50 protein-coding genes and 1 pseudogene (1 of these 51 cut by a window edge) are annotated in these 57,671 nt (G+C 68.7%); 36 read left to right on the top strand and 15 right to left on the bottom strand.

Annotated features, from left to right (window positions below):
* Positions 1-47: 47 nt before the first annotated feature.
* Complete coding sequence (locus tag AC1MBE_RS16335; RefSeq protein WP_346959077.1) at positions 48-401, top strand: Rv2175c family DNA-binding protein; 354 nt, start codon at positions 48-50, stop codon at positions 399-401.
* 99 nt (positions 402-500) lie between these two features.
* On the opposite strand, the gene AC1MBE_RS16340 is transcribed toward AC1MBE_RS16335, so the two are convergent.
* Positions 501-1,595: a polyprenyl synthetase family protein gene (locus AC1MBE_RS16340; protein ID WP_479779692.1), complete on the bottom strand. Its 1,095-nt coding sequence runs from the start codon at positions 1,593-1,595 to the stop codon at positions 501-503.
* Positions 1,592-2,134, bottom strand: a complete 543-nt coding sequence (locus tag AC1MBE_RS16345) for a hypothetical protein (RefSeq protein ID WP_479779694.1) — start codon at positions 2,132-2,134, stop codon at positions 1,592-1,594. Before AC1MBE_RS16345 ends, AC1MBE_RS16340 begins: the two co-directional genes overlap by 4 nt.
* A gap of 73 nt (positions 2,135-2,207) precedes the next feature.
* Between AC1MBE_RS16345 and dinB the strand changes: the two genes are divergently transcribed.
* From dinB to dnaE, 23 genes and pseudogenes are all read left to right on the top strand, one after another.
* Entirely contained in the window at positions 2,208-3,446 is a 1,239-nt protein-coding gene (gene dinB / locus AC1MBE_RS16350) for a DNA polymerase IV (protein WP_479779695.1), read from the top strand.
* A gap of 332 nt (positions 3,447-3,778) precedes the next feature.
* On the top strand, positions 3,779-4,150 hold the full coding sequence (locus AC1MBE_RS16355; RefSeq protein ID WP_479779697.1) for a DUF3040 domain-containing protein: 372 nt from the start codon (positions 3,779-3,781) through the stop codon (positions 4,148-4,150).
* A gap of 403 nt (positions 4,151-4,553) precedes the next feature.
* Positions 4,554-4,982 carry a division/cell wall cluster transcriptional repressor MraZ gene (gene mraZ / locus AC1MBE_RS16360; protein ID WP_056740915.1) on the top strand — a complete coding sequence of 143 codons (429 nt, stop codon included), beginning with the start codon at positions 4,554-4,556 and terminating at the stop codon, positions 4,980-4,982.
* A gap of 224 nt (positions 4,983-5,206) precedes the next feature.
* Complete coding sequence (gene rsmH, locus AC1MBE_RS16365; RefSeq protein ID WP_479779698.1) at positions 5,207-6,208, top strand: 16S rRNA (cytosine(1402)-N(4))-methyltransferase RsmH; 1,002 nt, start codon at positions 5,207-5,209, stop codon at positions 6,206-6,208.
* Complete coding sequence (gene ftsL, locus AC1MBE_RS16370; RefSeq protein WP_479779700.1) at positions 6,205-6,867, top strand: cell division protein FtsL; 663 nt, start codon at positions 6,205-6,207, stop codon at positions 6,865-6,867. The genes rsmH and ftsL overlap by 4 nt, the downstream gene beginning before the upstream one ends.
* Before the next feature lie 45 nt (positions 6,868-6,912).
* Entirely contained in the window at positions 6,913-8,715 is a 1,803-nt protein-coding gene (locus AC1MBE_RS16375; RefSeq protein WP_479779702.1) for a peptidoglycan D,D-transpeptidase FtsI family protein, read from the top strand.
* Between the two features lie 111 nt (positions 8,716-8,826).
* Positions 8,827-10,488, top strand: a complete 1,662-nt coding sequence (locus AC1MBE_RS16380; protein WP_479779703.1) for a UDP-N-acetylmuramoyl-L-alanyl-D-glutamate--2,6-diaminopimelate ligase — start codon at positions 8,827-8,829, stop codon at positions 10,486-10,488.
* Between the two features lie 6 nt (positions 10,489-10,494).
* Positions 10,495-12,018, top strand: a complete 1,524-nt coding sequence (locus AC1MBE_RS16385; RefSeq protein WP_479779705.1) for a UDP-N-acetylmuramoyl-tripeptide--D-alanyl-D-alanine ligase — start codon at positions 10,495-10,497, stop codon at positions 12,016-12,018.
* Entirely contained in the window at positions 12,015-13,124 is a 1,110-nt protein-coding gene (gene mraY, locus AC1MBE_RS16390) for a phospho-N-acetylmuramoyl-pentapeptide-transferase (protein WP_479779707.1), read from the top strand. The genes AC1MBE_RS16385 and mraY overlap by 4 nt, the downstream gene beginning before the upstream one ends.
* Positions 13,106-14,707: a UDP-N-acetylmuramoyl-L-alanine--D-glutamate ligase gene (gene murD / locus AC1MBE_RS16395; protein WP_479779709.1), complete on the top strand. Its 1,602-nt coding sequence runs from the start codon at positions 13,106-13,108 to the stop codon at positions 14,705-14,707. The genes mraY and murD overlap by 19 nt, the downstream gene beginning before the upstream one ends.
* Positions 14,708-14,709: 2 nt before the next feature.
* Positions 14,710-16,083 (top strand): annotated as a pseudogene (ftsW, locus tag AC1MBE_RS16400) (putative lipid II flippase FtsW); the annotation flags it as partial.
* A 237-nt stretch (positions 16,084-16,320) separates the two neighbouring features.
* The gene (gene murG / locus AC1MBE_RS16405) at positions 16,321-17,451 is read left to right on the top strand and encodes an undecaprenyldiphospho-muramoylpentapeptide beta-N-acetylglucosaminyltransferase (RefSeq protein WP_479779711.1); all 1,131 of its coding nucleotides are present in this window, start codon (positions 16,321-16,323) and stop codon (positions 17,449-17,451) included.
* Positions 17,452-17,562: 111 nt separating this feature from the next.
* Positions 17,563-18,975, top strand: coding sequence for a UDP-N-acetylmuramate--L-alanine ligase (murC, locus tag AC1MBE_RS16410; protein ID WP_479779712.1), 1,413 nt, complete (start codon positions 17,563-17,565; stop codon positions 18,973-18,975).
* Positions 18,968-19,888: a cell division protein FtsQ/DivIB gene (locus AC1MBE_RS16415; RefSeq protein ID WP_479779714.1), complete on the top strand. Its 921-nt coding sequence runs from the start codon at positions 18,968-18,970 to the stop codon at positions 19,886-19,888. Before murC ends, AC1MBE_RS16415 begins: the two co-directional genes overlap by 8 nt.
* A gap of 285 nt (positions 19,889-20,173) precedes the next feature.
* A complete protein-coding gene (ftsZ, locus tag AC1MBE_RS16420) occupies positions 20,174-21,388 on the top strand; it encodes a cell division protein FtsZ (RefSeq protein ID WP_479779716.1) in 1,215 nt (404 codons plus the stop codon).
* A gap of 134 nt (positions 21,389-21,522) precedes the next feature.
* On the top strand, positions 21,523-22,272 hold the full coding sequence (locus AC1MBE_RS16425; RefSeq protein ID WP_479779718.1) for a purine nucleoside phosphorylase YfiH/LACC1 family protein: 750 nt from the start codon (positions 21,523-21,525) through the stop codon (positions 22,270-22,272).
* Positions 22,269-23,012, top strand: a complete 744-nt coding sequence (locus tag AC1MBE_RS16430) for a YggS family pyridoxal phosphate-dependent enzyme (protein ID WP_479779720.1) — start codon at positions 22,269-22,271, stop codon at positions 23,010-23,012. The genes AC1MBE_RS16425 and AC1MBE_RS16430 overlap by 4 nt, the downstream gene beginning before the upstream one ends.
* Positions 23,013-23,127: 115 nt before the next feature.
* Entirely contained in the window at positions 23,128-23,658 is a 531-nt protein-coding gene (locus AC1MBE_RS16435) for a cell division protein SepF (RefSeq protein ID WP_479779722.1), read from the top strand.
* A 148-nt stretch (positions 23,659-23,806) separates the two neighbouring features.
* A complete protein-coding gene (locus tag AC1MBE_RS16440; protein WP_479779723.1) occupies positions 23,807-24,115 on the top strand; it encodes a YggT family protein in 309 nt (102 codons plus the stop codon).
* A gap of 149 nt (positions 24,116-24,264) precedes the next feature.
* Positions 24,265-24,951: a DivIVA domain-containing protein gene (locus AC1MBE_RS16445; protein ID WP_479779725.1), complete on the top strand. Its 687-nt coding sequence runs from the start codon at positions 24,265-24,267 to the stop codon at positions 24,949-24,951.
* A gap of 82 nt (positions 24,952-25,033) precedes the next feature.
* A complete protein-coding gene (lspA, locus tag AC1MBE_RS16450) occupies positions 25,034-25,702 on the top strand; it encodes a signal peptidase II (protein WP_479779727.1) in 669 nt (222 codons plus the stop codon).
* Positions 25,695-26,651: an RluA family pseudouridine synthase gene (locus AC1MBE_RS16455; RefSeq protein ID WP_479779728.1), complete on the top strand. Its 957-nt coding sequence runs from the start codon at positions 25,695-25,697 to the stop codon at positions 26,649-26,651. Before lspA ends, AC1MBE_RS16455 begins: the two co-directional genes overlap by 8 nt.
* A 65-nt stretch (positions 26,652-26,716) precedes the next feature.
* Positions 26,717-30,274, top strand: coding sequence for a DNA polymerase III subunit alpha (gene dnaE / locus AC1MBE_RS16460; protein WP_479779730.1), 3,558 nt, complete (start codon positions 26,717-26,719; stop codon positions 30,272-30,274).
* Between the two features lie 86 nt (positions 30,275-30,360).
* Here the strand turns inward: dnaE and AC1MBE_RS16465 are convergent, their stop codons facing one another.
* A complete protein-coding gene (locus AC1MBE_RS16465; RefSeq protein ID WP_479782674.1) occupies positions 30,361-30,819 on the bottom strand; it encodes a flavin reductase family protein in 459 nt (152 codons plus the stop codon).
* A gap of 206 nt (positions 30,820-31,025) precedes the next feature.
* On the opposite strand from AC1MBE_RS16465, the gene AC1MBE_RS16470 reads away from it, so the two are divergent.
* The 3 genes from AC1MBE_RS16470 to nrdR all read left to right on the top strand — a co-directional run bounded on the left by AC1MBE_RS16470 (position 31,026) and on the right by nrdR (position 33,739).
* Positions 31,026-31,586 carry a hypothetical protein gene (locus AC1MBE_RS16470; protein ID WP_479779732.1) on the top strand — a complete coding sequence of 187 codons (561 nt, stop codon included), beginning with the start codon at positions 31,026-31,028 and terminating at the stop codon, positions 31,584-31,586.
* A gap of 90 nt (positions 31,587-31,676) precedes the next feature.
* Positions 31,677-33,086 (top strand): histidinol dehydrogenase, encoded by a 1,410-nt coding sequence (gene hisD / locus AC1MBE_RS16475; RefSeq protein WP_479779733.1) that lies wholly within the window; start codon positions 31,677-31,679, stop codon positions 33,084-33,086.
* A gap of 161 nt (positions 33,087-33,247) precedes the next feature.
* Positions 33,248-33,739 (top strand): transcriptional regulator NrdR, encoded by a 492-nt coding sequence (nrdR, locus tag AC1MBE_RS16480; RefSeq protein WP_479779735.1) that lies wholly within the window; start codon positions 33,248-33,250, stop codon positions 33,737-33,739.
* A gap of 74 nt (positions 33,740-33,813) precedes the next feature.
* Here the strand turns inward: nrdR and ppgK are convergent, their stop codons facing one another.
* Together ppgK and map are read right to left on the bottom strand one after the other, a co-directional pair.
* Positions 33,814-34,617 carry a polyphosphate--glucose phosphotransferase gene (gene ppgK / locus AC1MBE_RS16485; RefSeq protein ID WP_346959049.1) on the bottom strand — a complete coding sequence of 268 codons (804 nt, stop codon included), beginning with the start codon at positions 34,615-34,617 and terminating at the stop codon, positions 33,814-33,816.
* A gap of 62 nt (positions 34,618-34,679) precedes the next feature.
* A complete protein-coding gene (map, locus tag AC1MBE_RS16490) occupies positions 34,680-35,558 on the bottom strand; it encodes a type I methionyl aminopeptidase (RefSeq protein ID WP_479779737.1) in 879 nt (292 codons plus the stop codon).
* Positions 35,559-35,664: 106 nt separating this feature from the next.
* Here map and AC1MBE_RS16495 point away from each other — a divergent pair, with 106 nt between their 5' ends.
* Positions 35,665-35,829, top strand: a complete 165-nt coding sequence (locus AC1MBE_RS16495) for an SPOR domain-containing protein (RefSeq protein WP_346959047.1) — start codon at positions 35,665-35,667, stop codon at positions 35,827-35,829.
* Positions 35,830-35,841: 12 nt separating this feature from the next.
* Here AC1MBE_RS16495 and panB read toward each other — a convergent pair whose 3' ends face one another.
* Positions 35,842-36,810, bottom strand: a complete 969-nt coding sequence (panB, locus tag AC1MBE_RS16500) for a 3-methyl-2-oxobutanoate hydroxymethyltransferase (protein ID WP_479779739.1) — start codon at positions 36,808-36,810, stop codon at positions 35,842-35,844.
* A 274-nt stretch (positions 36,811-37,084) separates the two neighbouring features.
* Here panB and glnA (AC1MBE_RS16505) point away from each other — a divergent pair, with 274 nt between their 5' ends.
* From glnA (AC1MBE_RS16505) to AC1MBE_RS16525, 5 genes are all read left to right on the top strand, one after another.
* Positions 37,085-38,425: a type I glutamate--ammonia ligase gene (glnA, locus tag AC1MBE_RS16505; protein ID WP_138769615.1), complete on the top strand. Its 1,341-nt coding sequence runs from the start codon at positions 37,085-37,087 to the stop codon at positions 38,423-38,425.
* A gap of 9 nt (positions 38,426-38,434) precedes the next feature.
* Positions 38,435-41,446, top strand: a complete 3,012-nt coding sequence (locus AC1MBE_RS16510) for a bifunctional [glutamine synthetase] adenylyltransferase/[glutamine synthetase]-adenylyl-L-tyrosine phosphorylase (RefSeq protein WP_479779741.1) — start codon at positions 38,435-38,437, stop codon at positions 41,444-41,446.
* Between the two features lie 187 nt (positions 41,447-41,633).
* Positions 41,634-43,091 carry an amino acid ABC transporter substrate-binding protein/permease gene (locus AC1MBE_RS16515; RefSeq protein WP_479782676.1) on the top strand — a complete coding sequence of 486 codons (1,458 nt, stop codon included), beginning with the start codon at positions 41,634-41,636 and terminating at the stop codon, positions 43,089-43,091.
* Positions 43,088-43,837 carry an amino acid ABC transporter ATP-binding protein gene (locus AC1MBE_RS16520; RefSeq protein ID WP_479779743.1) on the top strand — a complete coding sequence of 250 codons (750 nt, stop codon included), beginning with the start codon at positions 43,088-43,090 and terminating at the stop codon, positions 43,835-43,837. Before AC1MBE_RS16515 ends, AC1MBE_RS16520 begins: the two co-directional genes overlap by 4 nt.
* Positions 43,838-43,896: 59 nt before the next feature.
* Positions 43,897-44,412 carry a GNAT family N-acetyltransferase gene (locus tag AC1MBE_RS16525; protein WP_479779745.1) on the top strand — a complete coding sequence of 172 codons (516 nt, stop codon included), beginning with the start codon at positions 43,897-43,899 and terminating at the stop codon, positions 44,410-44,412.
* Positions 44,413-44,476: 64 nt separating this feature from the next.
* Here the strand turns inward: AC1MBE_RS16525 and AC1MBE_RS16530 are convergent, their stop codons facing one another.
* From AC1MBE_RS16530 to glnA (AC1MBE_RS16540), 3 genes are all read right to left on the bottom strand, one after another.
* Entirely contained in the window at positions 44,477-44,770 is a 294-nt protein-coding gene (locus AC1MBE_RS16530) for a DUF6221 family protein (RefSeq protein WP_479779747.1), read from the bottom strand.
* Positions 44,771-44,791: 21 nt separating this feature from the next.
* Positions 44,792-44,998, bottom strand: a complete 207-nt coding sequence (locus AC1MBE_RS16535; protein ID WP_479779749.1) for a hypothetical protein — start codon at positions 44,996-44,998, stop codon at positions 44,792-44,794.
* A 433-nt stretch (positions 44,999-45,431) separates the two neighbouring features.
* Positions 45,432-46,856, bottom strand: a complete 1,425-nt coding sequence (gene glnA, locus AC1MBE_RS16540) for a type I glutamate--ammonia ligase (protein ID WP_138769611.1) — start codon at positions 46,854-46,856, stop codon at positions 45,432-45,434.
* 298 nt (positions 46,857-47,154) lie between these two features.
* Here glnA (AC1MBE_RS16540) and AC1MBE_RS16545 point away from each other — a divergent pair, with 298 nt between their 5' ends.
* Positions 47,155-47,592: an RDD family protein gene (locus tag AC1MBE_RS16545; protein ID WP_479779751.1), complete on the top strand. Its 438-nt coding sequence runs from the start codon at positions 47,155-47,157 to the stop codon at positions 47,590-47,592.
* Positions 47,593-47,743: 151 nt separating this feature from the next.
* Here the strand turns inward: AC1MBE_RS16545 and AC1MBE_RS16550 are convergent, their stop codons facing one another.
* The 4 genes from AC1MBE_RS16550 to lipB form a co-directional block, all read right to left on the bottom strand.
* On the bottom strand, positions 47,744-48,106 hold the full coding sequence (locus tag AC1MBE_RS16550; protein WP_479779752.1) for a DUF3817 domain-containing protein: 363 nt from the start codon (positions 48,104-48,106) through the stop codon (positions 47,744-47,746).
* A gap of 187 nt (positions 48,107-48,293) precedes the next feature.
* On the bottom strand, positions 48,294-49,070 hold the full coding sequence (locus AC1MBE_RS16555) for a DUF4191 domain-containing protein (protein WP_346959037.1): 777 nt from the start codon (positions 49,068-49,070) through the stop codon (positions 48,294-48,296).
* A gap of 89 nt (positions 49,071-49,159) precedes the next feature.
* Positions 49,160-50,167 carry a lipoyl synthase gene (gene lipA, locus AC1MBE_RS16560; protein ID WP_479779753.1) on the bottom strand — a complete coding sequence of 336 codons (1,008 nt, stop codon included), beginning with the start codon at positions 50,165-50,167 and terminating at the stop codon, positions 49,160-49,162.
* Complete coding sequence (lipB, locus tag AC1MBE_RS16565; RefSeq protein WP_479779755.1) at positions 50,164-50,889, bottom strand: lipoyl(octanoyl) transferase LipB; 726 nt, start codon at positions 50,887-50,889, stop codon at positions 50,164-50,166. Before lipB ends, lipA begins: the two co-directional genes overlap by 4 nt.
* Before the next feature lie 50 nt (positions 50,890-50,939).
* Between lipB and AC1MBE_RS16570 the strand changes: the two genes are divergently transcribed.
* Complete coding sequence (locus tag AC1MBE_RS16570; RefSeq protein WP_479779757.1) at positions 50,940-52,679, top strand: serine/threonine-protein kinase; 1,740 nt, start codon at positions 50,940-50,942, stop codon at positions 52,677-52,679.
* 73 nt (positions 52,680-52,752) lie between these two features.
* Here the strand turns inward: AC1MBE_RS16570 and AC1MBE_RS16575 are convergent, their stop codons facing one another.
* Positions 52,753-53,646 carry a TIGR01777 family oxidoreductase gene (locus AC1MBE_RS16575; RefSeq protein ID WP_479779759.1) on the bottom strand — a complete coding sequence of 298 codons (894 nt, stop codon included), beginning with the start codon at positions 53,644-53,646 and terminating at the stop codon, positions 52,753-52,755.
* Positions 53,647-53,719: 73 nt separating this feature from the next.
* On the opposite strand from AC1MBE_RS16575, the gene AC1MBE_RS16580 reads away from it, so the two are divergent.
* Positions 53,720-57,295, top strand: coding sequence for a S41 family peptidase (locus AC1MBE_RS16580; RefSeq protein WP_479779761.1), 3,576 nt, complete (start codon positions 53,720-53,722; stop codon positions 57,293-57,295).
* Between the two features lie 71 nt (positions 57,296-57,366).
* On the opposite strand, the gene AC1MBE_RS16585 is transcribed toward AC1MBE_RS16580, so the two are convergent.
* Positions 57,367-57,671, bottom strand: partial view of an OsmC family protein gene (locus tag AC1MBE_RS16585; protein ID WP_479779762.1) — the 3' portion only. Its footprint extends 124 nt past the window's final position; only the last 305 of its 429 coding nucleotides appear in the window; the start codon falls outside the window, past its right edge; the stop codon is at positions 57,367-57,369.

A 57,671-nucleotide genomic window follows, 5' to 3' on the forward strand; every position in this document is an offset into this window, starting at 1 on the left:
TCGTGGCTGACTAGGCGCATTCCGGTCCGGCATGGCAATCTTGATCCGTGAGTACTGTAGAAAGCCTTGTAGGCGAATGGCTGCCCCTGCCCGACGTAGCCCAGCTGCTGAACGTTTCCATCACCAAGGTTCATGCCCTGCTGGACGAACGCGCGCTGGCAGCGATCCGGATTGGTGACCGGCGGATCCGCTCCGTCCCGGCGGCGTTCATCCAGGACGGCCACGCCGTGGAGAGCCTGAAGGGCACCATCGTTGTCCTCTCCGACGCCGGCTATTCGGACGAAGAACTCATCACCTGGCTGTTCACCCCGGACGAGTCCCTGCGCGGGCGCCCGATCGACGCGCTCCGCGAAGGACGCAAGACTGAAATCCGCCGCCGCGCGCAGACCATGGCCTGGTAGGCCCCTTCCTGTCAGCACGATGAAGGCCGTGCACGGCGCCTGGCGCTGTGCACGGCCTTTGCTGTACCCGGGTTGGCTGTAGCCCGGCTAAGTGCTTGGTTAAGCGGTGCGGCTGACCGCGGCCTCGGCAAGCTTGCGGAGCGCCGTCTTGGGCAGCTCGTCCAGCGGCAGCAGGTCCAGGGCGTCAAAGGCGGCCCGGCCGAATTCCTCGATCAGGACCTCGGTGGCCTGCAGCGCACCGCAGTCGACGATGATCCGGCGGATTTCCTCGACATCCCCGGCGGTCAGGTCCGGGCTGCCGAGCTTGGCGTCGATGAAGCTCGATTCCGCCGGCGCGGCCTGGTCGAGTGCGAACGCCACCAGCACCGTACGCTTGCCCTCCCGGAGGTCGTCGCCGGCCGGCTTGCCGGTGGTGACCGGGTCGCCGAAGACTCCCAGCACGTCGTCGCGGAGCTGGAAGGCCTCGCCGAGGGGGAGCGCGAACGCCGAGTAGCCGCGCAGCAGCTCGTCCGAGGCGCCGGCCAGTGCGCCGCCCAGCGCGAGCGGGTGCTCGGTGGAGTACTTGGCCGACTTGAAGCGGATGATGGACTGGGCCCGGCTGACGGCACCGGCTCGGTCGCGGTGCGGGCCGGCGACTTCCTCGAGGATGTCCAGGTACTGGCCGGCCATGACCTCGGCGCGCATCAGGTTGAAGATGAGCCGGGCCTGGCTGCCGGAAGCGGCCCGGTCGCCGATTTCGGTGAACGATTCCTCGCTGAAGGACAGGCAGAGGTCGCCGGTCAGGATGGCGGCGGCATGGCCGAAGCGCTCCGGATCCAGCGCCCAGCCCTGGCTCGCGTGCAGCTCGGTGAAGCGGCGGTGCACGCTGGGGCCGCCCCTGCGGGTGTCCGACCGGTCAATGATGTCGTCGTGGATCAGTGCTGCGGCCTGGAACAGCTCCAGCGCGGAGCCGGCCGTGACCACTTCGCAGGCCCCGGCGTCGCCGCCCGCGCCGCGCCAGCCCCAGTAGCACATCAGGGCGCGGAGGCGCTTGCCGCCGGTGACAAGGTTGGAGATGGAGCCCATCAAGGGATCGATGTCCGGGGAAATGGCGGACATGACGGTGGTGCGGGCGGTCAGGAAATCGGTCAGCTTGCCGGCGACGGCGGCCACGAAGTCCGTCTGCTCCACCCGGAGTTGTTCGGCCAGGCTCACTTGACGGACTTCGCGGCGACGTTGGCGCCGATGGTGAAAGTGGAGACGCCGGCCGTCTCCACGACGGCGAGGTTCACGGTTTCATTGCCCCCGCGCAGGAAATCCTTGGAGGCCACCGACCCGACTTTCTCACCGGGGACGGCCTTGAACCCCTGGCTCTCCAGCTTCTTGCTGTAGAACGCCACGACTCCGGCGGCCGGCGAGCTGATTTTTGCCACCATGGCGACCGTGGCCGGGGTGTCGGTCTTGTCGTAACTGCTGGATTCCACCTGGGCGCCCGGCATCACCGGGAGCAGGGTCTTCGGGAAGCCTTCCACCAGGGCGCCCACGGTGGCGGAAGTGCCGGGTTCGGCTGAGGGGCTGGGAGGGGCCGTGGTGGAGGCCTGGGCGGTGGACTGTGCCGCGGACGTTGACCCCGAGGCCGTCGGCGACGACGCCGCCGTGGCCCCGGGGGCGGGGGTGCACGCGGCCAGGGCCAGCAAAGCGCCGGCGGCGGCCAGTGCCGTCACGGCGCGGTTGCGCTCTCCAATAACCTTCACGGGGGTCTTCCTCCTGGTGTTGACGCCGGATTCAGCCTCCAGTTTAGTCAGTCGCTGCGGATAGGATTGTTGTGTGGGGCCGGACAGCGAAAATCAGCATGGGGAACAGAACAGCGAAGCCAGGCTTCGCGAACTCCGGCGCAGCAGCATCCTGCACGTGGACATGGACGCTTTCTTTGTCTCGGTGGAGCTCCGCAGCCGGCCAGAGCTCAAGGGCCGGCCCGTGATCGTCGGCTACCCCGCGGACCGGTCCGTGGTGCTGTCGGCCTCCTACGAGGCCCGCAAATTCGGCGTCAAGTCCGCGATGCCGATGGCGGTCGCGGCGCGGATGTGCCCCTCGGCCACCATCATCGAACCCCGCCACAAGCTGTACTACGAAGTCTCCGGCCAGATTATGGCCATCTTCGGGTCGATCACCGACCTTGTGGAGCCGCTGAGCGTCGACGAGGCCTTCCTCGACGTCGGCGGCGCCATCCGGCGCCTCGGCCCGCCCCGGGAAATCGGCGAACTGATCCGCCGCCGGGTGGAAGGTGAACTGGGCATTACGGCGTCGGTGGGCATCGCGGCCAGCAAGTTCGTCGCCAAGATCGCGTCCACCCGGTGCAAGCCGGACGGCCTGCTGCTGATCGGCCCGGACGAGACGGTGCCGTACCTGCACACCCTGCCGGTCAACGCGCTCTGGGGCGTCGGTGCCAAGACCGTCGAGGTGCTCGCCCGGATGGGCATCCGGACCGTCGCCGATGTAGCCGCGACGCCGCTGCCGTCCCTGCGGAAGATCCTCGGAGCCACGGGGGAGCACGTCTACCGCCTGTCCTGGGGCATCGATCCCCGGCCGGTGACCCCCGTCCGGCTGGAAAAGAGCATCGGGGCGGAAGAGACGTTTGCGGTGGACACGGCCGACGACGCCCTGCTGCACCGCGAGCTGCTGCGGCTCTCGCACCGCACGGCGGAGCGGCTGAGGAGCGCCGGCATGCACGCCCGGACCGTGGCGCTGAAGCTGCGTTACGCGGACTTCTCCACGATCACCCGAAGCCGCACCGTCAGCACCCCGATCGACAGCGCCCAGCTGCTCTACGGCGTCGCGGTGCAATTGCTGGAGTCCGTGGGCCAGCGGCCCATGACGGTGCGCCTGATCGGAATCCGGGCGGAGCAGCTCGAGGAAGCCGCCCAGGCGCCGCTGCAGCTTAGCCTGGACCGCCGGGATGACAACTGGCGCGCGGCGGAGCAGGCGCTGGACCGCGTCACCCGCAAGTTCGGCAACAAATCGGTCCTCCCGGCCCGGCTGCTGGACCCGGGACCCGGCCCCGGCTGAACTCAAAGCCTGCGGGAACCAGGCCGTCCCGGCCGGGGTGCGGATCCGGCTGCGCGCAAGGGCCCTCCCGGCGCCGCGGAGCAGGGCCGGCGTCTTTCAGAACAGGGCGCAACAAACTATCCTTAGGTATACGCAGTTTTAGAACGACCGGATCAAACGTTCGGGTTGCCGGCCAGCCAACTAAACACCTCACAGGGAACCGCGGATCCGCATTTCACCAACGACGGGAAATGGGAACGGGAAGCGGGAACCAGCCGGGAAGCCCGGTCGTTAGGGGTTTAGGGACAAGGGCCGCGTCAAGTCCGGACGTTGGCCGACTTAAGGAGGTCGTGATGCCGCTCTCGGAGCACGAACAGAAGTTGCTGGAGCAACTTGAGAAGCAGCTGCACGAGGACGATCCCAAGTTTGCCAGTTCGATGGGCTCGGATCCGGGTCGTTCCTGGTCCACCCGTCATCTGGTCATCGGGGTCCTCGGCGCCCTCGCGGGCATCCTGCTGCTGTTGCTGGGCGTCTCGTTGCAGAGCATTGTGGTAGGTGTGCTTGGCTTCGTCGTGATGGGCGCCGGCGTTTACTTCGCCACGATGCGCAGCTCAGGCGGCAAGGCCAGGCCGGGGGCCGCCGGCGGAAAGTCCGGCAAGCCGCGCAGTTCCTTTATGAGCAGCCTTGAGGAGCGCTGGGAGGAACGGCACCGCGGGGACTCCTGAGGCAGGGCTGCTTCTGCGGCCACCCCGGATCCTCCATTCCGCACCACTAAGACTTCCTTAGGCCACGAAAGACCCGCTTCGGCGGGTCTTTCGCCGTTTAACTGACCGTCGTTTCCACGGGTTTCATGCGTCGATTGCTCCGACGCCGCCCTTTTGGGGTGCCTAAACGGCGGTTAGGGAGCAGCCGATGGGTGGCACGCCCAGCGCAAATCCCTCCACTGCGCCCCACTTTTGAGGCTTCCCTTTGTTCCCAAGGAAAATTTGGCCGAAAAACTGCCGAAAATGGGTCGAAATACACCGGATGTCGTTGACGGGGGAGCGAAGTGGAGTAATGTGGAGGACGTAAGAGGGTAGTGGCAGCACAGGGGACGTTGGACTTCCTACAACAGACAGGCGGTGGGCCGTGTTTCTCGGCACACATTCGCCGCGTCTGGATGAAAAGGGTCGCATCATCCTCCCGGCGAAGTTCCGCGAGGAACTCGCCGCCGGCCTGGTTCTCACACGGGGCCAGGAACGTTGCATCTACGTCTTCAGCGAGGCGGAATTCGGCCGGGTTCACGAGCAGATGCGGGAGGCTCCAATCTCCTCCAAGCAGGCTCGCGACTACATCCGCGTTTTCCTCTCTGGAGCCTCCGACGAGGTACCTGACAAGCAGGGGCGCGTGACGATTCCGCCGGCGCTCCGGGAGTACGCAGGTCTCGGCAGGGAGCTGGCCGTCATCGGCGCCGGCACCCGGGCGGAGATCTGGGACGCCCAGGCCTGGAACGAGTACCTGGCCGAAAAGGAAACCGCCTTCTCGGAAACCGACGACGCCATCCCGGGGATCCTCTAAAAACCCCGCAGGCGCCGGCACCACCAGCACCACCCGTTTCTTGACCGAGATCTCCAGCCGCCCATCCGGCAGTTCACCTGGCTCACTTCCCCGGAGCCAGGCGGACCGCAGGGTAGGCGCGGATGGGGATCTGGATCAAGAAGCAGCAAAGCCGCAAGCAAGATCAAAGAGCACGATCCGCAGCAGGACCTGACAGCCACTCCCAGCAACGAAAGGACGCAGGCATGAGTGACGACTCCAACCAGGCGAAGCCTACGTCCGAACGCCATGTACCGGTCCTCAAGGACCGGTGCATCAATTTGTTGGCACCGGCTTTCGAAGAGGCCCGACGCCGCGGCGAGACGCCCGTCGTCGTCGACGCCACGCTGGGCATGGGTGGGCACTCCGAAGCGATGCTGCAGCGGTTCCCGGATCTGCACCTGATCGGCATCGACCGTGACGAGGAGGCGCTCGCCCTGGCCGGGGAACGCCTGGCGCCTTTCGCCGACCGGATCGACCTGGTCCACGCGGTGTACGACGAGATCCCCGACGTCCTGGCGGACCTGGGCTTCAACGAGGTCCACGGCATCCTGATGGACCTTGGCGTCTCCTCCCTGCAGCTGGATGAGCGGGAACGCGGCTTCGCCTATTCCTTCGACGCGCCGCTGGACATGCGGATGGACACCAGCCGCGGCCAGACCGCCGCCGACATCGTCAACAACTACAGCGAAGAGGACCTCGTCCGGATCATCCGGAAGTGGGGCGAAGAGAAGTTCGCCGGCCGGATCGCCAACCGGATTGTGGCGGCCCGGGCGCAGAAGCCTTTCGCCACCACCGGGGAACTTGTCGAGACCATCCGCGCCGTCGTTCCCGCCGGTGCCGCCAAGAGCGGCGGCCACCCCGCGAAGCGGACCTTCCAGGCGCTCCGGATCGAGGTCAATGAGGAACTCGAAGTCCTGGAGCGTGCGATCCCGGCCGCCGTGGCCGCGATCGCCCTGGGCGGCCGGGTCGTTGTGATGTCCTACCACTCGCTGGAAGACAAGATCGTCAAGGGGGTCTTCCAGGCCGGCTCCAAGTCCTCGGCTCCGCTCGGCTTCCCGGTGGAGCTCGAGGAACACAAGGCCGAACTCAAGACCCTGACGAAGGGCACCGAGGTGCCCACCGCAGCAGAAATCGCAGAAAACCCACGCGCCGCTTCCGCCAGGCTCCGCGCCGTGGAACGTATCAAAGCCAGGAGAGTCGCATGAGCACCGCCGCCGTCAACAGCTTCCCCGTTGCCACCGCTGCCACCGCCCGTGCCCTCACGGACCTGCAGCCGGCTGCGCCCGTCCGCAAGTCCCGCACCCCGCTCTCCGTCGTCCGGACTGTTCCGCGCAAACGCCGGGCACCGTTCGTCGTGATGTGCTTCGGGATCCTGGCGCTGGCGTTGATGGCGGTGCTGGTCCTGAACATCTCCGTCTCCTCGGCGCAGTACCAGCTGGTGGAACTGCGGGCCAAACAGTCAACGCTGACCAAGCAGAACCAGGACCTCACCCAGCAGGTACAGAACTTTGATGCCCCGCAGAACCTGGCCGCCAAGGCCACGGAACTGGGCATGGTGGCCTCCGCCGGCAAGGGCCAGATCGACCTGTCCACCCTGTCTGTCACCGGGCAGGCCAAACCGGCAGTCAAGGGCGACGCCCCCGGCGCCGTCATTGCCGCGCCGGCCGTTGCGGGCCAGATCAATGTGGTCCCCTCGGTGTCGGAGGCCGAGCCGCTGCTCAACCGCAAGCCGGCCGAGCCCAGCACGGCCCCCGCGGCCGCCGCACCGGCTGCGCAGGCCCCGGCCGTCAAGGCGCCCGCGCCGGCCGTGGACCTGCACGGTGGGTCCGTCCCCGCCCCCGCGCAGAAGGCCCCCGGTAAGTAGCGGACGGGACCAACCGACCAGCCAGGCAAGCAGCAAGGAAACATCGTGGCGCAGAACACCGGCAAGGCACGCACAGGCAAGACGCCGAGCGCCACGCGGCGGTTGCGGCTCGGGCTGGGCATCATGCTCTCGCTCCTGCTGGTGGTCGGCGGGAAGCTGTTCCTGGTCCAGGGCCTCGACGTCGGCGGCATGGCCGAGGCGGCACTGCAGAACCGGCTCAAGCCGATTGAGCTGCCCGCGGAGCGGGGCAGCATCCTCGACTCCCGGGGCACGGTCCTGGCCAGCAGCGTGATCCGCTACAACGTCGTGGTGGACCAGACCGTGAACACCAACACCGAATCCTTCCCGCGGCTTGAAAAAGTCGAGGGCAAGGACACGGTCGTCAAGATCCCCCGGGACCAGGGCATCGAAGAGCTCGCCACCGTGCTGGGCATGAGAAAGGACGACCTCAAGGCGGCGCTGACCGGAACCCAGCGCTACTACATCGTGGCCAAGGACATCCGGCCCGACGTCGAGGACCGCATATCCAAGCTCCAGATCCCCGGCATCGTCACCGAGGGCACCAGCAAGCGTGTTTACCCCAACGGCTCCGTTGCCGGCGGCATCGTGGGCTTCCTCAAGGACGGCACCACCGGCCAGGCCGGCCTCGAACAAACCCAGGACGAGGTGCTCCGTGGCACCGCGGGCAAGCGGCTCTTCGAAATCGGCGCCGACGGGCTGCGGATCCCGGTGGGCGTGGACCAGTTCACGCCGGCCGTCAACGGCAAGGACATCAAGCTCACCCTGAACTCGGACCTGCAGTACTTCGCCCAGCAGGCCATCCAGAGCCAGAAGGACAAACTCAGCGCCGAGTGGGGCATCATCGTCGTCGCCGACGCCAAAAACGGCAACATCATCGCGATGGCGGACACCGACGCACCGGACCCCAATGATCCCGGCAAGGTGGACGCCAAGGATCGCGGCGTCCGGGCGGTGACCGCCGCCTATGAGCCGGGCTCGGTGGAGAAGATGATCACCGCCGCCTCCGCAATCGAGGAGGGCACCGCCCGCCCGCTGGACAAATTCACCATTCCGCCGACGTACACCGTGGACGGCCAGACGTTCACCGACGCCTTCGAGCACGGCACCGAGCAACGCACGCTGGCGGGCATCGTCGGCTATTCCATGAACACCGGCACGGTCATGGTGGGCCAGCGGCTCAGCAAGCAGAAGCGGCACGACTGGCTGCAGAAGTTCGGCATCGGCGAGGCGCCGGACATCGGCCTGCCCGCCGAGGCCAAGGGCATCCTGACGCCCGCCGACCAGTGGGACGGGCGCCAGCAGTACACCGTGCTGTTCGGCCAGGGCGTTGCCCAGTCGACCCTGCAAACGGTCCGCGCCTACCAGAGCATCGCCAACGGCGGCGTGATGCTCCAGCCGCGCCTGATCGACAGCTACATCAGCCCCGACGGCTCCGAGGAGAAGGTCCCGGCCAAGCCCAGCCGGCAGGTTGTGTCCAAAGACACCGCCCGGCAGGTGCGGGACATCCTGGAGAGCGCCGTCACCGAGGGCGAAATCAAGGACGCCGCGATTGACGGGTACCGTGTGGGGGCCAAGACCGGCACCTCCGAGTCACCGTGCGACGACGGCAAGTCCGGTTTCTGCGGCTACACCGCCTCGATGGTGGGGATGGCGCCGATGGACGATCCGCGGTTTATTGTTGAAGTGGTCCTGCAACGGCCCAAGGGCAGCATCTACGGCATCACCAACGGGCCAGTCTTCCGTTCGGTGATGAGCCAGACGCTGCGCACGTACAATGTGGAGCCGTCCACCGGGAAGCCGGTCCGGCTGCCGCAGTACGCCAAGTAGCATCCAGCACCACGAGTCAGCAGCACCAACCAGTTCCACGCAGCACGGCCTGCGTGCGGGGCCTTCTCCGCGCGCGGCGCCCGATGCCCCAGCACCGCAACGGAGATCCCCTTGTCAGAGCTCAATGCCCAGGACGCGGCAGCCGCGCCGTCCGGCCAGGACTCCACGTCGGCGTTCCGGCCCACGTCGGTCGCCCCGGTGCCGCTGGAAACCATTGGTGAGTGGATCGGCGTCGTCGTTCCCGGAGCCTCCGCCGCCGTCGCGGTGACCGGGATCTCGCTGAACTCCCGGACGGTCCTGCCGGGGGACCTGTACGTAGCGCTCCCCGGCGCCACCCGGCACGGCGCGGACTTCGTCTCCCAGGCGGTGGACGCCGGCGCCGTCGCGGTGCTGACCGACGACGCCGGGGCGCGCCTGCTGGCGCTCTCCAACGACATCGCGGTGCCGGTGCTGCTGGCCGCGGTGCCGCGCAGCCTCGTCGGGCGCCTCTCCGCACTGATCTACCGGAGCCGGCCGGAGAACGGCGCGTCGCCGGCCCTGTACGGCGTCACCGGGACCAACGGCAAGACCACCACCACCTACTTCATCAACTCCCTGCTGCAGGCGCTGGGCCAGAAGACCGGGCTGATCGGAACCATCGAGATCCTGGCCGGCGGCGAAGCGATCCCCAGCCTGCTCACCACCCCCGAGTCAACCGACGTCCACGCCCTGCTGGCGCTAATGCGCGAACGCGGCCTCGATGCCGCGTCGATGGAAGTGTCCTCGCACGCCATCTCCTTCCACCGGGTCGACGGCGTGGTGTTCGACGTCGCCGGCTTCACCAACCTGACGCAGGACCACCTGGACCTGCACGGGACCATGGAGGAGTATTTCGAGACCAAGGCCCGGCTCTTCACGGCACAGCGCGCCCGCGCCGCCGTCGTGACGGTCGACGACGAATGGGGCCGGAAGCTCGCCGTCGGCGCCGGCATCCCCGTCACCACCCTCGCCACGAACACCGGCGCAGGGGACGGCGACGCGGGCGGCCCGGCAGCGGACTGGAGGGTCCTGGACCCGCAGCCGCGCGGACTCGGCACCGAGTTCAGCCTGCGGCACCGGGACGGCACCGAACTGCGCGTGCACACCGGCCTGCCCGGAAGCTTCAACGTGGCCAACGCCGCCCTGGCCACGGCCATGGTCCTGGCCGGCGGCGCCGCCCCGGCGCAAGTGCAGGCCGCCCTCGACAGTGCGGACCCCTTCACCGTGGCCGTCCCCGGCCGCATGCAGCTCGTGGCAACGGCCCCGGCCGCCGTGGTCGACTTCGCCCACAACCCGGACGCCCTCGCCCGCGCGCTGGAAGCCGTGCGCTCACCGCAGCCGGGCTCCAGGGTGATCATCGTCTTCGGCGCCACCGGCCAGCGCGACCAGGGCAAACGGCCCGCGATGGGGGCCATCGCGGCCCGGCTCGCGGACATTGTGATCGTCAGCGACGACGACCCGCACGACGAGGACGCCGCCGCCATCCGCGCCGATGTGCTGGCCGGGGCCCTCGAGGCCAAGGCCGCCGAACACCTTGACTGCACGGTGCTGGAGGTTTTCCCCCGCGACGCAGCCATCCGCAAAGCGGTGGAACTCGCCGCCCCGGAGGACACGATCCTGGTCGCCGGCCGCGGCCACGAGGTCTGGCAGGAGGTGAAGGGCGTCAACCTGGCGCTCGATGACCGGGTGGAGCTGCGCTCCGCCTTGACAGCACGAGGATTCACCGTTCTCGATGACCAGCGGATAGAGTCCTAAACCGAGATGATTGCATTTACCGCGGCGGAAATCGCCGAAATAACCAACGGCCGGCTGGCCGCCGAACCGGGCATCACGCCCGGCTCTGTGGTGACCGACTCCCGCGAAGCCACGGCGGGTTCCCTCTATGTGGCCAAGCCGGGCGACGCCGCCGACGGGCACGATTTCGTGGCCGCCGCGTTCGACCGCGGAGCCGTCCTGGCCCTCGTCCAGCAGGACGTGGCCGACGCCGACGGGCGCAACTACCCGGCCGTCGTCGTCGAGGACTCCGTGCTGGCCATGGGCGCCCTCGCCGCCGAGGCCGTCCGCCGGATCCGCGCCCGCCGCGCCGCCGGGGGAGCGGCGTTCACCGTGATCGGTATCACCGGGTCCGCGGGCAAGACCACCACCAAGGACCTGCTGGCCGGAATCCTCGCCGAAGACGGCGAGACGGTAGCGCCGCAGGGCTCCTACAACGGCGAAGTCGGCGTCCCGCTGACCGTCTTCAAGGCCGGGTTCGAGACCCGCTACCTCGTGATCGAGATGGGCGCCACCGGCATCGGCCACATCCGCTACCTCGCGGACATGGTCCGCCCGGAGATCGGCGTGGTGCTGGCCGTCGGCACGGCCCACGCCGGCGAATTCGGCGGGGTCGAGAACATCGCCCTGGCCAAGGGCGAACTGGTTGAAGCCCTGCCCGCCGACGGCACGGCCGTGCTGAACCTGGACGACGCCCGCGTGGCTGCCATGGCCGCCCGCACGTCCGCAACGGTCCTCGGCTTCTCCGCACAGCCCGCGCGGGCCGGCCAAGGCGCCGCCGTGCAGGCCGAGGACGTCGAGTTGAACGCCGCAGGCAACCCGGAATTCGACCTCCTGCTTCCGGGCGACAGCGCCCGCCACCACGTCTCGGCCAAGCTGATCGGGGCCCACCACGTGGGCAACCTGCTGGCCGCGGCCGGCGCTGCGCACGCCGCCGGAATCCCCGGCGCGCAGATCGCCGCCTCGCTGAGCGCCCAGAAAGCGGCAAGCCGCTGGCGGATGGAACGCACCGAGCGCCCCGACGGTGTGACCATCATCAACGACGCCTACAACGCCAACCCCGAGTCCATGCGCGCCGCCCTGCGCACGCTCGCGGACCTGGGCCGCGGCCGCCGGACCTGGGCCGTGCTCGGCGCCATGCTGGAACTCGGCGAAGACTCCATCCGCGAGCACACCGCCGTCGGCACCCAGGTGGTCCGGCTCAATATCTCCCGGCTGCTGGTGATCGGACGCCAGGCCCGCGCCCTCTACGTTTCCGCGGTCAACGAGGGCTCCTGGGGAGATGAATGCCTGTTCGCCGAAACCGTGGACGAAGCCTACGAGATCCTGCGCTCCGAACTCGAGCCCGGCGACCTGGTCCTCTTCAAGTCCTCCAACAGCATCGGACTGCGCCATCTGGGGGATCGGATAGCATTACCCCCACTGGCACCGGAGGCGGCTGCCGGGGATCCTGCCGGGACCGCTGCTGAATCCACCGCGGCGACCACCGCTGAAGGGAGCACGCTGCCGTGATCGCACTGCTGATGGGCTCCGGGTTGGCCCTGCTGCTGTCCTTCCTGGGCACCCCGCTCTTTATCCGCTTCCTGGTCCGCAAGAGTTACGGACAGTTCATCCGGGACGACGGGCCCACCTCGCACCACACCAAGCGCGGCACACCCACCATGGGCGGCACCGTCGTCGTGGTCGCGGTGCTGGTCAGCTACGGCATCACGCACCTGGTGATGTGGATGATGAACCCCCGGTCGCCGGGCCCGTCCGCCTCCGCGCTGCTGTTGCTCTTCCTCATGGTCGGGATGGGCCTTGTCGGATTCCTGGACGACTTCATCAAGATTTCGGCGCAGCGCAGCCTGGGCCTGAACGCCAAGGCCAAGCTGATCCTGCAGGCAGCGGTCGGCATCATCTTCGCGATCCTGGCCCTGAACTTCCCGGACGAGAACAACGTCACGCCAGCGTCCTACCAGATCTCCCTGGTCCGCGACATCCCGTGGCTGAACCTCGCGTTCGGCGGCACCGTGCTCGGCGCCATCCTGTTCGTGCTCTGGTCCAACCTGATCGTCACCGCCGCCACCAACGGGGTGAACCTCACCGACGGCCTCGACGGCCTGGCCGCCGGCGCGTCCGTGATGGTCTTCGGTGCCTACACGATCATCGGGATCTGGCAGAGCAACCAGGCCTGCGGCTCACCCCGCCAGGCCGGCAGCGGCTGCTACACCGTCCGCGACCCGCTCGACCTCGCCCTGCTCGCCGCCATCCTGAGCGCCGCCCTGGTCGGCTTCCTGTGGTGGAACACGTCCCCGGCGAAGATCTTTATGGGCGACACCGGGTCGCTGGCAATCGGCGGCGCCGTCGCCGGCTTCGCCATCCTGTCCCGCACCGAACTGCTGCTCGCCTTCATCGGCGGCCTCTTCGTGCTGATCACCCTCTCGGTGATCATCCAGGTCGGCTACTTCAAGATCACCAAGGGAAAGCGCTTCTTCAAGATGGCCCCGTTGCAGCACCACTTCGAACTCAAGGGCTGGGCGGAAGTCACCGTCGTGGTCCGGTTCTGGATCCTTTGCGGGCTCTTCGTCGCCGCCGGCCTGGGCATCTTCTACGCCGAATGGGTGGTGCTGCTGTGAGCGGCATTATTCCGGAACCGTTGTCCAGTTCGCCGCGGCTGGAGCACCTGACGAGCTGGGACTCGGACTGGGCCGGGCTCCGCGTGGTTGTCACCGGCATCGGGATTTCCGGCTTCGCCGCCGCGGACACCCTGATTGAGCTCGGCGCCCGCGTCGTCGTGGTGGATGCCGCGGACAGCGCCAAGGCCCGCGCCCAGGCGGACACCCTCCGGATTGTCGGCGCCGCGGACGTGCTCCTCGGCGAGGACGCCGTGGACTCAGTGCCCAGGGTCGACGGCGAAATGCCCGAACTGATCGTCACCTCACCCGGCTGGCGGCCCGACCAGGCCCTGCTCGCCGCTGCCGCCCGGGCGCACATCCCGATCTGGGGCGACGTCGAACTCGCCTGGCGGGTGCGCGAACGCAAGGGCCGCAAGACCGCGGACTGGCTCACGATCACCGGCACCAACGGCAAGACCACCACCGTCGGCCTGACCGAATCGATGCTGCAGGCCGCGGGCCTCAAGGCGATTGCGGTCGGCAACGTCGGCACGCCGATCCTCGACGCCCTCCGCGACCCGGTGGACTATGACGTCTTCGCCGTCGAACTCTCCAGCTTCCAGCTGCACTGGAGCCACTCCGTGTCGCCGGTTGCCAGCGTCTGCCTCAACGTCGCCGAAGACCACGTGGACTGGCACGGCTCCTACGACTCCTACCTGGCGGACAAAGCCAAGGTCTACGAGCGCACGCAGAAGGCATGCATTTACAACGCCGAGCAGATCGAAACCGAGCGGATGGTCGAAGACGCCGACGTGGTGGAGGGCTGCCGCGCGGTGGGCTTCACCACCCTCACGCCGGCGATCAGCATGATCGGCGTCGTCGAAGGCCTGCTGGTGGACCGTGCGTTCATCCCCGAGCGCAAGGACAGCGCCGCCGAGCTGGCCGCGATGTCCGACCTGGGGCCGGTGGCGCCCCGGCACATGGTGGCCAACGCCCTGGCCGCGGCCGCCCTCGTCCGGGCCTACGGCGTGGAACCGTCCGCCGTCCGCCGGGGGCTGCAGAACTACCTGCCGGGGGACCACCGCATCCAGCCGGTCGCCCGGCACGAGGGTGTGCTCTGGATCAACGACTCCAAGGCCACCAACCCGCACGCCGCCGCGGCCGCGCTGTCCGCGTTCCAGGACGTGGTCTGGATCGCCGGAGGGCTGTCCAAGGGTGTGAATTACGACTCACTGGTCCGGGACAACGCCGCCCGGCTCAAGGCCGTGGTGCTGATCGGCGCGGACTCGTCGGACCTGCTGGCCTCGCTCCAGCGACACGCGCCGGATGTCCCCGTGATCGGCCAGGCCAAGGGCGAGACTGAAGAGGTGCAGACTGCCGAAACGGCCCACGCCCACGCAGCCCCCTCACCGATCTTTGGTGAGACTGTGATGGCACGGGCCGTAGCATCGGCGGCGCAGCTGGCCGCCCCGGGGGACACTGTGCTGCTGGCCCCGGCAGCTGCATCCATGGATCAGTTCTCTTCCTATGCTCACCGTGGCGACGCCTTCATCGAAGCTGTCCGCGAGCTCGTGGAAGGGCAGGCTCAGACCACCGAGGAGTAGCAATGGTCAGCACGCCCACCCGTCCCGCCACGGCGCGGACGGCCTCCACCGCAGGTGGAAAACCAGGTGGAAAACCAGCCGGACAACCAGCCGGGACAGCCGGCAGCACCGCCGCCGGCGCGGCAGCCGGTGCGGGGCCGCGTCCGACGCCCGTGGCCAGGGTCCGCGGCTGGTACCGCGGCTTCTGGGCCGCGCTGGAGGGCACCGGCAGGTCACGGAACGGCTCCACCTATTACCTCATCCTGGGCTCCACCCTCGCGTTGACCGCGATCGGCATCCTGATGGTGCTGTCCGCCTCGAGCGTGGAGGCGATCGCGGCGGGGGAGTCGGCCTACACGGCAGCCGGCAAGCAGAGCCTCTTCGCCGGCATCGGCCTGTTCTGCATGTTCGTGCTCTCCCGCGTCAACGTCGTCTGGCTTAAGCGCGGCGCCTGGGCCGCCATCCTGGGGGCCTTTGTCCTGCTGGTCCTGGTGCTTCTGGTGGGCCGGAGCGCACTCGGCAACCAGAACTGGATCGACGTCGGACCCTTCACCTTCCAGCCTTCCGAGGCGGCCAAGCTGGCCCTCGCCCTCTGGATGGCGACGGTGCTGAACGCCAAGGCCAAGCTCCTGCACCAGGCCAAACACGCCCTGATCCCGGTGGTGCTCCCGGGAGCGGCCGGCGTGATCGGCCTGATCCTGTTGGGCAACGACCTGGGCACGGCAATGATCGTCATGCTGATCACGGCCGCCGCGCTCTACTTCGCCGGGGTGCGGCTCTATCTGTTCGGCATCGCCGGGGTGGTACTGGCCGTCGGCACCGCGGTGCTCGCCATCACCAGCCCCAACCGGGTCTGCCGCATCCTGTCCTGGACCGGCCAGACTTGCGCGGACGGCTCGGACGTGAACTACCAGTCCACCAACGGCCTCTACGCCCTGGCGTCCGGCGGCTGGTTCGGCGTGGGGCTGGGCCAGAGCCGGCAAAAATACAGCTGGATTCCGGAAGCCCACAACGACTTCATTTTCGCCATCATCGGCGAGGAGCTCGGCCTGATCGGCACCATCGTCGTCCTGATCCTGTTCGCGATCCTGGGCACGGCGATCTACCGCGTTGTGGTGGCGCAGCAGGGCCTCTTCCACCGGGTCCTCGCCGGCGCCATCATGGTCTGGTTGCTCGGCCAGGCCTCCGTCAACATGGCCGTGGTCACCGGCCTGCTCCCCGTGGTCGGCATTCCGCTGCCGTTCATTTCCTACGGCGGCTCGGCCCTGCTCATGTCGCTGTGTGCCATCGGCGTAGTGTTGTCCTTGGCCCGGGCCCAAATGGCACCGGACATGCAGCCGAAGGGGATGTTCAGGTTCGGGCCCGCCGGGTTCGCCAAAGTACTGCGCAAGCAGGCGGCCGCGCGGCGGGACGCCAAGCGTCCGGCCGGTACCCGCCCCCCATCCCGGAAGCCCCCGGCAGCCAGGGACCAGGCACCTAAAGCCCCGGCAGCCAAAGCCCAGACGTCCAAGGCCCCGGCTGCCAATGACCTGGTCCCTGCGTCCCGCCCACCGGCCGGCAGCACTGCCGTCCGCCGGCCCGGCACCCGGACACCCGCCCCCAAGAACCCCGCACGAAAGCGTACCTAGCCCGCCATGAAGACCGAGTCGTCCTTGTCCGTCGTCCTTGCCGGCGGCGGCACCGCCGGGCACATCAGCCCGCTGCTCGCCATCGCCAACGCCCTGCGTGAGGTCAGGCCCGGCGCGCAGCTGCTCGCCGTCGGCACTCCGGGCGGCATGGAGGCCCGGCTGGTGCCCGCCGCCGGGCTGGACCTGGCCACGGTCAGCCGGGTCCCGTTTCCGCGCAAGCCCTCAATGGAGCTCGTGCGGCTCCCGGGCAAGCTCGCCGCCGCCGTCCGGCAGGCCGGCTCCATCCTCGACGACGCCCGGGCCGACGTTCTCGTCGGCGTCGGCGGCTACGTCTGCACCCCGCTGTACCTTGCCGCGTGGCGCCGCAAAATCCCGATCGTGGTGCACGAGGCGAACACCCGGCCCGGGCTCGCCAACCGCGTCGGAGCCCGGCTGAGCCGCCACGTGGCCGTGGCGTTCGCGGAGACCAGGCTGCGCGGGGCACGGCACGTCGGCATGCCGATGCGCCGCGAGATCTCCGGCCTGGACCGGGCCGCTGCCCGGTCCGCCGCGCGCACCGCGCTCGGCCTCGACCAGGACAAGCCCACCCTGATCGTCACCGGCGGCTCGTCCGGTGCGCAGAGCATCAACCGCGCCATCGCCGCCTCGGTCGACGCCCTGGCCGACGCCGGCATCCAGACCCTGCACATCACCGGGCGCGGCAAGACCGTCCACGACGCCCAGGGCAAACCGCTGGCAGCGCCCGGCTACCGCCAGGTCGAATACGTGGACGGCATGGAACTGGCCTACGCCGCCGCCGACCTCCTGCTGGCCCGCTCCGGCGCCGCGACCGTCTGCGAGGTCGCCGCCGTCGGCGTTCCGGCCGTCTTCGTTCCACTCCCGATCGGCAACGGTGAACAGGCGCTCAACGCCGCCGGCCTGGTCAACACCGGCGCGGCGCTCCTGGTCGAGGACAGCGCTTTCGACGCCGCCTGGATCAGCGGGCACATCATCGCGCTGCTGGGCGACGGCCCCCGGCTGGAGGCCATGGCCGCCGCCGCCGAACAGCTCGGCATCCGGGACGCGGACCGTCGGATGGCCGCCCTCGTCCTCGAAGCCGCGCAGCCCGCGGCCGGCCGCACCCCCGGGCAGCCATGACGGTCATGACCGGGCGACCATGAGCAGGACGGCACAGAACCCCGGGCAACGACCCGGCAGCGACACCAACACGGCAGCGACAGTGAACAGCAGGCAGGAAGCGGTAAAGCAATGACCCAGGCCCAGAACGGCACCCCGCCGGCGGCCCGCACCCAGGACTCCCTGGGCCGCGTGCACTTCATCGGCATCGGCGGGGTGGGGATGTCCGCGGTGGCCCGCATCATGGTGACCCGCGGTATGACGGTGAGCGGTTCGGACGCCAAGGACCTGCCCGTCATGGCCGAGCTCGCCGCGGCCGGCGCGCGGATTGCGGTCGGCTACGACGCGGCGAACCTGGGCGACGCCCAGACCGTCGTCGCAGGCTCAGCCATCCGCCCGGACAACGCCGAGCTGGCCGCGGCCCGCTCCGCCGGGCTGCCCGTGCTGCACCGCTCCGAGGCCCTGGCCGCCACCATGGCGCAGGACACGGCCGTCACCGTCGCCGGTACACACGGCAAGTCCACCACGACGTCGATGATCACGGTGCTCCTGCAGGGCGCCGGCCTGGACCCGTCTTTCGCCATCGGCGCCAACGTCCCCGCCCTGGGCGTCAACGCGGCCTCCGGAGCATCCCCGGTCTTCATCGCTGAAGCCGACGAATCGGACGGCTCCTTCCTGAACTACCGGCCGCAGATCGCGGTCGTGACCAACGTCGAGCCGGACCACCTGGACTTCTACGGGACGGCCGAGGCGGTCTACGCCTCCTTCGACCGCTTCGCCGAACTCCTCCCCGCGGACGGCGTGCTGGTCGCCTGCGCCGACGACGACGGCGCCCGCGCCCTCGCGCTGCGCACCCGGCAGCGGGGCAACACCCGGGTGGTCCTGTACGGCACCGCGGCGGACGCCGACGTGACGCTGCACGACGGCGGCCCGGGCGACGTCTGGATCTCCACCGCGGCGGGGAAATTCGCCGTCGAACTCCAGGTCCCCGGCCGGCACAACGCGCTCAATGCCGCCGCGGCGTTTGCGGTGGCTCTGGAGCTGGGCGTTGCCCCTGAAACGGCCGCCGGCGCGCTGGCCACCTTCTCCGGCGCCTCGCGCCGCTTTGAATTCAAGGGCGCCGGCCGCGGTGTGCGCGTCTACGACGACTACGCCCACCACCCCACCGAGGTGCGGGCGGCCCTCGCCGCGGCCCGCTCGGTGGCCGGCGACCACCGGGTCCACGTGCTGTTCCAGCCGCACCTGTTTTCCCGGACCCGGGAGTTCGCGCACGAGTTCGCGGAGGCCCTGAACGCGGCGGACACCGCCCTGTTGCTCGACATCTACCCGGCCCGCGAGGATCCCATTCCCGGCGTCACCAGCCAGCTCATCGCCGACCACCTGGGCGCCGGCGGACGGCTCGTCGGCCCCGGCGAGGAGGCCGTCCGGGCCGTGCTCGAGGCTGCCGCGCCGGGGGACATTGTGCTCACAGCCGGCGCAGGCGACGTGACCGCCTACGGCCCGCGCATCGTCGACGCACTGACCCTCGGGGCGCCGGATGCCTAGCACGCGCCGGCCCGCCTACCCGTCCGGGCCGCGCGGCTCCGCTTCCGGCCGGCCGGCAGCCGGGCAGGAGGACGTCATCTCGGCGTCCAAGGCCGATCCGGCAGCCGGGGATCCGGCAGCGCCCAAGCCGTCCGCCCCGACACCCTCAGCCGTTGACGCGGCCGGGACCGGCGGAACAGGCCCGCAACGCGGCAACGTGCTCGCCTTCCCGGAACCGAAGGCGAAGCGGCGCCGCCGGATCATCATCAGCACGGTCGCGGCGATCGCCCTGCTGGCTGCGGCGGTCGTGGCGGCGGCCATTTACTCGCCGTGGCTCGCGGTCCACACGGTCACCGTGCAGGGCACCCGGATGCTCACCGCGGACCAGGTCAAGGCGGCCCTGGCGCCGCTGCAGGGCAAGCCCCTGCCGCAAATCAGCGATGACGAGGTGGGCCGGCTGTTGCGGCCGCTGGTCCAGGTCAAGGCGGTCACCACGCAAGCCCGGCCGCCCTCAACGCTGCAGGTGCGGATCACCGAGCGCGTCCCGGTGGCGCTGGTGAAGCAGGGGCAGGCCTACCAGCTGGTGGACGTCGACGGCGTCCAGCTGGGCACGACCAAGGATCCCGCGTCGATCAAGCTTCCGGTGATCGACAGCGGCCGGGGCGCACTGCCCAAGGACCTGTTCCACGCCGTCACCGCGGTGCTCGGTGCGCTCCCGCCGGATGTCCTGGCCCGGCTTTCCGATGCCTCGGCCAAATCCGCGGACGCCGTCGAACTCAAGCTGGTGGACGGCCGGACGATTGTCTGGGGCAACGCGGGGGACAAGGAACTCAAAGCCAGGGTGCTCTCGGCCCTGCTGAAGGCGCCTGCGGATCCGAAAAATCCGGTGGCGGTGTACGACGTGAGCGTGCCGCGCCACCCGGTCACCCGATAGCTCCCCATCACCTACCCCGGTCCGCGGCCGGGCGGTGGTCACCATGGTGCCGCCGCGGGGACGCGGCGGCGCCGATCAGCGGCGAAAAAGCAGAATCAGAGGGCATTTTTCCGGTATTCCCGCGACACGCGGAGCCGGTTATTGAATGTCCCCGGCATAGGAAATAGCGTCACAGACATGAGTTACTTGACATAACTATAACCTTCAACTGGAAGGTTAAGGTTCAAAGCTTCAAGCTCGACTCCATCAGTTTTCGCAATAGAACACGAACAAGGGACACGTAACGTGGCAGCTCCGCAGAATTACTTGGCCGTCATCAAGGTCGTCGGCATCGGCGGCGGTGGCGTGAACGCAGTCAACCGCATGATCGAGGTGGGTCTTCGCGGCGTCGAATTCATCGCCATCAACACGGACGCCCAGGCGCTGTTGATGTCCGATGCGGACGTCAAGCTCGACGTCGGACGTGAGCTGACCCGCGGCCTGGGAGCCGGTGCGAATCCTGAGGTAGGCCGGCAGGCAGCCGAGGACCACGCCGACGAGATCGAAGAGGTTATCCGAGGCGCAGACATGGTCTTCGTCACCGCCGGCGAAGGCGGCGGCACCGGCACCGGCGGCGCGCCCGTCGTGGCCCGCATCGCCCGCTCGCTGGGTGCGCTGACCATCGGCGTCGTCACCCGCCCGTTCACCTTCGAGGGGCGCCGCCGCGCCGGCTCCGCCGAAGCCGGCATCGACGCGCTGCGCGACGAGGTCGACACCCTGATCGTGATCCCGAATGACCGGCTGCTGTCCATCAGCGACCGCAACGTCTCCGTGCTGGACGCCTTCCGCTCCGCCGACCAGGTCCTGTTGTCCGGTGTCCAGGGCATCACCGACCTGATCACCACCCCGGGCCTGATCAACCTTGACTTCGCGGACGTCAAGTCCGTGATGCAGGGTGCGGGTTCCGCGCTGATGGGCATCGGCTCGGCCCGCGGCGAAGACCGCGCCGTCAAGGCTGCGGAGCTGGCCATCGCCTCGCCGCTGCTGGAAGCCTCCATCGACGGCGCCCATGGCGTCCTGCTCTCCATCCAGGGCGGCTCGGACCTCGGACTCTTCGAAATCAACGAGGCCGCCCGCCTGGTGCAGGAAGTGGCCCACCCGGAGGCCAACATCATCTTCGGTGCCGTGATTGACGACGCGCTCGGGGACGAAGCCCGCGTAACGGTGATCGCTGCCGGGTTCGACGACGTCAAGGCCACCTCGCCCTCGATGGACCAGTCCCAGCCGGCCCCGGCCCGTCCTGCCGCGCCCGCACCGGCTCCGGCCCAGGCTCCCGCCGCGGCGCCGGTCCAGCCGCTGCACGCCGGCGTCGGCGCGTCCGGGCTCAGCAACTGGGGCCAGCAGCGCCCCTCGGCCGTCCCGGCCGACTCGGGCTTTGACGTGGACCTTCCCTCCGTCGTCGAGCCGGACCTCTCCGGCCGCCACTCGGATGACCTCGACGTGCCGGACTTCCTGAAGTAGGCCGTCGCTTTCACAAACCAGCACCAAGCACCATGGCACTGCCCTGACGGCAGTGCCATGGTGCTTTCGCGGGGGTTACGGTAGTCGATATGGGTTTTCTAATGTTTGCGGTTCCTGAAGTGGCGGTGTGCTGAGTGTTTTCCTGGCGAGCTGAGGTGCGGCCCGGCATCTGGGTGGCGTTCACGAACGTAGCGGCGGGCAACCTGGCGCTCCATGTCGGCGACGACCCGGTGCAGGTGCACCGCCGCCGGGAACGGCTCGAACAAGCCGCCGGGGTGGGCCCCCGCCGCTTCCAGTTCATGAACCAGGTGCACGGCAATGCAGTGGCAGTCGTTGGCGGAGGCACCCCGGCCGGGGAACCTGACCCGCCGGCTGCCGATGCCCCCACCGCCGACGCCATGGTGTCCGCCGGCGGGGCGCTGGCGGTTATGGTGGCGGACTGCGTGCCGATTGTCCTGGTGGGGGAGCGCGCGGCGGGCAGTGACGCTGCGCCCGTGTTCGGCGTCGTCCACGCCGGCCGGCCGGGCCTGGCCGCCGGGGTGGTTCCCGCCGCGGTGGCGCAAATGCGTGAACACGGAGCCACCGGGATCAGCGCGTGGATCGGCCCGTCCATCTGCGGTCAGTGCTACGAGGTGCCGGACAGCATGCGCGCGGAGGTTGCGGGGTCCGTTCCGGCGGCCTGGTGCACCACGGCCCAGGGCGCGCCCGGACTGGATCTGCCGGCCGGTGTCCGCAGCCAGCTTGCGGCCGAGGGTGTCGCCGTCGAGTATTCCGGCGGTTGCACCCGGGAAGACGCAGAGCTGTACTCATACCGGCGCGACGGCCGCACCGGCCGTTTCGCGGGCCTGGTCTGGACCGCCTCGCCCGCCGGGGCCCTCACATGACGGTGCCCGCAGCGGACGCTGCTCCGGCGGACCCAAGATCCGCCCAGCTGCGCGAACGCCTTGACGCGGTCCGGCAGCGGATCGACGACGCCGTGGCCGCCGCCGGGCGCCAGTCCACTCCGGAGCTGATCGTGGTCACCAAATTCCACCCGGCCGAGGACGTCGCGCGGCTGGCCGCGCTCGGCGTCACCGATGTCGGCGAAAACCGGGACCAGGAAGCGGCAGGGAAGGCCGCGGCGCTGCAGGAGCTGGACCTGCGCTGGCATTTCATCGGCCAGCTGCAAAGCAACAAGGCCAAATCCGTCGTCAGGTACGCCCACTCGGTGCACTCCGTGGACCGGCCCCAGCTGGTCGCTGCACTGGCCAGGGCGCTCCGCGCGGAGCAGGAACGCACCGGCCGCGGAGACCTCGACTGCTTCATCCAGGTCAGCCTGGACGACGACGCCGACGGGCACCGCGGCGGCGCCCTGCCCGCGGAGGTCCCGGAGCTGGCCGCGCAGCTCGCAGCGGCCGCCGGACTCCGGCTGGCCGGCGTGATGGCCGTGGCGCCCCTTGGCGCAGCACCGGAGGCGGCGTTCCAAAAACTGGCGGAGATCTCCGCCCGGCTCCGCGCCGAGCACCCGCAGGCTACCGGCATTTCCGCCGGAATGAGCCAGGACCTGGAAGCGGCCATCCGGTTCGGGGCGACACACCTTCGAATTGGTTCCGATATTCTCGGTCCGCGCCCGGCGTTGCGGTAGGTTCAACGTATTGGAAGGTAATGGCGGGGATTCCAATGCAGTGAATTCAAAGCAGTGACTCCCACACGGTCACGTCACTGAGCGGCCCGCATACGGACACGATTAGGAGTCGACCATGGCTGGCGCTCTGCGCAAGACAATGATCTATCTTGGGCTCGCTGACGGCGACGAACACTACGAGTCCGAGCATCACACACCGCACAAGGATGAGGACGAATCCATGGAGCACGACCGCGAGGAGCGCCGTGCGCCGGCGCCCGTCCGCGAAGTCCCCAGGGAAGAGCCCTACGCCGCTGAAGAGGAATACCGCGCACCCGTGACACCCATCAAGCGAGCGGCCGCGAGCCGCGAAGAAACCACCGGCCTGCGGCAGATCACGACGATCCACCCGCGGTCCTACAACGACGCCAAGCTCATCGGTGAAAGCTTCCGTGACGGCATCCCCGTCATCATGAACGTCACCGACATGGGCGAAGCGGACGCGAAGCGCCTGGTCGACTTCTCGGCCGGCCTGGTGTTCGGCCTGCGCGGCAGCATCGAACGGGTGACCAACAAGGTGTTCCTGCTCTCGCCGTCGTATGTCGAAGTGATCGGCGACGACAAGAAGATCAGCGAGACGCAGGCCAGCTTCTTCAACCAGAGCTAGTCCAGGAATCCGTCCGGATGCCAGGCAGGGATACCTGCCTGGCATCCGTGCTGGGTGATCCGTGTTGGAATAGACGTGTTGGAATAGATGCGACCACCTGCCAGGCTACTGCGGTATCCGGAATGATCATGGAGATATGAGTTAACTCATGGGAATTGTTTTCGGACTTGTCTATATCGCACTGCTGCTATTTTTTGTGGCCCTCATCATCCGCCTGATCTTCGACTGGGTGCAGATGTTCGCCCGCAGCTGGCGTCCCCACGGCGTGGCGCTCGTCACCGCACACGCTGTGTACTCGGTCACAGACAGGCCACTCAAGCTGCTCGGCCGGGTCCTCCCGCCGCTGCGGCTCGGCGGAATCTCGCTGGATCTCGCGTTCCTGGTGCTGTTCATCGCCGTCTCGGTGGCCATGGGTATTGCCCGGTACTTCACCTACGCGCAGCCGATCGCCGCATAACCTGGGCGCCGGACCAGGTCCGCCGCCAAAAAGATAAAAACTCCGGTTTGACACTGCGGTGTTGAATTAGAGGAACCAGACCATATTTAGGTACCGTAGTTTTGACGGCCGGAAGGCCTACTGACTAACTAGACCAACGAGGTGACCAGATGGCTTTGACGCCAGAAGACGTTGTCAACAAGCGCTTTCAGCCGACCAAGTTCCGCGAAGGCTACGACCAGGACGAGGTTGATGACTTCCTGGACGAGATCGTCGTCGAACTGCGACGCCTGAACCAGGAGAACGACGAGCTGCGCAAGAAGCTCGCCGAAGCCGGTTCCGGCACGGCCGCCAGCTCCGCTGCTGGCGCTCCCGTCGTGGAGAAGGTGCCGGCACCCGTCAAGGCCGAGAAGGAAGACCGCGCCAAGGCAGAAGCCGAGGCCAAGGCCGCCGAAGCCGCCGAAGCTGCCAAGAAGAAGGAAGCCGACAAGGCTCCCGCTCCGGCACCTGCCCCGGCACCCGTTGCTGCGTCCGCGTCCGCCGAGTCCGCCGCCGGCCTGCTGGCCATGGCGCAGCAGATGCACGACAAGCACGTCGCCGACGGCGAACAGCAGCGCGACAAGATCATCGCCGAGGCGCAGATCGAAGCCAGCAGCCTGGTCAACGACGCGCAGGAAAAGTCCCGCAAGATCCTCGGCGCCCTCGAACAGCAGCGGTCCGTGCTGGAGCGCAAGGTCGAGCAGCTGCGCGGCTTCGAGCGCGACTACCGGTCCCGCCTGAAGGCCTACATCGAAGGCCAGCTGCGTGACCTGGATGCCCGTGGTTCGGTGGCGGCCCCCGAGGTCGAAGCCAGCTAGGACGTTTTACACGTATTCTGAAAGCCGGTGGCTGAGGACTCCTCGGCCGCCGGCTTTTGGCATTAACCCGGACGAAAGCACTATGACTGACGCACCAACCCCAGACGCCGCCCAGCCCGCGGACGCCGTGCAGCCCGCCGATGCCCAGCCGGCGGAGGCCGTGCAGCCGCCGGCGCGCAAACCGCGGCGCGCCCTGCTGCTGACCCTGTTCGCCGGATTCGCGGTGTTCGCCTACGTGTTCGACCAGCTGACCAAACTCTGGGTCACGGGCACCATGACCGAGGGCGAACGCATCCCGGTGCTCCCGCCGCTGCTGCACTGGTACTACATTCGTAACTCCGGCGCCGCCTTCTCGATCGGCGAGAACGTCACCTGGGTGTTCACCATCATCATGGCGGCCGTCTCCGTCGCGATCCTGCTGCAGCTGCGCAGGCTCGGGTCCGCCTCGTGGGCGCTGGCGCTGGGGCTGCTACTCGGCGGCGCGCTGGGCAACCTGACCGACCGGCTGTTCCGTGAGCCCTCGTTCGCGATGGGCCACGTGGTGGACTTCATCCAGCTGCCCAACTTCGCGATCTTCAACATCGCCGATTCGGCCGTGGTGTCCGCGGTGGTGATCATCTGCCTGCTCACGCTGCGCGGCATCGGCCTCGACGGCTCCCGCCTCAACCAGCGCCAGGACAAGGCAGCCACCGGCGCGCCCGCGCCGGAGCCCACCACACCGGACCACACCGGGAACGGCCACAATGTCTGAGCCCGGCCCGGCACCGGAGCAGGCACGCCGGCACTTCAGCATCCCGGCCGAACTCGCCGGCACCCGGGTGGACGCGGGGCTGGCGAAACTGATGGAGATTTCCCGGTCCCAGGCCGCGACGCTGATCGCCGAAGGCCATGTCAGCAGCCACGGCAAGCCCGTGGGGAAGTCCCTCAAGCTCAGCGCCGGCGGCGAGCTCGACGTCGTCGTCCCGGAGCGCCGGGACCCGCTGGAAGTTGTGGAGGAAGTTGTGGAAGGTCTGAAGATCCTGTTGGACGACGAAGAGTTCGTCGTCGTGGACAAACCCGTCGGGGTGGCCGCCCACCCGTCGCCGGGCTGGGTCGGGCCCACCGTCGTCGGCGGCCTCGCCGGCGCCGGCTACCGGATCTCCACCTCCGGTTCGCCGGAACGCGCCGGGATTGTGCACCGGCTCGACGTCGGCACCTCCGGCGTGATGGTGGTGGCCAAGACCGAGAACGCCTACACGGCGCTCAAGCGGGCCTTCAAGGAACGCACCGTGGACAAGGTGTACCACGCCGTCGTGCAGGGCCTGCCGGACCCGCTGGCCGGCACCATCGATGCGCCGATCGGCCGGCATCCCGGCCACGACTGGCGCTTCGCCGTGATCGAGGACGGCCGCGACTCGGTGACCCATTACGAGGTGCTCGAAGCCTTCGGGAAGGCCTCGCTCGTGGAGGTGCACCTGGAAACCGGCCGCACCCACCAGATCCGGGTGCATTTCTCCGCGCTGCGCCATCCCTGCGCCGGCGACCTGACCTACGGGGCCGATCCGCGGCTGGCCGCCACCCTGGGCCTGACCCGGCAGTGGCTGCACGCCCGGCAGTTGTCCTTCGACCACCCGCGGACGGGGGAACGGGTCACCGTGACCAGCGAGTACCCGCAGGACCTCAGGTACGCCCTTGAGGTGCTGGAGTCCGGCAACGCCTAAGCGGCGGTCCGCCCCGCCGTCGTGCCGGGCACGTCAGTGTCCGTGCCCGGCACTAGAATGATTCGGTGACTTCCAGCAACAACTCGTTCGTCCACCTCCACAACCACACCGAATACTCCATGTTGGACGGTGCGGCGCGCCTCGGGGAACTCTTCGATGAGACCGAGCGGCTGGGCATGCCGGCGCTGGCCACCACGGACCACGGCTACCTCTTCGGGGCGTTCGACTTCTGGAAGCGGGCCACGGACAAGGGCATCAAGCCGATTATCGGCGTCGAGGCCTATGTCACGCCGGGCACCGCGCGCACCGACAAGACCAGGGTGCGCTGGGGCGAAGAGAACCAGCGCAAGGACGACATCTCCGGCGGCGGCGCCTACACGCACATGACGCTGCTCAGCTACAACAACGTGGGCATGCGGAACCTGTTCCGGGCCTCCTCGATCGCCTCCCTGGACTCGGTCTTCGGCAAGTGGCCGCGGCTGGACCGCGAGCTGCTGAACACGTACTCCGAGGGCCTCATCGCCACCACCGGCTGCCCGTCCGGCGAGGTCCAGACGAGGCTGCGGCTCGGGCAGTACCGCGAGGCCCTCGAGGCCGCGGCCGAGTTCCGCGACATCTTCGGTGCCGAGAACTACTTCTGCGAACTCATGGACCACGGCCTGGACATTGAACGCCGCGTCACCGGCGACCTGCTGCGCCTGGCCAAGGAACTGAACCTGCCGCTGGTGGCCACCAACGACCTGCACTACACCCACGAGCACGACGCCAAGGCGCACGAGGCGCTGCTGGCCATCCAGTCCGGCTCGACCCTGCTGGAACCCACCTACGACAACGGCGGCTCGCGCTTCGCATTCTCCGGCAGCGGCTACTACCTGAAGTCCCCGCAGGAAATGCGGGAACTGTTCCGCGACCACCCGGACGCCTGCGACAACACACTGCTGATTGCCGAACGCTGCGAGGTGTCCTTCAACACCGGCGCCAACTACATGCCCCGGTTCCCCTGCCCGGAAGGGGAGGACGAAACGTCCTGGCTGGTCAAGGAAGTGGACAAGGGCCTCCACTACCGGTATCCGCAGGGCATCCCGGACAAGGTCCGCCAGCAGGCCGACTACGAGCTGGAGGTCATCACCTCGATGGGCTTCCCAGGCTACTTCCTGGTGGTTGCCGACTTCATCAACTGGGCCAAGAACAACGGCATCCGGGTGGGTCCCGGACGTGGCTCGGGTGCAGGCTCCATGGTGGCGTACGCCATGCGCATCACCGACCTGGACCCCCTGCACCACGGGCTGATCTTCGAGCGCTTCCTGAACCCGGACCGCGTCTCCATGCCCGACTTCGACGTCGACTTCGATGACCGGCGCCGCTCGGAAGTGATCGACTACGTGACACGCAAGTACGGCGACGAACGCGTCGCCATGATCGTCACCTACGGCACCATCAAGACCAAGCAGGCGCTCAAGGACTCCTCCCGCGTGCTGGGCTACCCCTTCAGCATGGGCGAGCAGCTGACCAAGGCCCTGCCGCCGGCGGTGATGGCCAAGGACATCCCGCTGGCGGACATCCAGAACCCCGAGGCCAAGCGCTACGGCGAGGCCGGCGACTTCCGGCAGCTGATCAGCACCGACCCCGAAGCCGCGAAAGTCTTCGAGACCGCGCTGGGCATTGAGGGCCTGAAACGGCAATGGGGCGTCCACGCCGCCGGCGTCATCATGTCCTCGGACCCCATCATCGACGTCATCCCGATCATGCGCCGTTTCCAGGACGGCCAGGTCATCACGCAGTTCGACTACCCGACCTCCGAGGGCCTCGGCCTTATCAAGATGGACTTCCTGGGCCTGCGGAACCTGACGATCATTTCCGACGCCCTGGAAAACATCAAAATGAACCGCGGGATCGACCTCGACCTCGAGTCCCTGGCCCTCGACGACGCCGCCTCCTACGAACTGCTGGCCCGCGGCGACACGCTCGGCGTGTTCCAGCTCGACGGCGGCCCCATGCGGTCCCTGCTCAAGCTGATGAAGCCTGACAACTTCGAAGACATCTCCGCCGTGCTGGCGCTCTACCGACCGGGACCGATGGGCGCCAACGCGCACACCGATTATGCGCTGCGCAAGAACAAGATCCAGGAAGTCATCCCGATCCACCCCGAACTCGAGGAGCCGCTCGCCGAGATCCTTGGCGGCACCTACGGCCTGATCGTGTACCAGGAGCAGGTGATGGCGGTGGCGCAGAAGCTCGCCGGCTACACCCTGGGCCAGGCCGACATCCTGCGGCGCGCCATGGGCAAGAAGAAGAAATCCGAGCTGGACAAGCAGTTCGCCGGCTTCTCCCAGGGCATGCAGGACAACGGCTACTCGATGGCCGCGGTCAAGACCCTCTGGGACATCCTGCTGCCCTTCTCCGACTACGCCTTCAACAAGGCGCACTCGGCCGCGTACGGCGTGATCTCCTACTGGACCGCCTACCTGAAGGCGCACTACGCGCCGGAATACATGGCCGCGCTGCTGACTTCCGTGGGCGACGACAAGGACAAGTCGGCGATCTACCTCAATGAGTGCCGCCGCATGGGCATCACGGTGCTCCCGCCGGACGTCAACGAATCGGCGCTTAACTTCACCCCGGTGGGCAATGACATCCGCTTCGGCATGGGGGCGATCCGCAACGTAGGCGCCAACGCCGTCGACGCGATGGTGGCTGCGCGCGAACGCGAAGGCGCCTACACCTCCTTCAAGGACTACCTGATGAAGGTGCCGGCGGTGGTCTGCAACAAGCGCACCATCGAATCGCTGATCAAGGCCGGCGCCTTCGACTCGCTGGGCCACCACCGCCGGGCCCTGGCCATGATCCACGAAGAAGCCATCGACTCGGTCATCACGCTCAAGCGCAACGAGGCGATCGGCCAGTTCGACCTGTTCGCCGGCATCGACGACACCGAGTCGGAATCCTCGCTGAGCATCGAGATCCCCGAGCTGCCCGAATGGGAGAAAAAGGACAAGCTCTCCTTCGAGCGCGACATGCTGGGCCTCTACGTCTCGGACCACCCGCTGCAGGGCCTTGAAGGGCTGCTGAGCCAGCACGCCGACCAGTCCATCACCTCGATCATCGCCGAGGACGGGCCGCACGACGGCGCCATCATCACCATCGCGGGCATGATCACCTCGCTCAGCCGGCGGATCGCCAAGGCCAGCGGCAACGCCTACGCCCGGGCCGAGATCGAAGACCTCGGCGGCTCGGTGGAAGTGATGTTCTTCGGGCAGGTCTACGGCCCGATCGCCTCCGTGCTGGCCGAGGACCTGATCGTCGTCGTCAAGGGACGGCTGCAGCGCCGCGACGACGGCGCAGTGGCCCTGAACTGCATGGAACTGTCGGTACCCGACCTCAGCGAGGGCCTGGACGGGCCGCTGGTGATCACCATGCCGACGCACAAGGCCACCGAGGCCGTGGTGAACGAACTCGGGGAGGTGCTCCGGACGCACCGCGGCAAGTCCGAGGTCCGGCTGCACCTGCACGGCGACTCCCGGGTGGAGGTCATGGGACTGCCCGTGCATCTGCGCGTCAACCCCAGCCCGTCCCTGTTCGGCGACCTCAAGGTGCTGCTGGGCCCGACCTGCCTGGACAGCTGAGCCTGCCCGTTTCGATGGTTCCCTGCCCGCTCGACGACGGTAAACGTGCCGCGGGCCGCTGACCGTCGAATCGGGCGGCCTGCGGCCTAGATTTCGTAGTCGAGCGGCACCGGCTGGCTGTAGCTGCCACCGTGGTAAAGCAGCGGTGCGCTGTCGCCGCCGAGCGCGCCGTCGACCACCTCGACGACCACCACGGCGTTGTTCTCGAAGGAGAGCCGCATCTGGATCTTGCCGATCAGCCAGCCGGTCACGTCCTTGAGGATGGGGACCTCGTGCGGGCCCAGCGCCCAGTGGTCACCCTCGAACCGGTTGCTGGTGCGGGCAAACCGGTCGGCGAGCTCCTGGTTCTCCAGCCCGAGCATATGCACTCCGATGTAGGCGGAATTCGCGACGGCGGGCCAGGAGCGGGAGGTCCGGGCCATGTTGAAGGTGAACCGCGGCGGCTTGGCCGAGAGGGACGCCACCGAGGTGGCGGTGAAACCGTAGGGCACGCCGTCGTAGTTCACGGTGATGATGGCGACTCCGGCCGCGTGGCGGCGGAACATTTCCTTGAACGTTCCTTCGAAGGCTTCTTCGGCTGAGGCCACTGTGGTTCATCTCCCTGCTGTTCTGCGACTGGTGCTCACTGCCAGCGTATTCCTGCGGGCGCCGCCCGCGGTATTCGGCCGGCGCCCAGGAGGCGTCCGGGCGTCACGTGCCCTGCGGCGGCGTAATGTCCGGCGCCGCCGGATCCTTTGTTAAGGTTTGTTGCATGACACAACCTGCGGTGCACGTGCCCGTTGACGACTACGACGGCGCCCCCGCGCACGCCGCACCCCGGCGGCCCGGGCGCGCCGTGCCGTGGACGGGGCTGGCCGTGATCGCCGCGGCGGGCCTCCCGGTCGGCCTGCTGTGGTGGCTCCTGGCGCCGACCGGCCTGAACCTCCTCACCCGGGACCCCGCCCTCGCCACCGGCAGCAACCCCGAGACCTGGCTGCCCCGCGACCTCGTCCTGGCCGGGTTGTTCCTGCTGGTCGGCTGCCTGTCCGGGGTGCTTATTGCCGGGAACCGGCCCGCGCGGCTGGGAACCGCGACGGTGGTCCTGGCCGTCGCCGCAGGTGCCGCGGGTGCCTTGCTGGCGTGGGGGACCGGGGTGTTCGCCGGCAGTGTGTGGGGCGCCGCGGAGGACACCTCGGCCAGCGCCAGCATCGCGTTTTCGCTGCGCGCTTACGCCATGCTGGCCATCTGGCCGGCCGCCGTCGCCCTGGCGATCTTCCTCGCCACCGTTTTCGGCCACTCCGAGCCGAACCAGGCGCCCGGGCCGCAGGCCTGACACAGCGTCCTCCGGACGCCCGGGACGCTCCGGGCGGGGTGCCGCGTAACAGCGTCCGGGCCCGGCCCGGCCGGCGCGTAAAATGGATGCGTGACCCCCACTGCTGACAGCCCCGTACCTTCCGCCTCCCTGCCCACGGCGCCCGCCACCCTCGACTTCCGCACCGTGGACGTGCGCGGGCAGCGGCTGTCCCTCGCCGGGCTCCGCGCCGCCGTCCCGCGGGCGCAGCACGGCACCGTGGCCGATGCCGAGCAAAAGGTCCTGGACATTATTTCAGCGGTCCGGAGCCGCGGCTTCGAGGCGCTGCGCGAGCTGGCACTGAACTTCGACGGCGTCGACCAGGCCCACCCGCGCGTCCCCGCCGGGGCCCTCAAGGCCGCGCTGGACGGGCTGGACCCGGCCGTGCGCGCCGCCCTGGAGGAGTCCATCAGCCGGGCACGCCGCTTCGCCGATGCGCAGCGGCCGGCAGACACCGACGTTGAACTCGGCGAAGGCGCCGTGGTCAGCCAGAAGTGGGTCCCGGTGGCCCGCGTCGGGCTGTACGTCCCGGGCGGCCTGGCGGTCTACCCTTCGTCCGTCATCATGAACGTCGTCCCGGCGCTGGCCGCCGGCGTGGAGTCGATCGCGCTGGCCTCGCCGCCGCAAAAAGACTTCGGCGGACTGCCGCACCCCACGATCCTGGCGGCCGCGTGCCTGCTGGGCATCGAGGAGGTCTACGCAATCGGCGGCGCCCAGGCCATCGCCGCGTTCGCCTACGGCATCCCCGGCGGCACCGGTAACTCCGACGACGGCACCGACGCCGGCATCGACCCGGTCGACGTCGTCACCGGGCCGGGAAACATCTTCGTCGCCACCGCCAAGCGGCTGGTCAAGGGCGTCGTGGGCATCGACTCCGAGGCCGGAACTACCGAGATTGCCATCCTGGCCGACGCCACGGCCCGGCCCGGGCTGGTCGCAGCCGACCTGATCAGCCAGGCCGAGCACGATCCGCAGGCCGCGTCCGTGCTGATCACCGACTCCGAGGAGCTGGCCGCCGCCGTCCGCCGCGAACTCGGCATCCAGGCGGCCGCGACCAAGCACAGCGCCCGCGTGTGCCAGGCCCTGTCCGGTCCGCAGTCCGGCGTCGTCCTGGTCGAGGACCTTGAGCAGGGCATCGCCGCCTGCGACGCCTACGCCGCCGAACACCTGGAAATCATGACGGCGGACGCCGCCGGAGTGGCCGCACGGATCCGGAACGCCGGCGCAATCTTCGTGGGCGACTACAGTCCCGTCAGCCTGGGGGACTACTGCGCGGGCTCCAACCACGTGCTGCCCACCAGCGGCACGGCTGCGTTCTCCTCCGGGTTGAACGTGACCACCTTCCTTCGCGCCATCCAGGTGATCAACTACAGCCGGGGCGCGCTGGAGGAGGTCAGCGGGCACATTGTCAGCCTCTCCGGCGCCGAGGACCTGCCGGCGCACGGCCAGGCCGTCACGGCACGGTTCGCCGCAGGGGCGTAAACCGGGCGCCGGGCGCCAGGCCGGAGCAGCGCCCGACCACAACATGTAGTAATTACAGGCTTGTTATTCAGCAACATCTAGTCGTAAACTGATCCCGGAAGCGCCATCACGGTGCTCCGGCGCTGTGATGGTGTCCAGGCTTGCGGCAGGGAGGAACCGACGTGTATTGCCCGTTCTGTCGTAACCCTGATTCGCGCGTGGTGGACAGCCGCATCGCCGACGACGGTTCCGCCATCCGGCGCCGCCGGCAGTGCCCCGAATGCGGGCGCCGGTTCACCACCGTGGAAACCACCAGCCTCACCGTCATCAAGCGCTCCGGCGTCGGCGAGCCGTTCAGCCGCAGCAAGGTCATCAACGGCGTGCGGAAGGCCTGCCAGGGCCGCCCCGTCACGGAAGACGACCTGGCCATGCTGGCGCAGGAAGTCGAAGAGACCATCCGGGCCTCCGGCGCCGCAGAGATCGACGCCCACGAGGTGGGCCTCGCCATCCTCAACCCCCTCCAGCGCCTCGATGAGGTGGCCTACCTGCGCTTTGCCAGCGTGTACCAGGCCTTTGAATCGCTGGAAGACTTCGAGTCCGCCATCGCCTTGCTCCGCCACGAGGCGGAGACCAAGGGGCGCGAAGGCAAGAACTCGCAGAAGAGCCCGCTCTAGGCTCAGCCAAGCTCCGGTGGTGGCAGCGGAGGGGAAGCCGCGGCCACCACCGGCTCCAAGTCTTGCGTGCGGGGCTACTTGGCCAGTTTGTGCGTCAGGGCGACCTCGATCGCCGCGCCCACGATGCCGGCGTCGTTCTTCAGCTCGGCCGGAACAATGGGCGTGCGCAGCGACATGTGGGGCAGGTACTCGTCGGCGCGCTTGGAGATGCCGCCGCCCACGATGAACAGTTCCGGTGAGAAGAGGAACTCGACGTGGGAGAAGTAGCGCTGCAGCAGCACGCTGTATTCGGCCCAGCTCAGGCCGTCCCGCTCACGGGCGACGGCGGAGGCCTTGCTTTCGGCGTCGAAGCCGTCGATTTCGAGGTGGCCCAGTTCGGCGTTCGGGACGAGTTTGCCGTCGAAGATGAAGGCGGAGCCGATGCCGGTGCCCAGCGTAATGACCAGGACGGTGCCCGAGATCCCTTCGCCGGCACCGTAGCGGGCTTCGGCCAGGCCGGCGGCGTCGGCGTCGTTGATAACCTCAACCGGGCGGCCGAGGCGCGCCGTCAGCAGGGCATCGATGTCCAGGTTCAGCCAGGAGTTGTCCACGTTCGCCGTCGAGTGCACGACGCCGTGCTGGATGATGCCCGGGAAGGTCACGCCGACCGGGGAGTCGGGAGCCGGGGCGTCGGGACGCTTGGAGAGCTCCGTGACGACCTGCGCGACAACTTCAGCGACGGCTTCCGGGGTGGACGGCTGCGGGGTGGGGACGCGGAGCCGGTCGCCCACCAGCTTGCCCTTCTTCAAGTCGACGATGCCGCCCTTAATGCCGGTGCCACCGATGTCGATGCCGATCAGCGGTGCGTTCTTCTTCGACTTCTCGTCCTTCTTGGCCAATGGGCTTCCGTTCGTGGCAGGGGCGGGGTGGGTCTTCGGGTATTTTGCGGGTGTTGCGGGGATCAGGGGAGGGTCAGGACCTCGGCGCCGGACTCCGTGACCAGCAGCGTGTGCTCGAACTGCGCAGTCCGTTTGCGGTCACGCGTCACGACCGTCCAGTCGTCAGCCCACATGTCCCACTCGACCGTGCCCAGCGTCAGCATGGGCTCGATCGTGAAGACCATGCCGGCCTCAATGACGGTGTTGTACGCCGGTGCGGCGTCGTAGTGCGGGATGATGAGGCCGGTGTGGAAAGCCTCGCCGACGCCGTGGCCGGTAAAGTCCCGGACGACGCCGTAGCCGAAGCGCTTGGCGTAGGACTCGATGGTCCGCCCGATTACGTTGATTTCGCGGCCCGGGGCCACCGCCCGGATGGCGCGGCGCAGCGACTCTTCGGTGCGTTCGACCAGCAGCCGGGACTCCTCGTCGACGTCGCCCACCAGGAAGGTGTAGTTGGTGTCGCCGTGCACGCCGCCGATGAACGCCGTGATGTCGATGTTGAGGATGTCGCCGTCCTGGACCACGGTGCTGTCCGGGATGCCGTGGCAGATGACTTCGTTGAGCGAGGAGCACAGGGATTTGGGGAAGCCGCGGTAGCCCAGGGTGGACGGGTACGCCTGGTGGTCGAGGAGGAACTCATGCCCCACCTTGTCCAGCTGGTCCGTGGTGACGCCGGGGGCAATGTGCTTGCCGACCTCGACGATCGCCTGCGCTGCAATCCGCGAGGCGATCCGGATCTTCTCGATGGTCTCTGCGGACTTGACCTCTGAGCCGGTGAACTTGGCCGGTGCGGGCTTGCCGACGTATTCGGGGCGCGGGATGGACGCCGGCACGGCAAGCTGGGGGCTGACTGTTCCCGGGACAAGGGTGCCGATGGGTGCAGTCGAGGTGAGGGAAGGCATAGATTGATTCTATAAGCCCCCGGGCGCAGCCCGGAAAATACAGCGGAAAATACAGCCGGAAAAGACAGTCGAAAGCAACCGGCGGGCACACCCGAAAGGACCACCGATGACCGAATACTGGTACAACGTCAACACCCACGAGATCGAGGAAGACGCGATGTCCGACTGGAGCCAGCTGATCGGCCCCTACAAGACCCGCGAGGAAGCCGAACACGCCCTTGAAAAGGTCAAGGCCCGCAACGAGGCCTGGGAAAAGGGCGACGAGGACTAGCGGAGACTCCGGCTAGAAAGAGTGCTCCGGGCCGGGGAAATGGCCTGAGCGGACGTCGTCGCCATAGGCTTTCGCGGCGTCGCTCAGCGTGGTCCGCAGGTCCGCGTACTGCTTGACGAACTTGGCCATCTTCCCGCCGCGCAGCCCGGCCATGTCCTGCCAGACCAGCACCTGGCCGGTGGTCGCGTTCCCGGCCCCGATACCGATGGTGGGGACCTCGACGGCGGCGTCCACGGCAGCCGCCGTCGGCGCCGGAACCATCTCCATCAGCACGCAGAACGCACCGGCGTCGGCCAGGGCGACGGCGTCGTCGATCAGCCGCTGGGCGTCGTCGCCGCGGCCCTGGACCCGGTAGCCGCCGAGGGCGTGTTCGCTTTGCGGGGTGAAGCCGATGTGCGCCATCACCGGGATGCCGGCCTGGACCATGGCCCGGACAGTGTCCGCGTAGAACTTGCCGCCCTCAATCTTGACCGCGTGTGCGAGCCCCTCCTTGAGGAACCGCACGCCTGTCGCGACCGCCTGCTGGGCAGACACCTCGTAGCTGCCGAACGGCAGGTCGGCCACCACCAGCGCGCGCCGCGCGGACCGCGTCACCGCCCGGCACAGCGGGATGAGCTCGTCCACGGTGACGGGCAGGCTCGTTTCGTTGCCGAACACGTTATTGGAGGCGGAGTCTCCCACCAGCAGCACCTCGATGCCGGCCGCATCGAAGATCTCCGCGGTGTACTGGTCGTAGGCCGTCAGCATGGCGAAGCGCTCACCGTTGAGTTTGGCCTGCCGCAGGTGGTGGGTGCGGATCCGGGCGACGGGCTTGGCGCTCTCCTTGGCACTGCCGTCCTTGGCACCGCTGTCTTTGGCGCTGTCCGACGCCGGAACCTGGGCTGCGCCGGACTCCGCCGGGACGCCGGATGCGGGGCCGTTGCCGTAGGGGGCGGCGAGTTCTGCGGACATGCTGGATTCGGGGCTGTTGCTGGGGGCCATGCCACGAGCGTAGTGCGATACCCGGGGTCCTAGCTACCGGGCGGGCCCGGCCGTCCGGTGAATGCCGTAACAAACCAGGTCCCTTGGCAGGGCCGGGGAGCCTCCGGAACGCCGCTCCGGCGGCCATTGTGTTAACGGCGTGTTACGCCGGTGCGCTACGCCAGCAATCGCCTCAAATGCTTAGTAGAGTGATTCGAGAGCAGCTGCGGGCGCCAGCCAAGACGAGTAGTCGGGACGGGTCCGGGGCACGGACGTAAACCCGGAAAGAGGCACCATGGACCGCCAGCAAGAGTTTGTCCTGCGGACGATCGAAGAGCGTGACGTGCGCTTTGTGCGTCTGTGGTTCACCGACGTCGTGGGATCGCTGAAGTCTGTGGCGCTCGCCCCCGCCGAAGTGGAAGGCGCCTTCGAGGAGGGCCTGGGCTTCGACGGCTCCTCAATCGAGGGCTTGGCCCGCGTCTTCGAATCCGACATGCTGGCCCAGCCGGACCCCTCCACCTTCCAGATCCTGCCGTGGCGCGGCGAGACGGAAGCGACCTCGCGGATGTTCTGCGACATCCTGACGCCCGACGGCGAGCCCTCCGCGGCGGATCCGCGCAACGTCCTCAAGCGCAACCTCGCCAAGGCCGCGGACATGGGTTTCACCTGCTACACCCACCCCGAAATCGAGTTCTACCTGCTCAAGTCCCAGCAGCCCGGCCCGGACGGTGCGCCGGTTCCGGTGGACGAGGGCGGCTACTTCGACCATGTGCCCGGCGGCGTGGCGCAGGACTTCCGGCGGACCGCCGTGACCATGCTGGAATCCGTGGGTATCTCCGTTGAGTTCAGCCACCACGAGGCCGGCCCCGGCCAGAATGAGATCGACCTGCGCTACGCGGACGCCCTGCAGACCGCGGACAACATCATGACCTTCCGCACCGTGATCAAGGAGGTCGCGCTGCAGCAGGGGACCTACGCGACCTTTATGCCGAAGCCGTTCACCGCGCATCCCGGGTCCGGCATGCACACCCACTTCTCGCTGTTCGAGGGCGACACCAACGCCTTCTACGAGGCCGGAGCGGAGTTCCAGCTCTCCGAAACTGCCCGGCAGTTCATCGCCGGCATCCTCAAGCACGCCCCCGAGTTCACCGCTGTGACCAACCAGTTCGTGAACTCCTACAAACGCCTCTGGGGCGGGGGAGAAGCCCCCAGCTACCTGAGCTGGGGCCACAACAACCGCTCGGCCCTGGTCCGGGTTCCGCTCTACAAGCCCGGCAAGGGCCAGTCCGCGCGGATCGAGTACCGCGGCATCGATTCCGCCGCCAACCCGTACCTCGCCTACGCCGTGCTGCTGGGCGCCGGGCTGAAGGGCATCGAGGAGGGCTACCAGCTGCCCGCCGCCGCCGAGGACGACATCTGGTCGCTGAGCTCGGCCGAGCGCCGCGCCATGGGCCACGACCCGCTGCCGGCCAGCCTGCACGACGCGATCCGCACCATGGAGGATTCCGAGCTGATGCCGCAGATCCTGGGCGAGCAGGTCTTCGAGCACTTCCTGCGCAACAAGCGTGCCGAGTGGCAGGACTACCGCCTCCAGGTGACGCCCTACGAGCTGCAGCGCAACCTGGCCATCCTTTAGGCGGTTGCGGTGAGCCTGGCACGGCGCCTCATCGCCGCAGGTTTCAACGACCTCGACAAGGGCGAGCGGTTCCTCGCTGCCCCGGAACTGGCGGGCCTGGATGAGGACGCTCTCTTCGCCGGGCTGCAGCTCGCCGCCAACCCGGACACCGCGCTGCAGTCCCTTGTCCGGCTGATTGAGAAGCACCCGGACCTGCGCAAGCTGGCCGCGGCCGAACCGGACCGGAGCGAACCGCTGTACCGGGTGCTGGGCGCGTCCGAGGCGCTGGGCGAATTCCTCATCCGGCACCCGGAACACCTGGACGCCTTCCACGCGACCGCCAGCCCGGAGCCGCAGGCCGCCGACGCCGGTGAGTTGCGAACCCGGCTGCTGCAGTCCGTCCGCGCCGACCCGAAGGCCGCCCGCCCGGTCGCGGCGCTGACCGGGCAGGAGGGCTACGCGGCGCTGCGCGCCGCGTACCGGCGGGGCCTGGTGGAGCTCGCCATCAAGGACCTCTGCGCCGCCGACCCGCTGGACTTCATGCCCTCCGTCGGGGCCGAACTGGCGGACCTGGCCGGCGCCGCGGTCGAAGCCGCCCTCGCGGTGTCCCGGGCCGAAGCGGCGGAGCAGTTCAGCGCCGCGGACGTCGCCGACGTCGGACTGGCCGTGATCGGGATGGGCAAATGCGGCGCCCGCGAACTGAACTACATCTCCGACGTCGACGTGATCTACGTGATCGACCCCGGGGCGCTGGAGGACTCCCGGGCGAACACCATCGGCACCGCCCTGGCCTCGGGGATTTCACGCGCCATCATGTCCACCAGCCGCGAGCCGGGGCTCTGGGAGGTTGACGCGAACCTCCGCCCCGAGGGGAAGTCCGGGCCGCTGGTGCGCACCCTGGCCTCGCATGAGAGCTACTACGCGCGCTGGGCCGAGAGCTGGGAATTCCAGGCGCTGCTGAAGGCCCGCACCATCGCCGGCGACGCCGCGCTCGGCGCCCGCTACGAGGCCGCCGTCGCGCCGCTGATCTGGTCCTCCGCGGGCCGCGAAGGCTTCGTCGAATCGGTGCGCTCGATGCGCCGCCGGGTCACCGAACACATCCCGGCCGAGGAGGAGCAGCGGCAGATCAAACTGGGCCGCGGCGGCCTGCGCGACGTCGAATTCACCGTCCAGCTGCTCCAGCTGGTGCACGGCAAATCGGATGAAACGCTGCGTTGCCGGGACACCACCTCGGCGATCGCGGCCCTCTCCGCCGGCGGTTACATCGGACGCTCCGACGCCAAGGAATTCGACCGCGACTACCGGTACCTGCGGCTGCTCGAGCACCGGATCCAGCTCTTCCAGCTGCGCCGCACCCACCTGATGCCGGTCAAGGAAGCCTCCTTGCGCTCCCTGGCCAAAGCCGTGCTGGGCCCGTTCTCTGACGAACGCCCACACCCCGATGCGCTGCTGAAGGCCTGGCGCCAGACCAAGCGCTCGGTGCGGGAACTGCACGAACGCATCTTCTACCGGCCCCTGCTGAACACCGCCGCCGCGCTGAGCAGCGAGGAAGCCAAGCTCACGCCCGAGGCCGCGCAGGGCCGGCTCGCCGCGCTCGGCTACCTGGATCCGCCCGGCGCCATGCGGCACATCGAGTCGCTCACCGGCGGGGTCAGCCGGCGCGCCGCGCTGCAGCGCCAGCTGCTGCCGATCCTGCTCGGCTGGCTCGCCGACGGCGTGGACCCCGACGGCGGGCTGCTCGCGTTCCGCCGGGTCAGCGAGGCCCTGGGCACCACGCACTGGTACCTCGGCCTGCTGCGGGATTCGACGGCGGCAGCCGAGCGGCTCTGCCACGTGCTCTCCAACTCCAGGCTCATCTCGGACCTGCTGGAGGTCTCGCCGGAATCGGTGGCGTGGCTCGGCTCGGACAAGGACCTGGTCCCGCTCAGCTATGAGGCGCAGTGGCTGGAAATCACCTCCAAAATGTCCCGGCACGCGGACCCGGAAAGCGCCATGCGCCTGATCCGGCTGATCCGGCGGCGCGAGATCCTGCGGATCGCCATCGCGGACAGCGCCGGACTGCTGGACCAGGACCAGGTGGGTGCTGCCCTGGCCGACACGGACCGCGCCGCCATGCTCGGCGCGCTCCGGGTGGCCGAGACGGTGGTCACAGCCCGGGATCCGCTCAAGACCAAGGTCCTGGTGGTGGCGATGGGACGGCAGGGCGGCCGGGAAATCGGCTACGGCTCCGACGCCGACGTCATGTACGTCCACCGCGGCCTGCCCGGGGTACCTGAGGACGAGGCTCAGCAGCAGGCCGCCCGGATCGTCGGCAAACTCTCCAGCCTGCTGACCCAGCCGCTGAAACCCGCGATCCTCGCCGAACGGGTGCTGATGGTGGACGTGGACCTGCGCCCGGAGGGCAAAAACGGGCCGATGGTGCGGTCGCTGGAGTCCTACGCCGAGTACTACCGCCGCTGGTCCCTGATCTGGGAGGCCCAGGCGCTGCTGCGGGCCCGGCCGATGGCCGGCGACGACGAACTCGCCGCCGACTTCCTGGCGCTGATCGATCCCATCCGCTACCCGGACTCCGTGGCGGACCAGGACCTCCGCGAGGTCAGGCGCATCAAGGCCCGGATGGAATCCGAGCGGCTGCCCCGCGGCGCGGACCCGGCACGGCACCTGAAACTGGGCCGCGGCGGCCTGAGCGACGTCGAATGGCTCGCCCAGCTGCTGCAGCTGCGGCACGCCGGCCGGCATCCGGAACTGCGGACCACCTCCACCGTCCAGGCCCTTGAAGCGGCAGCCAGCCTGGAATTGCTGGAGGCCGGGGAAGTGGTGCTGCTGCTGCGGGCCTGGCGGCTCGCAAGCAGGATCCGCTCGGCCAACGTGATCTGGACGGGGCGCGCCTCGGACCTGCTGCCCTCCTCACGCCGCGACCTGGAAGCCGTGGCTCGCTGGTGCGGTTACGGCCACGGGAACGCCGCCGAACTTGAGGAGGACTACCTGCGGCTCAGCCGGCGGGCCCGCGCCGTCTTCGAGCGCGTCTTTTACGGCCAATAGCCGGGCCGTCCGGCCCCGCCGGGTGCCAGCGGGCAAATGCGGGTAGCCTCGAGGGGTACTTTGCCGGTCCCCGGGGCCGGCTACCGCACTTACCTAGGGGTTGTTTACCTTGCCCAGACTCCAGCAGACCGGGGCCGCCCGGCCGCGGACGGCCACGGTCATCGGAGCGTTGCTGGCCTTCGCCGCCATGCTCCTCGGTGCCACAGGCGCCGCCGCGGCCCCCGCGGACGCGCCCCCCGCCGCAGGCGCGACGCTCCGGTCCGCCGGTGCAGCGCATCCGGCCGCCGCGCCGTCGAGCCTGACCGGAAAAACCTTCGTCATCGGCACCGACACCACGTTCGCCCCGTTCGAGTTCCGTGACGCCGGCGGTGAGCTGACCGGCATCGACATGGACCTGATCCGCGAGATCGCCAAGAACCAGGGCTTCGCCGTCGAGATCAAGTCGCTCGGCTTCAACGCGGCCCTGCAGGCGCTGTCCTCCAACCAGGTGGACGGCGTGATCGCCGGCATGTCCATCACGGAACCGCGCAAGAAGATCTACGACTTCTCCGACCCCTACTTCGAGTCCGGCGTCCAGATGGCCGTTGCCAAGTCCAACACGGAGATCAAGGGCTACGAGGACCTGCGGGGCAAGACCGTCACCGCCAAGACCGGCAGCGAGGGCGAAACGTTCGCCAAGTCGATCGCTGGCAAGTACGGCTTCACGGTCAAGTCCCTGGACCAGTCCGCCACCATGTACGAACTCGTCAAGTCCGGGAACGCCGTCGCCGTCTTTGACGACTACCCGGTGCTGGCCTACGGCATCAGCCAGAACAACGGCCTCAAGGCCGTGTCCGAGAAGGAAAAGGGCGGCTCCTACGGCTTCGCCGTCAACAAGGGCAAGAACCCCGAACTGCTCAAGGCGTTCAACACCGGCCTGGCGGAGCTGAAGTCCAGCGGCAAATACCAGGAGATCCTGGACAAATACCTCAAGGATCCCACGCAGGCCGCAACGTCCAGCTTCTGGGACCTGCTGGCCAACAGCTTCCCCGCCCTGATGAAGGGGCTCGGGAACACCGTGCTGGTCACCGCGATCTCCTTCGCCCTCGCCATGCTGATCGGCCTGTTCATGGGGTTCCTGAAGATCTCCACCAGCGCGCTGCTGCGCGGGATCGCCACCACCTTCGTCAGCATCTTCCGCGGAACCCCGCTGCTGGTCTGGGCCTTCTTCTTCTACTTCGGCATCCCGCAGCTGACCGGCCAGCCGATCGACATCTGGGTGGCCGGCGTGCTGACGCTGAGCCTCAATGCCGGCGCCTACATCACCGAAATCGTGCGTGGCTCCATCCAATCCGTGGACCCCGGCCAGCTCGAAGCCAGCCGCAGCCTGGGCCTGGGCTACTCCAAGTCCATGCAAAAAGTCGTGGTCCCGCAGGCGTTCAAGATCATGACGCCGTCCCTGATCAACCAGCTCATCATCATGCTCAAGGACAGCTCGCTGCTGCTCGCCATCGGCTTCGCCGAACTGCTCTACCAGGGCCAGCAGATCTACGCCGGGAACTTCCGGATCACCGAAACCCTGCTGATCGTCGCGGTCCTGTACTTCGTGGTGATCATGCTGCTGACCAAGCTGGCCAACGTTGCGGATAAGAGGTTCAACAAATGAGCACGGCAGTCACTGCACCGAGCAAAATTTCCGTCCGGGAACTGAAGAAGTCCTTCGGCTCCAACGAGGTCCTCAAGGGCATCAACGCCGAGGTCGCCGAAGGCGAGGTGGTCTGCGTGATCGGCCCCTCCGGCTCCGGGAAGTCCACCTTCCTGCGCTGCCTGAACAAACTCGAGGACATCACCGCCGGCCACGTCACGGTGGACGGCTTCGACGTGACCGACCCCAAGGTGGACATCAACGAGGTCCGCCGGCACATCGGCATGGTCTTCCAGCACTTCAACCTGTTCCCGCACATGTCCGTGATCGAGAACATCATGCTGGCGCCGGTGGAGTCCAAGAAGCAGGGCAAGGACGAAGCACGGGCCAGCGCCCTGAAACTGCTGGACCGCGTGGGACTCGCGGAGAAAGCGGACGCCCGGCCCGCGTCGCTCTCCGGCGGCCAGAAGCAGCGCGTCGCCATTGCCCGGGCGCTGGCGATGAACCCGGACATCATGCTCTTCGACGAGGCCACATCCGCGCTGGACCCGGAAATGGTGGGCGAGGTGCTGCAGGTGATCAAGGACCTCGCCCGCGAGGGCATGACCATGGTGCTGGTCACCCACGAGATGGGCTTCGCCCGCGAAGTGGCCGACCGGGTGCTGTTCATGGCCGACGGCGTGATCTGCGAGCAGGGCGCCCCGGAGGAGCTGTTCGGCAACCCCCAGCAGCCCCGGACCCGGGAGTTCCTCTCCAAGGTGCTCTAGGCGTTTGCCGCCGGGCTGCCCGGACAGCGGGGCAGCCCGGCTTTGGATACGCTTCTGACATGTCTGAACACGTGTGGCTGATCGCCTTGAAGAACCTCGACGACGACGCCCGGGCCATCAAGCTGGGGGAGGTCGCCGGGCTGGAGCTGGGCGAGGGGCAGCGGATGTTCGTCGGTGATCCGCTGCGGATGATGCTGATGGGCCTCGAAGAGGACTCCCGCTTCCCGTATGTGATGGATTCAAACGGCTCGGCCGTTGGCGTCGCCACGTTGCAGGCCGGGGCGGCACGCGCCGCCGGCTGGGACGACGACGATTCCGTCTGGCTGCTCCGCGGCTTCCTCGTCGACCGGAGGCAGCAGGGCAAGGGATTCGGCGCCGCCGCGGCGGCAGCCGCCGTGCGGGAAGCCGCCCGGTTGACGGCCGCGCTCGGCGGCGAGCAGCGCGGCGTCGTCCTGTCCGTCAACGAAGCCAATCCCGCCGGGCAGGCCGCCTACCGCAAAGCCGGCTTCGAGGACCGCGGGCAGTACCTGGGCGGGGACGCCGGCCCGCAGCGGATCATGTACCGCGAGTTCTGACCGGCGCACGGAACGGTCCGCCCGGGATGTTGCGGGTGGGATGCACGTGGGGAGCTGGCGCCCCTTAGGTTAAGGTTGCGGCCCACTCCGGGTCGAAGTCCGGGTGGTCCTCATAGCCTGCGGCGAGGATGTTGAGCATGGCGCGGCGGGCCATGGCCAGCTCACCCGGGGCATCCGTGCTGTCAACGGCGCCCTCGGCGGCCCGCTTCCAGCGCGCCAGGATCTCCCGCTTCTGGGCACACTCAGCGCGCATCGGCGCGGCGAGCGGGGGAGGCACCGAGTGGTCCGGAAACGGGGCGTGCCGGAGCTCTGCTTCTTCTTCGTCGATTCGAGCTTCCAGAAACTCCACAATATCCACCCCACGGATTGTGCCACGCCACTACGCCGGATGGGAGGTTTCGCCACCCTCGGGCCGATTGTCATCCGCTGGGGTGAGGGCTGCCCGGATGAGCCGGGAGTAGTGCCGGTCATGGGGAGCCAGACGGTCCAGGTACGACGCCAGTTCCTCCACCCGCTCAATCTGGGCCCGCCACTCCTCGACGAGGGCGAGGAGGTAGCGCCTGTCCCGGGCGGACTGATCGGCCACACCGCCGGCAAATTCGTTCTCATCGGCCGTGAGTCGTTCTTCGATGGAGGCGAGAGCCGCGGCCTGGGAGTCCGCCTGACTGGATGACGGGGCTGCTTCTGCTTCGTTGTCCGGTATTGACTGGCCGGTCGATGATGCATCTAGGCCATCTAGGCCATCAAGGCGGTCCAGGCGCGAGTAACCGGGTGCCGGGTCGTCGGCCACAAGGTGTTGGCGTATAAAGCTTCGGAACCGGGACATCACCGCTCCTCGATGTAGTTCCTAGGACCAAGCGTAGCCTCGTACGCGGGGCAAAGGTGGGTTATTCTCGGCAGGTGCCGCACGCCGCCGCCTGACCCGCGGACCGGATAGCCCGGCCAAGCGGATACTGACACAACAAAAGGCCGGCCCGAGGGGGTGAAACCCCGGGCCGGCCTTTCGTTGTGCCTATGGGCTAGACGCCGTAGTAGAGCTCGAACTCGTACGGGTTCGGGCGCAGCGAGAGCGGGCGGATCTCGTTCTCGTACTTGTACTCGATCCAGGTGTCGATCAGGTCCTGGGTGAAGACGCCGCCGGCCTGCAGGAACTCGTTGTCCTCGGCCAGGGCTTCCAGGGCTTCCTCGAGCGTACCCGGGGCCTTGGGGATGTCCTTGGCTTCCTCGGCGGGGAGCTCGTAGAGGTCCTTGTCGATCGGAGCCGGTGGTTCGATGCGGTTGCGGATGCCGTCGATGCCGGCCATCAGCTGGGCAGCGAACGCCAGGTACGGGTTGGAGGAGGGGTCCGGCGCACGGAACTCGATGCGCTTGGCCTTTGGGTTGGAGCCCGTGATCGGAATGCGGATACCGGCGGAGCGGTTGCCCTGCGAGTAGACCATGTTGACCGGGGCTTCGAAGCCCTTGACCAGGCGGCGGTAGGAGTTGACCGTCGGGTTGGTGAAGGCCAGGACGGCGGAGGAGTGCTTCAGCAGGCCGCCGATGTACCAGCGGGCGGTGTCGGACAGGCCGGCGTAGCCCTTCTCGTCGTAGAACAGCGGCTCGCCGCCGTTCCACAGCGACTGGTGGCAGTGCATGCCGGAGCCGTTGTCACCGAAGACCGGCTTCGGCATGAAGGTCACCGACTTGCCCCAGGCGTCGGCAGTGTTCTTGATGACGTACTTGAACTTCTGCAGGTCATCAGCCGCGTGGGTCAGCGTGGTGAACTTGTAGTTGATCTCGGCCTGGCCGGCGGAACCGACCTCGTGGTGGCTGCGCTCGACCTCAAGGCCGGCCTCGTCCAGGGCGATGCACATGGCGTCGCGCAGGTCGGCCTGCTTGTCGGTCGGGGAGACCGGGAAGTAACCGCCCTTGACCGGGGTCTTGTAGCCGAGGTTGCCGCCCTCTTCCTCGCGGCCGGTGTTCCAGTGGGCTTCCTCGGAGTCGATCTTGTAGAAGCTGCCCTGCGGGGAGGACTGGTACTGGACGTTGTCGAAGACGAAGAACTCGGCCTCGGGGGCGAAGAACGCGGTGTCTGCGATGCCGGTGGAGGCCAGGTAGGCCTCGGCCTTCTCGGCTACGCCGCGGGGATCGCGGTGGTACGGGTCACCCGTGCGGGGGTTCACGATGGAGAAGTTCAGCGCGAGCGTCTTCTCGATGCGGAAGGTGTCAACAAACGCCGTCGTGACGTCCGGGATGAGCTGCATGTCCGACTCGGCGATGCCCTGGAAGCCACGGATCGACGATCCGTCGAAGAGCTGGCCGTTGACGAAGAAGTCCGCGTCAACGCTCTTGGCAGGGACGTTGAAGTGCTGCTGAACGCCCGGGAGGTCGGTGAAGCGGATATCAACGAATTTGATGTCTTCGTCTTTGATGAACTTGAGGACTTCGTCCGCAGTCTTGAACATCTATGCTCCTTACGCATATGAAAGATCTGGCCGTCAGGCCGTGTGGTCCAGCGCAGTCCAACGGCGGGGAAAACGCAGTGTCCACCCCGCCCACGATGCCGCTAGCAACTGTTACCACCCTAAGGACACGGGATTTCCCCACGGTGTCCGCTTTGTTTCAGGCAGGTTACAGAATGCGCTGACGTGTTAAAGCTAGTCGCTGTCCACAGTGTGGCCTATCCGGGTCCGCCCTGTGACCGGGAAGCGTCCATATTGTGAACAGCCCGTCGCCCTGCCCCGGAGCCGATAGGCTTGGAGGGTGGTTGATCGCAAAGATATAGGCTCCTGGCTCAGCGGACCGGACACGTCCGGCATCTCCAAGTACCCGGGGGAGCGGCTGGGCCTGCCCGAGTCAGGACCGGGCTCCATCGCCCGCGCGGGCCGCCGGATCCTGGCCATCTGCATCGACTGGGGGATTGCCCTCCTGATCAGCAACTTCGCGTTCGCCGGAAACGCCTGGGCGAACCTTGCGGTCTTCGCCGTCGAGCAGGCCCTGCTGGTCGGAACGCTGGGCTACAGCATCGGCCACCGCATCGTGGGAATCCACGTCGTCCGGCTCGACGGCGGTCCGGCCGGGCCGCTCCCGGCGCTGGTCCGCAGCGTGCTGCTCTGCCTGGTGGTCCCCGCCGTCATCTTCGACCCGGACCACCGCGGCCTGCACGACAAGGCCATGAATACCGTCCTCGTCCGGATGTAGCCGCTGCAGGACGCGCCTGCGGCGTTCGCAGCTCCGAAGTTTGCCCCGGCCGCAGGTATTTGCTACGAATGGCCGCTAATCCTCCCCGGATAGCGGCCATTTGCGTCAGCTGGGCGCAGCGAAGACCTGCTGCACCCCGCTGGCAGCGGAACTAGACCCCGGCCGTCTCCTGCGCGCGGGTCGGCTCTGCCCCGCCGGCCCGGACCGCCAGGTAGCCGCGGCGTCCGGCCCAGCGTTCGAACCAGATGGTGGCGAACGGCAGGACTGCGGCGAGCCCGGCGAAGAACGCCACCCGGAAGGGCCAGCGCTGCAGCCGCCATAGCGACAGGGCGGCCAGGCCGTAGCCGATGAAGAACGCCCCGTGCACCGGTCCGGCAATTTGGACGCCCAGTTCGGTGGTCCGGAGCACCCACTTGAGGAACATCCCCACCAGCAGCGCCGCCCAGCTGAAGGCCTCGGCTACGGCCAGGGTGCGGAAAATCCTGATCACGGCGTTCGTCGAGGGAAATTTCATGGGTGCAGTCCTCCGGGGTGGGTCGTGGGTGTGGGTCGTCAGGGCGGCGTGCGCGGACGCCGGCGCACGGCGTCGGCGTCGTTAGCCGGATCGTTAGGGGCGGCGCGGGTTAAAGCGGAACGCCCCGGCTGCCGGCGTGCTGCCGGTAACCGGGGCGTCCCGGAAAGCTTCTTGCCAAGGTCCGCACCTAGCGGCCGCGGGCCGCCTTGCGGTCCGGGCGGGCCTTGTACGGGTCAATGCCCTTGGGGATCGGCAGGCGGTTGCCGAGCGAGGAAATGCGCTTCGAAACGGTGCTGACCTCGGTCTTGGTCAGTTCGTTCTTCATCTTGCCCATCTTCTTGGCGACCTGGCTGATCGGCACCTGGCCCTCACCCCGGCCGCTCTCGATCACGTGGATGGTGACGTTGGGCAGGATTCGGGCGAGGCGCTTGCGTTCGCCGTCGAGCAGGGGCTTGACCCGGTGGCTGGGGCCCTCGCTGACCAGGACGACGCCGGGGCGTCCGATGGCGCGGAAGACGGCGTCCTGGGTGCGCGGGTTCACGGCGACCGGCTGGTCCTCGGTGATCCAGCCGCGGCGCAGCGTGCCCAGCGCGGCGCCCGAGGCGCCCGGCTGGTTTTCGATCTGCGCGAACGCTGCGCGCTCGGCGCGGCGGGACAGGATCAGGGTGGCGGCCAGGATGCCCAGCGGAATGCCGATGATCAGGCCGGTGATCCAGTTATCCAGCAGGAACCCGACCAGGAAGCTGACGGCGACGACGCCGAGGAAGGCCAGCAGCATGAGCCACGGCACCATCGGATCGTGCCGGCGGGTCATCTGGAAGACGTCGCGGATCTGCTTCAGCCGGCTCGGCTTCTTGACCTTTGCTTCCTTGGGCTTGCGGGAGAAAAGGCCACGCTTCGGCTCAACGGCAGAAGAGCCGTGGGCTGAAGAGCTGGGCATGCGGGGGTCAGGGGAATTCGCCATAGTGCCTTAATTCTACGTGATGCACGGCTCAGGGCCGGACACCGGATTGCTCCGGAGCCGGCCCTGGGCGGCAAGGGGGTGCGGGTGGTTCAGGAGTGCGCTGCGAGCAGTGAGCTGGCTTCCTGTCGGGTGCTGCCGGAGCTTTCGATGTGCGCGAGGGCGGCGGGGATTTCCCAGCCCTTCTTCCGCATCGCGGTGGCCCAGAGCCGGCCGGCGCGGTAGGAGGAGCGCACCAGCGGTCCGGACATCACGCCGAGGAAACCGATCTCATCGGCTTCGTGCTGCAGGTCCACGAATTCCTGCGGCTTGACCCAGCGGTCCACCGGGAGGTGCCGTTCGGACGGGCGCAGGTACTGGGTGATGGTGATCAGGTCGCAGCCGGCCTCGTGCAGGTCGCGCAGGGCCTCGGAGATCTCTTCGCGGGTTTCGCCCATGCCGAGGATCAGGTTGGACTTGGTGACCATGCCGAGCTTGCGGCCCTGCGTGATGACGTCCAGGGAGCGTTCGTAGCGGAAGGCGGGGCGGATGCGCTTGAAGATCCGGGGCACCGTCTCGACGTTGTGCGCGAAGACCTCGGGCTTGGAATCGCAGATCGCGGCGATGTGCTCGGGCTTGCCGGAGAAGTCGGGGATCAGGAGCTCGACGCCGGTGCCCGGGTTCAGTTCGTGGATCTTGCGGACCGTTTCGGCGTAGAGCCAGACGCCCTCGTCGGCGAGGTCGTCGCGGGCCACGCCGGTGACGGTGGCGTAGCGCAGCTGCATGGCCTGGACCGAGCGGGCCACTTTGGTGGGCTCAAACATGTCCACGGGGGAGGGCTTGCCGGTGTCGATCTGGCAGAAGTCGCAGCGCCGGGTGCATTCGGAGCCGCCGATCAGGAAGGTGGCTTCCTTGTCTTCCCAGCATTCGAAGATGTTGGGGCAGCCGGCCTCTTCACACACCGTGTGCAGGCCTTCCTTCTTAACCAGGTTCTTGAGCTGGACGAACTCCGGGCCCATCTGGACTTTGGCCTTGATCCATTCGGGCTTCCGTTCCACCGGGGTGGCCGCATTTCGCTGCTCAATGCGCAGCATCTTCCGGCCTTCTGGTGCCAGTGTCACAGTAGGGCTCCTTCATGGGTTGCAACTAGGGCTTCTTCATTGTTGCGCAGTTCCTCGGTGATCCGCGACACGAGGTCCGCCGGGGTGACGTCCCGGCCGGTCTCCTGCGCGATCGTGGTGACGCCGGCGTCGGTTATGCCGCAGGCAATGATCTGGCCGTAGGGGGCGAGGTCGTTGTTGCAGTTGATGGCAAAGCCGTGCATGGTCACGCCTTCGTGGACCCGGATGCCGATGGCGGCAATTTTGCGCGCCGGGCCCTTCTCATCCTGTTCGATCCAGACGCCGGCGCGGCCCTTGATCCGGACGGCGTCAATGCCGTAATCGGCGAGGACGGCGATGATGACGGCCTCGAGGCGCTCGACGTAGTCGCGGATGCCGGCCGGGTTCTTCAGCTTGATGATGGGATAGCCCACCAGCTGTCCGGGGCCGTGCCAGGTCAGCTTTCCGCCGCGGTCAACGGGCACAACGGGGGTCCCGTCGAAGGGGCGTTCGTGGTCCTCGGTGCGTTTACCTGCGGTGTAGACCGGGGAATGTTCGAGCAGCAGGACGGTGCTGGGGGCGGTTCCGGCGAGGACTTTCCCGTGGAGTTCGCGCTGGATGTCCCAGCCGCGGGTGTAGTCGACGAAGTCCGGAGCGAGACCCAGCTGGGAGAACTCAAGAGTCATGGCATCCAGCTTAGTCCTCGGCTGTCCGGCCCACCGATTCTGTGGTGAACCTCTCATGCCTGTGGATAACTTCTGCAGGGATGCCTCAGATCCGCTATTCCTGAACCATGGATGATTACGAACGGTCCGCGCCCGCCGAATCCGCATCTGATCCCGCACCGGTGCCGGAGGTTGACGGTTACGACGTCGGGCGGCTGCTGGGACGCGGCGGCACCGCCGCCGTCTGGCTCGCCACCGACCGGATGACGCGGCGTGACGTCGCGCTGAAGTGTTTCATCGGGCCGCCGGGGGAGGCGCCGCCGGGGCCGGGGCGGGCCACGGATGCCGAGGAGGCGGTGCGGCGCGAGGTGCGGATCCTCTCCGCCCTCGACCACGAGCACCTGGTCAAGGCGCACGCGGTGCTGCGGGTGGGCTACCCAACCGGCGGCGCCGGGCTGGGGCTCGTGCTGGACTACGCCGCCGGGGGATCGCTGGGGCAGCTCCTCTCGGCCCGCGGCAACCTGGCGGCGGGGGAGGCCGTCACCATCCTGACCCCGATCGCGCAGGCCCTGGCCTACCTGCACGCCAAGGGCTTCACCCACGGCGATGTGTCACCGGGAAACGTGCTGTTCACTGCCCAGGGGAAGCCGTTGCTGGCCGACCTGGGCGTGGCGCGGATGCTGGCGGACCCGCAGGAGTCCGGCCGGGCCGGCACGGACGGGTTCCATGACCCTTCCCCGGTTGATGCGGTCCGCGCCGGACTCCAGCCCGAACGCGACGTCTACTCGCTGGCCGCACTGGGCTGGTTTTGCTTCACCGGCCGGGCACCCGAGCCGGAGCCGCAGCGTCCGCCGCTGCCGCTGCTGGTCCCGGCGGTCCCGGCCGGGCTCGCCGATGCGCTCGAAGCGGGCCTGCGTGCCGACCGCCGCCAGCGGCCCTCCGCGGCGGAGCTCGCCGCCGCAATATTCCGCAGCGCGCCGCCGGCACCCGTGGACCTCTCCGTCTCCGTGCATCCGACCGTGGTGCCGCAGCTGCTGACCCGGCGCTCCGTTCCTGCCAGCGCGCGGGAACGCCGGGCGGCACGGCTCCGGAACCGGAAGCGCCGAAGTGCGCCCCCGGGCCCGGCGGATCCGGCCCCGGCAGGACGCCGTGCGCGGCACGCCGCGGGCCCCGGCCGTGGCCGGACCCGCAGTGGCCTGCGCTTCCCTGGCCCGATCTGCCGTGCACCGGGCGTCCGGCGGGCAGCTGCAGCGTTCGTCACGGCCGTGTGCGTCGCGGCGGCAGGTGTCTTCGGGACGTTGCTGCTGGCCGGGAGGCTAGCTGCCGGGGAATGGGCGCCGGAGGTCCGGCCGTCGTCCGTACCGTCCGCCCGGCACGTCACGACGCCGGTTCCCGCCACGACGCCGGTTCCCGCCACGACGCCGGTTCCCGGCACGGCCGGGGCCGTGCCGGCAGGACTGCGGGAGCTGCTCGCCGCAGCGGAGCCGGAAGACGCCGTCCGCGGGCTCGCGGGTTTGCGCTCCTACGCGCTCTCCACGGGAAACCTGGGGCTGCTCGACCAGGTCAACGCCCCGGCGTCGCCGGCGGCCGCCGCGGACGCCGGCGTCGGTTCCCGGCTGGCGGAGACCGGACACGTGCTGGACGGCTTCGAAACGCGCCTGAGCCTGGTGCAGCGCCGGCCCGAAAGCACCGCGTCGCGGGCAGTCGTCTCGGTCAGGGTGGCCTCACCGCCCTACCGGGAACGGGACGCCACGGGAGCAGTGGTCGCCGAAGCGGCCGCCGTCGGCGAGCAGCCGCTTCGCCTGGTGCTGGTGCCGGTGGACGGCAAATGGCGGATCCAGGAGATCCTGCCCGCCGCCGGGAGCTAGCCCGACGGCGTCCCGCGGTACCCGTTAGCCGCGGCGCTGCTTAGCCGCGGTACCGCTTAGCCGGGCTTACCGCTTAGCTGCGGTCCGCGACCCAGGCCGCTGCCTTGGCCAGCGAGGGGTGCTGCCACTGGAACCCGGCCCCGGCCAGGGCCGCGGGCTCCATCCGCTGGCTGGCGAGCAGCAGTTCGTTGGCCAGTTGCCCCATCACCAGGCGCAGCACGGGAGCGGGTACCCGCAGCAGGGCCGGCCGGTGGAGTGCCTCGGCCAGCCGGGCGATCAGCGAGTTCACGTCCGCGCTTTCCGGGGCGCAGACATTGACCGGGCCGGCCAGCGGTGCGGTCAGCAGGAACTCGAACGCGCCCGCCACGTCCGGCAGCGTGATCCACGGCCAATACTGCCGGCCGTTGCCCAGCGGGCCGCCAACGCCCAGGCGCAGCAGCGGCAGCAGCCGTCCCAGTGCACCGCCGGAGCGACTCAACACGACGCCGGTGCGGGGAGTGACCACCCGGACGCCGGCCGGTGCCTCGTGCGCGGCTGCTTCCCAGTCGGCGCAGATCCGGGCCAGCACGCCGCTGCCGGCGGGTGAGTTCTCCCGGAGCTGCGCCAGTCCGGCGTTGCCGTAGTAGTTGGAGCCCGACTGGCTCAGGAAGACCGCCGGCGGCGTGTCCAAACGCCCCATGGCCGCCGCCAGGGTCCGCGTTGGCCCGAGGCGTGAGTTGCGGAGTTCGTTGATCCGGGACCGGGTCCAGGGCCGGTCCCCGATGCCGGCGCCGGAGAGGTTGATGACGGCGTCAGCCCCCTTCAGTGCGGTCTCGTCGATGCTGCCCTCCGCCGGGTTCCATTGGAACTCGCTAGGCGAAGCGGGCGCCCGCCTGACCAGCGTGCCGACGTCGTGGCCGCTGCCGCGCAGCGTGCTGGAAAGGGCCGTTCCGATCAGCCCGGAGGCGCCGGCAATTAGGATTCGCATGATCCATCTCACCATGCCCGGCACGGCAGGGAAACCTCCCCGGCGCCGGGACGGTTTTGACTATGATCAAACGATGACCTCTTCGAGTTACCTCCGTTTCCCGCATCTGCACGGCGATCTGGTCACCTTTGTGGCCGAGGACGACGTCTGGATCGCGCCCCTCGCCGGCGGCCGCGCCTGGCGGGTTTCCTCGCTGCAGCTGCCCGCCCGCAACCCCCGTTTCACCCCCGACGGGCAGCGCCTGGTCTGGACGGTCATCCAGGGCACGGCACCGGAGGTCGTCACCGCGGACGTCAACGGCGGCGGGTACCGCCAGCTCAGCTACTTCGGCCACAGCTCCACCCGCGTCAAGGGCTTCACCCCGGACGGCGACGTGGTGGTCACGAGCGCCTTCCGGCAGGCGGACAGCCGCCTCACGCACGCTTACAGCCTCCCGGTCGACGGCGGCTGGGCCGAGGAACTTCCGTTCGGTCCGGTCGAGTCGGTGGCCTACGGAACCGTCGTCGGGGACGAACGCCCCGTGGTCCTGGCCAGTGTGCTCTCCCGCGAACCGGCCTGGTGGAAGCGCTACCGCGGCGGCACTGCCGGCAAGCTGTGGATCGACGCGGACGGCAACGGTGAGTTCGAGCGGCTCGCGCCCGAACTCGACGGCAACCTCACCGACCCCATGTGGGTCCAGGGCCGGATCGCGTTCCTCTCCGACCACGAGGGCTACGGCAACCTCTATTCCGTGCTGCCCAACGGCACGGAACTCCGCCGCCACACGGACCACGAGGACTTCTACGTCCGGCACGCGGCCACCGACGGCGAACGGGTGGTCTTCGAATCCGCCGGTGAACTCTGGCTCCTCGCCGGGCTTGACGCCGACGCGGTCAAACTCGGCATCACGCTGGGTTCCGCTTCGCAGGCCCGGCGTTCGTCCGCGCTGAAGCCCTCTCGCCACCTCGGCGACGTCATCCCGGACCACACCGGCGACTCCAGCGCCGTGGAGGCCCACGGCACCCTGCACTGGCTGCGGCACAAGGACGGACCGTCCCGCATCCTCGAGGCGACCCCGGGCGTCCGGGCACGCCTGCCGCGCCCCTTCGGCGCCGGCCGGATCGCCTACATCGCGGACCACGAGGGCGCCGAGGCGCTCTACCTGAAGTCCATCGCCGCGCCCCTGCACGGCGACGACGGCCACGGGTCCGGCCAGCCGCACAACACCGCGCCGGCAGCCGGCGCCCCGGCAAACAGTAAGGCCCCGCAGGACCCCGACGGCGGAACGCCGCTGCCCAGCCCCGTCTCGGCAGCCGCCCTGACCCGGCCGGACACCGCCGCTGCCCCCGTTCCCGCGCCGGCCGCCGTCGTCGCCGCAGATGCCGCGCCCGGCGCCGGCGAAGGTGCAGACAACAGTTCTTCCGCTGCCGGCCCCGCACCGGAACGCGCCGGCGCCAAGGACACGGCCCGGATCGAGTTCCCGAAGCCGAGCCGTGCCAGCGCCATGGAAGCCAGCCCGGACGGCAACTGGCTGGCCATCGGCACCTCGTTCGGCGATATCTACCTCGCGGACAGCCGAACCGGCACCCTGACCCTGCTAAGCAGCATCGGCGAGGGCAGCATCGACGGCTTCACCTGGTCGCCCGACTCGGCCTGGCTGGGCTGGGCCGAGCCGGTCACCTCCTTCGGTTCCCGCACCCGCCTGCGGCTGGCCCGGATCTCCGCGGACGGAGCGGCCACGCAGTCCCCGGCCGCGGACCGGGACGGCGGGGCCGCGATCATCGATGTCACCGACGGCCGCTTCCGGGACGATTCGCCCGCGTTCACCCCGGACGGCAAATTCCTGGCGTTCCTGTCCAACCGCAGCTTCGACCCGGTCTACGACGGACACTCCTTCGACCTGTCCTTCCCGAGCCCGATTAAGCCCTACCTGGTGGCCCTGGCCGCGGACACGCCGTCCCCGTTCGGCCCCAGCGTCGCGCTCCCCGAAGACAGCGCGGCCGCCGCCGCCGCCGCGGAGGACGCCGGCGCGGAAACCGCCGTGACGGTCAAGGTCGACGCCGAGGGCCTCGCGCACCGGGTCATCAGCGTCCCGGTGCCGCAGGGCAACTACTCGCACCTTGCCGCCACCGCCGGTGCCCTGCTCTGGCTCGACCACGAACTGGCCGGCGTGACCGGTGACGGCCGGGCCAGCCTGGAGGACAAGGACGCGGCCCCGAGCCTGGTCCGCTACGACCTGGCCAAGCGCCGCACCACCACCATTGTTGACGCGCTGGACAGCTACCGGCTCACCGGCGACGGCGAAAAGGTGGTCCTGCTCCAGGACAAGCAGATCCGCGTCTCGCCCGCCGCGTCGAAGGCCGACGAGGAATCCGGGCAGCTGGTAAAGGTGGACCTGAACCGCATCCGTGTCCGGCTGGATCCGGTCAGCGTCTGGGGCCAGGCCTTCGACGAGGCCTGGCGCCTGCAGCGCGACTTCTTCTGGACCGCGGACATGGCCGGCCAGGACTGGGATTCCGTGCATGCCCGCTACCGGCCGATCGTGGACCGGCTCGGCTCGCACGACGACCTGGTGGACCTGCTCTGGGAACTCCACGGCGAGCTGGGAACCTCGCACGCCTACGTCCGCCCCGCCATGGTGACGGAGAACGGCAGCAACGGCCAGGGCCGCCTCGGCGCCGACCTCGCATTCACCGGGGAAGGCTGGGAAATCACCCGCATCCTGGCCGGGGAATCCTCCGACCCGCTGGCCACCTCGCCGCTGACCCGGCCGGGCGTGGACGCCCGGCCAGGCGACGTGCTGCTGGCCATCGACGGCGTCGAACTCTCGGCGTCGCTGACCCCGGCGGTTCAGCTGGCCGGAGCCGCCGGCCGCGCCGTCGAGCTGACCCTGCGCAACGGCGCCGGGCATGGTGCCGACGCCCGGAAGCAGCGCCGCGTCGCCGTCGTGCCGGTCAAGGACGAAGAGCGGCTGCGCTACCAGGAATGGGTCGCGGCGAACCGCCGCACCGTGCGCGAAGCGTCGCAGGGGACCTTCGGTTACCTGCACATCCCGGACATGATGGCCAACGGCTGGGCGCAGCTGCACCGCGACCTGGATACCGAGACCTCCCTTGACGGCCTGATCGTGGATGTCCGCCGCAACCGTGGCGGCCACACCTCGCAGCTCGTGGCGGAGCTGATCGGCCGGAAGGTGACCGGCTGGAGCATGCCGCGCGGCGAGCGTCCGCGCACCTATCCGCACCACGCGCCGCGCGGCCCGGTCATCATCCTCACCGATGAATTTGCCGGCTCCGACGGCGACATCATCACCCAGGTCTCCAAACTGCGCGGGATCGGGCCGGTCATCGGCACCCGGACCTGGGGCGGCGTCGTCGGCATCGACAACCGGTTCGCCCTCGCGGACGGCACCGGGGTGACCCAGCCGCGCTACGCCACCTGGTTCACCGGCGGCGTGGGCTGGGGCGTCGAAAACTACGGTGTTGCCCCCGACATCGAGGTGGCATTCCCGCCGCACGCCTACGCGGCCGGGTCAGACCCGCAGCTGGAATACGGCATCGGCGCGCTCAAGGAAATGATCCAGGAGCTTCCCACCGACCGCCCGCCGCTGCGCGAGGGCTACCGCACGGTGCGGCCCGCCCCGCTGCCGGCCCGCCGGCCGGGCAACTAGCGGACACGGCGAAGGCCCCCGCTCCGGAGAATCCGGGGCGGGGGCCTTGCTGTGTCAGAGGCTGCCGGCTGTTAGGCGGCCAGCGTGGCGTCCAGGGTGATCTTGATGCCGGCCAGGGCGGCCGAGACCGGGCAGCCGGTCTTGGCGTCCTCGGCGATGCGCTGGAACTCCTCTTCGGAGATGCCGGGGATCCTGGCGACCACGGTGAGGTGGCTGTCCGTGATGCCGGTGCCGGGGACGAAGGTGACGTCCGCCTTGGTGTTGACTTCCTCCGGCGAGTGGCCGGCCTGGGCGACGGCAAGGCTGAACGCCATCGAGAAACACGCCGAGTGTGCGGCGGCGATCAGTTCCTCGGGGCTGGTCTTGCCCTCGGAGG

The organism is Arthrobacter sp. BG5 (genome assembly GCF_056680155.1).

Coding starts and splice junctions, on each gene's coding strand:
- AC1MBE_RS16445 (WP_479779725.1), top strand. CDS start 24,265: ATGGCTTTGACGCCAGAAGACGTTGTCAACAAGCGCTTTCAGCCGACC.
- AC1MBE_RS16520 (WP_479779743.1), top strand. CDS start 43,088: ATGAGCACGGCAGTCACTGCACCGAGCAAAATTTCCGTCCGGGAACTG.
- glnA (WP_138769611.1), bottom strand. CDS start 46,856: ATGTTCAAGACTGCGGACGAAGTCCTCAAGTTCATCAAAGACGAAGAC.
- AC1MBE_RS16355 (WP_479779697.1), top strand. CDS start 3,779: ATGCCGCTCTCGGAGCACGAACAGAAGTTGCTGGAGCAACTTGAGAAG.
- AC1MBE_RS16495 (WP_346959047.1), top strand. CDS start 35,665: ATGACCGAATACTGGTACAACGTCAACACCCACGAGATCGAGGAAGAC.
- AC1MBE_RS16515 (WP_479782676.1), top strand. CDS start 41,634: ATGCTCCTCGGTGCCACAGGCGCCGCCGCGGCCCCCGCGGACGCGCCC.
- AC1MBE_RS16430 (WP_479779720.1), top strand. CDS start 22,269: ATGACGGTGCCCGCAGCGGACGCTGCTCCGGCGGACCCAAGATCCGCC.
- murG (WP_479779711.1), top strand. CDS start 16,321: ATGAAGACCGAGTCGTCCTTGTCCGTCGTCCTTGCCGGCGGCGGCACC.
- rsmH (WP_479779698.1), top strand. CDS start 5,207: ATGAGTGACGACTCCAACCAGGCGAAGCCTACGTCCGAACGCCATGTA.
- AC1MBE_RS16440 (WP_479779723.1), top strand. CDS start 23,807: ATGGGAATTGTTTTCGGACTTGTCTATATCGCACTGCTGCTATTTTTT.
- AC1MBE_RS16525 (WP_479779745.1), top strand. CDS start 43,897: ATGTCTGAACACGTGTGGCTGATCGCCTTGAAGAACCTCGACGACGAC.
- AC1MBE_RS16435 (WP_479779722.1), top strand. CDS start 23,128: ATGGCTGGCGCTCTGCGCAAGACAATGATCTATCTTGGGCTCGCTGAC.
- map (WP_479779737.1), bottom strand. CDS start 35,558: ATGCCTTCCCTCACCTCGACTGCACCCATCGGCACCCTTGTCCCGGGA.
- panB (WP_479779739.1), bottom strand. CDS start 36,810: ATGGCCCCCAGCAACAGCCCCGAATCCAGCATGTCCGCAGAACTCGCC.
- ftsL (WP_479779700.1), top strand. CDS start 6,205: ATGAGCACCGCCGCCGTCAACAGCTTCCCCGTTGCCACCGCTGCCACC.
- AC1MBE_RS16550 (WP_479779752.1), bottom strand. CDS start 48,106: ATGAAATTTCCCTCGACGAACGCCGTGATCAGGATTTTCCGCACCCTG.
- glnA (WP_138769615.1), top strand. CDS start 37,085: ATGGACCGCCAGCAAGAGTTTGTCCTGCGGACGATCGAAGAGCGTGAC.
- AC1MBE_RS16570 (WP_479779757.1), top strand. CDS start 50,940: ATGGATGATTACGAACGGTCCGCGCCCGCCGAATCCGCATCTGATCCC.
- lspA (WP_479779727.1), top strand. CDS start 25,034: ATGACTGACGCACCAACCCCAGACGCCGCCCAGCCCGCGGACGCCGTG.
- AC1MBE_RS16580 (WP_479779761.1), top strand. CDS start 53,720: ATGACCTCTTCGAGTTACCTCCGTTTCCCGCATCTGCACGGCGATCTG.
- AC1MBE_RS16415 (WP_479779714.1), top strand. CDS start 18,968: ATGCCTAGCACGCGCCGGCCCGCCTACCCGTCCGGGCCGCGCGGCTCC.
- AC1MBE_RS16455 (WP_479779728.1), top strand. CDS start 25,695: ATGTCTGAGCCCGGCCCGGCACCGGAGCAGGCACGCCGGCACTTCAGC.
- AC1MBE_RS16575 (WP_479779759.1), bottom strand. CDS start 53,646: ATGCGAATCCTAATTGCCGGCGCCTCCGGGCTGATCGGAACGGCCCTT.
- AC1MBE_RS16385 (WP_479779705.1), top strand. CDS start 10,495: ATGATTGCATTTACCGCGGCGGAAATCGCCGAAATAACCAACGGCCGG.
- murD (WP_479779709.1), top strand. CDS start 13,106: ATGGGTGGTGCTGCTGTGAGCGGCATTATTCCGGAACCGTTGTCCAGT.
- murC (WP_479779712.1), top strand. CDS start 17,563: ATGACCCAGGCCCAGAACGGCACCCCGCCGGCGGCCCGCACCCAGGAC.
- AC1MBE_RS16555 (WP_346959037.1), bottom strand. CDS start 49,070: ATGGCGAATTCCCCTGACCCCCGCATGCCCAGCTCTTCAGCCCACGGC.
- lipB (WP_479779755.1), bottom strand. CDS start 50,889: ATGAGAGGTTCACCACAGAATCGGTGGGCCGGACAGCCGAGGACTAAG.
- AC1MBE_RS16470 (WP_479779732.1), top strand. CDS start 31,026: ATGACACAACCTGCGGTGCACGTGCCCGTTGACGACTACGACGGCGCC.
- AC1MBE_RS16465 (WP_479782674.1), bottom strand. CDS start 30,819: ATGTTCCGCCGCCACGCGGCCGGAGTCGCCATCATCACCGTGAACTAC.